The following is a 57,671-nucleotide window of genomic DNA, read 5'->3' as shown; positions in this document are numbered from 1 at the left end:
AATTTTTTACGGTAAATAAACGGGTTTAATTATAACATTAGTAAGACATTACCTCCAATCGGCAAGGAAGTTATTCTGTTATAACTTCATTCTTTTTTAGCGCTACCGCTCACTCTTCTTCATTTATTTTGAAAGGAATATATTGGATGATTTCTGAGCACCAGATCACGGAAATAAAAAGATCATGTGATTCTACTCATTTATGTGAGTTCAATGGCAATACTTAGCATGTTCTCTTGAATCGACATCGAATCGAAGTATATTCACTAAAAATGAAAACGTTTGCAGTAACGTTTTCATATTGCTGACAAGTGTAAATATATGGGAAATATCTTATGAAACGTGAAATTGATCTGAAAGGCTTAGTTCCGGCCCCTGTAACTCCTTTTACTCTGGATGGCAGTGTTGATTTTCCTGCAATCAAACGCTTAGGTTCATGGTTGGCAAGTGTTGATGGTGTTAAAGGGTTAGTCGTTCTGGGACACGCAGGTGAAGGCACCTATTTGACGTCGCAAGAGCAATGTGAGGTCATTGGTGCATTTAAAGATGCAGTCAATGATTCGATTCCAATTATCGCCGGTATTACTGGAGAAGGAGACATGGTCGCTGCTAAAGAAGCTAAGCGTGCTTTGGATGCGGGGGCTTCAGCAGGATTGTTATATCCATCTCATGGTTGGTTACGTTTTGGGTATCAGGATGGCGCGCCACAAGCACGTTATGCAAGAGTGCATGAAGAAAGTGGATTGCCTCTCATCTTATTCCAATATCCTGATGTCACTAAAGCAACTTATAGTCTGCAAACACTTTTAGATATTGCTAAACAGCCGGGTGTCATTGCCATGAAAAATGGTGTCCGTAATATGCGCCGATGGGATACCGAGATTCCAATTATTCGTCGTGAGTGCCCAGAACTAACGATCTTAACTTGTCATGATGAATATTTGCTTCACACCATGTTTGATGTTGATGGGGCACTTGTCGGTTATGGCGGTCTTGCTCCAGAGCCACTAGTTGAATTAATTGCAGCAGGGAAAGCGCGTGATTATCCTCGGGCTCGTGCTATCCACGATAGATTATTTCCGGTAACTCAGGCGGTTTATCATCGAGGTTCGCATATGGAAGGTACTGTTGCTCTCAAAGAAGGGTTGGTGGCTCGTGGTATTCTCGAACATGCAACGGTTCGCAGCCCTCTGCATCCTTTAAAAGAAGGCGCTCATGAAGAGATTGCAGCTGCACTTCGGTCTGCGAAACTCGTCGATTAATTTGAAAATAGGGTAGCCAGTAAATCGGTTACTGGCTCTTTACTCTGATCGCATTATTGGTGTGGCCTTGATTTAATGATGAGCGTAACTAGGGACTGTTGACCTTTGGTGGTTGAATTTTGTTCAAATTAAACGCATTTTGAACGCGGCGCCTCCTGCGTCGCTTAATGAGTGAAGCAAGCAGGGGGCAACAAAGTTCAGGATGCGTTTAAATGAACCCCAAGGGCAGTATCTGAGAGGAATTTATCCAGCGTTAAACGTTCTTTGTGGAGAATAACTACACGGCACAACGTTTGCCTTGCCTAAATCCCTCTCAGATTTCTGCAAAACTAATCACAAAAGGTCAACAGTCCCTAGTCAGTGATAACCGAATAAAGTGAGAAAATGGCAAGAAGGGATAGTTAGCCACCTCAATAACCCTGATATTGACTCTCATGTTATGAAATTTTCACTTGAAAGGAGGATAGAGTAACCGGAGCTGGGTGCTCCTGGATAAAAGCCGACTGAAAGTCGGCTTGAGGTTATAAATTTTGGGTGACTTGAACGACTTTGCCGATGATTCGACAATTTCCGTTAATTTGGATAGGTTTAAAATCGGGGTTTAAAGGCATCAGGTATTTATAAGGAGGATCCCAAATTAATTTTTTTATTGTAGCTTCTGATGTTCCATCTAAGATTGCCACAACAACTTTTCCATATAGATCTTCGATACAACCATAATTGGGTTCTACGATTACTGTAGAGCCTTCAGGAATAGTTGGCAAACCATTCGGATTTGTCATCGATTCGCCCCGAACCGTTAAAGCAAAAGCTTCTTCGGATACGTGCATCGTAGTATGACTCCAACCTAATACATCGGTCAGCTTTGCACTGGCATGGGTTTCTGTCCATGAACCCGCTTGAACTGAAGAGATAATAGGTACTGCATGTAACTGAGATACATTAGGGATTACAGTTATATCATCGGAGGGGGTATCACCTGTTCCATAGAGTAACCATTCCGGTGTTGTTTTTAACACATCGGCCAACCGATGGAGGTTTTCACCATCTGGCTTGGTTGTTGCTGATTCCCACTTAGTTACAGAGACACGGCTAACCCCTAGCATTTTCGCAAGGCTAGCTTGTGTCATTCCTAACTGAATCCGTCGAGAGCGGATCCGCTCATGCATCTCTTTCATAGTGTAACCAATGTTACATCAAGTTAATGTAACAAGTGTTTGCTAAATGATGTACCTTTTGTTACATTTACCTAAATTGATAAGGAAGTTTTATCGAAAAGGTACGCGTTTTACGGTATTTCGGTTATGTCACTCAAACTGCGTTAGCGTTAGATATCACCCATCCAGCAGTGTCTCGATGGAATGAAATTATTCCAGAAAAACAAGCGCTTCGTATCGCTATGCTGACTCACGGTGCACTGGAATATGATCCCGCGCTTTATCACTGCAATCAGCATAGGCCAAAGACGCCACCTGCGCCACGACAAAGCAAGTAAATCGCTGAGTGTTTTTGGGTATACCGAGTGGCTCGCTATGGCTAGTACGAGTGAAAACTTCTTATCAAGTGGCAAAAGATTCAATTTAAGCAGTAGGTGAAATGAAAATGAGTAATGTCGTTGCTCTTAGACCTGAGTTGATAGCTCCCGATGCGGCGAGTGATCAACGGGTTCAGGATAATAAACAGGGTGGATTTATTGTGCTCTGGCGAAGTTTATTTGAACAGGGTTGGTCTGTGAATGTGTATCGATTAGCTGCGTTTGTTCGGTTATTAGCACGAGCTTCTCATCAGGCGAGGGTAGTCCGTTATAAGTCAAAGAACTGGCAGTTAAGTCGTGGACAGTTAGTGGTCAATGCCAGTGAGTTGGCCCAAGAACTGCGAGACACAAATAACCGTCCGATGACTCGTGCGCAGGTTAAAAGGTTGCTAGATGGGTTTAAGTCTCAAGGCATCATTGAGATGGAGGGGACACCTTTTGGTTCCATTGTAACGATCTGTCACTATGACCAATATCAGTCCGCTGGTTTAGCGATTGCATCCAGACATGCTGATGATCTGGCGCAATATAGTGCGACGGGCGATCACTTCCCCGAGACAGCTGTTGTACCACCTTGCGATCAACCTGATCCTTTGGGGGACAAGGGGGCCGGGCCGAGTGGTGATCAGCCTTGTGTTGCAGGTTGTGATCACCATCCCATAGCAACAACAGAACAACCATTCAAACAATCTAGTCAGAGTAAAGAACTGGGTTCGGACTTGGGTGAGTCCGAACTTAACAATTCAAAATTTAACTTTGATGCAGATGATTTAAAAACAGCTGCGTGGATGGCCAAACGAGTAGTGCAAATTCACCAGCAGGAAAATCTTCCAGGTAAGGTCCCTACGCCTAATCTCAAGAATTGGTCAACGACTATCAGCCGGATGAGACGTATCGACAAACTCACTCATCACGATATCTGTGCCTTGTTTGATTGGTGTTGTCGTGATGATTTTGAGCGAGCTAATGTGCGTAGCCCGGAAAAACTGCGAAAACGTTTTTCGCAACTTTGGTTAAAGGCATTTAGCCAACCTCAGGCACTAGATGACCTTGATAATGACGATGACATGAGTTGGATGGAAGGCATCACAATTTCACCAACCAATGGAGGGCACTAGCAATGCAGACGGTTCAGAACTCAATCGCTCAGCTGAAGGCGAATCCAATACCGGCTGATGAGCAATCAGGGGCGTTGTCACCAAGCGCTGCGGACGGTGAGTTTTTTATCGAAATTTGGCGACAACTGAAAGTAGCTTTCCCCGCTTGGCGGCAAGCATTTGCGAACAAAACCGCGGAGCAGTCAGCGAAGCGGGTGTGGTTAATGGCATTAATCGAGAACGGCGTAACTCGTGATGAGCAGATCCAGATTGGCTTGCGCATGGCGCGCCGGATGGATTCGCCTTTTTTCCCAAGTCCTGGACAATTTATCAAGTGGTGTCGACCCACCCCCGAGATGCTTGGGTTACCGGATAGCGAGACCGCCTATAGACAGGCGGTGGCGTTACGTCCCACCCATCTTGTGGTGAAAGCGGCGATTCGAGCCACACGGTTTGAACGGAGGGCTTTGGTGGAGTCGGAATTTCGCAAAGTTTTTGAGCGCTGCTACACCATTATCTGTCGTCGTTATGCGCGGGGGGAAGATCTTGAGGCGGCCATTGCATCGGCGATTCCCGACAAGGCAACAGCAAAGCCTGTTAGTGCCGAACAGGGGATGAACTATATCGCTGCCACTCGTCGCCGATTAGGGCTGCGAGGCGAACGGACCAAAACAAAATAACTGATAGCTGGATAGCAATTGAGAAGGAGAAAAAATGATGAATCTAAGTCGACCGGAAATGACCTTTCATTGGCGAGAAAGTATAGCTGCTGGCCGAGCGGTGATTACAGAAGAAAAACAACTTGCGCCGCAACCTGAAATTCGTCCTATAGAGGAGTATGAATCAGAAACAATTTTACGAGGCATCTGCGAGCCGGTCCGTTCTAAGAATCTTGAGAAAGCGATGGTGGAATATCTGACCACTCAAGGCTCGATGCGAAGGGTTGCTAAAAAATGGGGCGTGAGCTCAACGACGCTATGTCGCCATTTGGGAATGCTAAATCGAGTGACTCGGGAGAGGTTATTGAGTCATTTATATTAATGAATCCTCATTTATAGGACTCCCCAAGTTATATACTTTAATGGATGATAGAAAAGATCCCAGAAGGTTTTAGTTTAAGAAAGGTATTTTACTGTTTCTTATAAAGTCGAAAAAAATAAACATAAAACAATATTGCCAAAATAAATAGATTCGATAGATGATTAGCTATTGATTAAAAAAGAACAAATTTAATACCTGATGTTAACGAATGCAATTTTCATTTAAAATTGCAGGTTAATTGTGTCTTAATTTTGCAAGATGATGGGCCATGCTTTGCATTATTATAAATATTGAAATAAGTGATTAGATGTTATGTCGAACAGCTTAGGTGCATCTAGAAAATTATAAATGCACCCTTTATCTATTCTTTAATTTTTATTTCAAGGCGAACACTACCATGATTATTAAAGTAGAAATTCCATGCATCATTGGCATATGCATAAAAATAGCCTGATTTCTGAGGAGTGAAGTCATCTAATCGATTACCAATGAGAAATGTCTCATGATTACCTAATAGATGGGGATTATTGGCGGGCTTTAAATTACAAGCAACTGAACCTATCAGACTAAACCAAGGGGATTTTTCATTTCGTTTGGTGCCTGGGATATAAGCTGATGGATTTCTTTCTAGTTTCTTTAAAAGAGATTTAAGTTTGCCAATGGCTGACATTATACAGTGAACTATTTTTTGAAAGTGAAACTTATGGTCGCTCTTCCCATTGGCATCATAAATTAAGTTGTTATCTTTCCATGTGCCAATGGCCTGAAACGAATAGTGTTTTCCTTTTTCTAGCCAGATCCCCGTTTCATTCCATTGCTGGTCGGCATAAATACTCATCGATGTTCCCTGTGGATAGATTGTGTGATTTAAATGATAAGGGGCATCAGAGATGGGGGGAGTAGAATATCGCGCTAAAGCAAATTCAGAGTATTGACTGGATTCGCTGATAAAGTTTGGAATACTCCTGGGCCTTGTTTCGAGTAGCTTAAATATCCCAGTACATGAATCATGTCTCGGAGCTAAGCTGTTTGGATGGATTTGCTCTGTCATTTTTAGCTCAAAGTTTAAATTTGTAGCTTCTGATTCACGAATCATCCAGATGAGGGTGCAATCGGATAGTCCTGTTTCAGGATAGCCGCCACCCACATCGGTATGAACCCCCGGAAACCATTTTTGCACGAGGTCTACATGGTCTTGTTTTGCCTGTGTTTCATCCCATAAGGTTGGCTGAAATGTTTTTCGCTTTTCATCGATGGATAAGGCCTGTCTGGCATGTTTAATGTTTTTACTGAGTTGGGTATTATAAAAATAATATTTTTGCGGATTATCAAATAGCTTTAAAATACCCATTTCATCAGGAATGCCCAACGAGCCAACCGTATCCCATACCCCAATAAAGAAAATTTCGATATTAGTGGTAAACTCCCCATTGCTACTCCAGTTGGCAAGTGGTTGGTTTTTTCTATACCCTAATGAAAAGGCTTTATCTATTTTATGCCATATGTCTGAGTCATCTAATTGCTTAGTTTTCAGCAGTCCGCATTTTGTAATGAATCCCGCTAAACAGCGTACCGTATATGCGCCACGGCTAAAGCCATATAAATAGATATGATCCCCTTCTTGGTAGTTTTCACAAAGAAAGCGATAGGCACTTTTGATATTTCGATTGATCCCTTCGCCTAATCCACCACCAAGAAGTTTCTGTTTGATACTATGACCTGTTCCAACACCGGGGTGGTAATATTTGACTTGTTGGGTTCCATGGTCATCAACTGGTGATAGTGCATTATAGATTCGCACCACATTGGTCGGTGATAAAATATCCCCTGTTTCTTGATCTAACCTATCCCATGTTCCATCACAACAACAAATAATATTTTTCATTATAAGTTAATCTCTTCGCTATATGTAAATGTATATTACATCATTAAGCTTTAGTTATTGTGATCTTTTTTACAAATTAATCAGTAATGGGATAATAAAAGTTGAGCCTTCACTTTATGAAATTTAAATAAAATCACTTGCATGGCTAGATTATTATTATTTTGCTATTGAGTGTTCCACTTATATTTATATCATCTATTACGCGAATAATTTATAAAGAGGTGGCATATGTTGAATAATCCGATTGAAGCTTGGCATGATGCTTTTTGTTCGATTCGTTCTCGTTCTGGTGATGGTAGTAGCGGTATTACTTGGGATGTGATGCAAGGTGAGTTAGCCAAAGTGAAACATGCGATTTTAGCTTTGCCTAAGAAACAACTGGATATTGGGATGGTGATGTTTGCCCCTGATGATGTGCAGGGCAAATACCTTGAGCGAACTGCACAATTTATTTACCGCCAGATGCTGGAGCTTAATCCCAATTGGGGGAAAAGTTTAAAGCAAATCAGACGAGTTTCTCTGTTGGTCGATGTTGTTATGATTAAATGCCGACGAGAGCTGAATGACCCTCAAGCCATGGTCTCTAATACGGAAATCGCCGCGACTATTGGAGTCAGTGCATCAGCATATAGTCGTGATTATCAAGCTTATGTGGAACAGACGGTCGAACAGCTCAAACCCGTGGCAACCGATGCTTTAATGGTGGTTGAAAATGTCTGTTCGAATATTCGTCAGCAGTACCAGATCGCCTGTTGATGTCGCTTTATTTTCATAAAAAGCCATGTGCTATATTCGGGTACCGAAAGACGATCACAATACTCGTTTGATTGATTCTTCAATCAAATCACAGCAAGAAGTGATGGCAAAAGCCCCAAAAGTTAAAAGCTAGTACCTTATTTCCGATGCTTTCTTTTTTTAAAAGCAGCCTTTTGGGCTGTTTTTTGTTTTAAGTGGCTTGCAATTTGTGAACGTCCCACGCATTGTTTATCTAACCTGCTGATGAGTAGGACTAAAAGCCTGTAAATTTCGATTTACGGGCTTTTTTGTATCTGAATAGAGCAAATCGCTGTTTTTTGTTTTGAGTGGCTTGCAATTTGTGAACGTCCCACGCATTGTTTATCTAACCTGCTGATGAGTATGACTAAAAGCCTGTAAATTTTGATTTATGGGCTTTTTTGTATCCGAATAGAGTGAACCTATGAAATTGTTATCTAAAGGGGCGACATTATTAGCCTCCCGTCAAGCGCTGATTGGCTTGAGTTGTGGTGTAGGTTTGGCCGCGATTGGTGTGCTTGCCTGGTTTTTTCACCACAATCCTATTTTTGCATCCTTCGTCAGTTTTGTGATTAGCCTGATTCGTTCTGGAACCGTGGTGTTACTGGCGTGGTTCACCTTGCGTTTTTTTGATCGCAGTAGTCACCTGACATTTTACCAATGGTCGAGCCGTGTTGATGATAAATATCACCAGATTGCCATGGGCCTGTATTTTGGCATGCGCTGCCTTGCTGTATTCCTCGCCTTCGCTATCGGCATGGCATAGCGTTTACGACTGGCGCATTAAGAAGGCCGCTCGGCATTATCTTCCTTATGAGCCTTGGTTGCTTTATAAGGCCCAACTGATTCAGGAATCTTCATTAAACCCTAAGGCCCAAAGCGCCGTGGGAGCTAAGGGAATTGCGCAATTTATGCCGCAGACCTGGATTGAAACGACGCAGGCGCTCGGATTTCACGGTCAGCCAACTGATGTGCGTTTAGCCATTCCAGCCGGGGCCTACTACATGGCTAAATTACGTTATGTCTGGCATTGGCCACGGCCTGAAACTGACCGCTATAACCTGGCGTTGGCGTGTTACAACGTTGGTTGTGGATGGATATTGAAGGCCCAAAAAGCTTGTGGTGATCCATCTTTATATCAACCGATTATGGCGTGTTTACCAAAGGTGATGAAAGACCCGAACGAGACGCTCCATTACGCGCCTAAAATTCGGCAGATATATGAGGAGCTATCTCGTGAGTAAAGTAGCCATATGGGGTTGCCTGGGGTTGGCGTTATTTGCTGCCTTTCAGCAATGGCGACTTGGTGGATTACAGACGGATCTGCGCTTAGCCCATAAAGATATTCAGACATTAATGGTCAACCGTGATGAGTTGGCACAATCGTTATCAAGTTCAGAGGCGAATAACCACGCCCTTAAACAAGAGATCCAACGCCGCGAACAGATCTTGCTCCACAGGAACAAGCAACTGGTCGCGCAGCGTACCCATTTCGCTGAGCTTGCGGAGCAACTGGAAGGACTGAAAAAAACCGATGAAAAAGTTAAATCGTGGTCTATGGTTCGTGTTCCCGATGCTGTTATCCGCTTGCTCGGCACATCCACCTATAGAGAAGGTGATCGTCCAAACAAAGTACGAAAAAATTCTGCCGCCGAGAGAGTACATTCAGCCGACCGTTGACCCCAAACCACCGAGCATCCCCGCAGTGAACGATGCTCTTGTCTATTACGGACTAGATTTACAAGCAGCACTGCAACGCTGTAATGCCGATAAACGGAGCTTAAGACAATGGCAAGCCACACAAGCCAAGTAAGCCAAACTGTTTCGAATGTATCCTCTGGGATTGCCTTATCTCAGAGTGTGCAAAACAGTAGCTTTGCGAAGTCATTGTTATCGGCCTCTTTTGATCAATTGATTCATGGCCAGTTCCATTTTCAGGCTGGCGATATTGTCACCCTGATTGTGACCTCTATTGTGATCTATAACTTTGTAGTGTCACGCATAAAGGGGCGGAAAACTGACATTTAATAAACAATATCCACGACAGTTTTGTTCTGTGCTTGCGGGGTTCGCCCCGCTTTTTTATGGCGACTGGATAGCGATTGAATCACTGGGCAGTGAACTATCTTAATAGGCTTCGCTCGCCTTGTGGCGGCGATTATAAGACTGCCCATCAAAATGAAAGATGTGATTTCAAAATACGACTAACAATCTTGGTTTACCGTGATCCCCCGACCCTCGAGGTCGACTAGCTATATGGATAGACTCATGAGCGAGCAACAACCCTTATTAGATCAATACTGTGACAACTTGGCCAACTACCTGACTCAGCACTGTACATGGCTTAAATCAGCCCATGATTATCGGCAACAAATTGTCCCGATTAAGACGCCATATGCATTTATTAATATTGCTGGTTGGCATGTGGCGAACAATGGCCCGCATAGTGGGCAAACCAGTTTATGTTTAGATGTTCAAATCCTAGTCGTCGAGAGCCAATTTGCACAGGATTATCGACGTACTGTGCGTAACGGTGCGGCCGAGCTGACCTGTGCTATTTCAGATAGCACTCTTAATATGCCATTCCATCCTGCCCAAGTGGTTTGCGCACAGCCGTATACTTTGGATAAGGCGGTTTGGGAGATTCGTTACCAACATAGCGTTGATTTTGGTCAGAATCTGTTTGAGACCGAAGGTACTCCCCCAACGAAAGTGCGGGTCGGTGTGAGTCCTGATATTGGTATTGGCCATAAGGACGATTACCAGCAAGTGATTCCGGAGCCGACTGATGAGTGATGAGAGTCAGATTTTACGGGATATTCAACGGCGCTTGAGCAATTTGGTTCGCAAAGGGCGAGTTCACAGTGTGGATTTCACCCAGACACCGCCTCGCGTTCGGGTTGAATATGCGCCGAGGGCGACCACCACCTGGCTACCTTGGGTAGGTGGGCGCGCTTCCAGTCAGTCACGAACCGACTGGGAGCCGCTGGCTGTTGGCGAGCAGTGCCTGATTTTATCACAAAGTGGTGAGCTCAGCGCCGGCGTGGTATTGCCAGCGATGCTCGACAGTCAAAGTCCGCCGCCCAGCACTTCTGCTGATGAGCATGTCACTCAATATGCCGATGGCACACAAACTCGTTATAACCGCAAAACCCATCAACTGAGTGTCATGGTCAAAGGGGATGTCTCGGTGCAATGCGACAACAATCTTAGCTGTCAGGCCGGTGGTGATATCACGCTTTCGGCCACCGGGAATATGAAACTTAAAGCAGCACGGATTGACTTAAACGAATGACTTGGACACCCACAAACAACCAGCTAGTGATGGCTATGGATAGTGAGACTGTGGATAAGCAGCTTGCTTATATCCCTTTGGCAGGGGAGACCATCAGTGCTTATCAATGGATGATTACACCCGCTCAGTCGGTTTTTACCGTCACCTGCAATGTGGCAAGCGGGGTGCATCTGACGGCTGATGCTCTTAGTGGTTTATTTCATCCTGACTATCTGCGTTACCGAGACGGCAAACAACTGCTTGAAGTGAGCCGTTGGGAGGCGCTGCCTGCAGGTATGGATCTCTATGATTTTCATCCAACGCGTGATGGCCAGCGCGATTACATACTGACCGTCACCGCCCAGATCCACTTTATTGATTCGCTCACTGGCAGCGAGCAGGACTATGAAAAGCAACAGAGCTGGACGATGACAGTGCGCCACGATTATTCATCTGGGCGCGCTTTACTAGAGGAGTATTTCAATGCCAGCAGTCACACGTAAAGGCGATGGTGGTACCGGCCATGGGGATTTTCCGCCACGCAATAGTACGGGCGGAAGTAACACTGTTTTTTGTAACGGTATCGCGGTCCACCGTGTAGGGGATGGTTGGAGCGTGCATTGTAATTCGCATCCAACTTGTCACAGCGGAACGCTAGCCAGTGGCTCTGGCAGTGTATTTGCCAATGGCAAAGCGCTAGGCCGAATTGGTGACCGAGTGGATTGTGGCAGCTTGGTGGCTGCCGGGAGTAGCAACGTTTTTGCAGGGGGCTAAATGCAGGGAATGAACCGATATACCGGGAAGACGCTCTCGGGGATTGATCATTTAAAACAGTCCATTATGGACATCTTAACCACACCCGTTGGCTCACGAGTGATGCGCCGAACCTATGGTAGCAATCTGTATGCGCATGTGGATGCGCCCATGAATATGGCGACGCGATTGGATATTTTTACCGATACTGTCGATGCCTTATCCAACTGGGAGCCGCGGATCGCAGTTGAGAAAATTGAAGTGACCTCGGCTTCCCGAGGGCAATTTGTATTATCCATTACGGGTAAATATCGACCCAATGGTGAGCCGATCACAATGGAAGGAATAGAAATTCAATGAGTATTTCTGATTTATCGACGTTGCCGGCCCCCTCACTGTTAGAGGAACTGGATTATGAGCAGGTGCTAGAGGAGATGCTCACGCGTTATCGAGTGCAAAATTCAACCTTTGATGCTTTGCTGGAGTCGGATCCAATTTATAAGGCATTTGAAGTTGCTGCTTACTTTCGTATGAAAGACCGCCAACGCGTTAATGAAGCAGCTAAAGCGGTGATGCTGGCCCTGGCCACTGGCAGTGATTTAGACCAAATTGCGGTTCGCTATGATGTGCAGCGCCAACTCATCACTCCCGCAGATAATCACACGATTCCACCGACTCAAGCAGTGTATGAGTCGGACGATGATCTGCGGCGGCGGGTGTTATTGGCTTTTGAAGGGTTATCAGTGGCAGGCCCTGAACAGGCGTATAAATTTCATGCTCTCTCTGCTGACCCAAGCATTGCTGATGCGAGCGCAATCATGCCCAGTCGCGGGCAAGTTTTAGTGACCTTATTATCCCGTGAAGGGGATGGTCACGCCAGTGATGAGCAGATCAAGGCTGTGGAGCAGGCGCTCAATGCCGAAGAGGTCAGGCCACTTACCGATGAGGTGATCGTCCAATCAGCGGCGGTCGTGAAATACTCCATCACCGCCACGCTTTATATGCAGGATGATCCCGGACAGAGCCCCATCATGGATGCAGCTCGTCAAGCCCTACAGACTTATGTGAGTAGTCTGTCTCGCTTAGGCCGCAATATTCGGCGTAGTGCCATTATTGCGGCGATGAGTGTTGCCGGGGTGCAATATGTGGAATTAACGGCGCCGGCCAAAGATATTGTGCTCAGTAAAGAACAGGCCAGTTTCTGCACGCAAATTCAATTAAAAAACGGAGGCGGTGATGACAGCTAAACAGCTTTTGCCGCCGAATGCCACCGCTTTGGAAAAAGCGTTCGTAGATGCGATGACGCCGGAGCTGGCGGTGCCGATTCGGGATATCTGGGATCCCAAGCGTTGTCCATCCCAGTTTTTACCCTATCTGGCTCAGAGCTTCTCAGTCGACCGTTGGGATGAAAACTGGCGTGAAGATGAAAAAAGAGCCGCGATTGAAGCGGCTTTTTTTATTCACCTGCATAAAGGAACCAAAGCGGCCATCCGTCGCGTGGTCGAGCCACTGGGGTTTTTAATTCAGGTGATTGAGTGGTTTCAAACTTCGCCGCGTGGTGATCCTTATACTTTTTCGCTGGTCATTGGCGTCAAGGATAAAGGGATTACCGATACCATGTATGAGCAGATGGTCAAATTAATCTTTGATGCAAAACCACTACGGGCGGAGCTGATGGGGCTCGATATTCAAGCTCAGAGTAACGGCTCTATTTCTGTCGGGGCCTGCTGTTATACCGGGGAGACCGTGGTGGTTTACCCGTATGCACCAGGCACAATTACGGTCACCGGAAGCATCTATTCTGGCGGCTCTGATCACACCATTGATACAGTGAGTATTTATCCTCATGAATGAATTTTTTACTATTCTAACCACGGTTGGCGCCGCTAAGCTGGCAAATGCGACGGCATTGGGTACGACCATCGAGATTACCGAAATGGCAGTGGGTGATGGCGGCGGTAAGGCGGTGACACCGAATCAGTCGCAAACGTCACTTGTGCATACATTGCGCCGCAAACCCCTCAACTCCATTACCATCGATCCTGATAATCCAAACTGGGTTATCTGTGAGCAAGTGTTACCGCCTGAGATCGGTGGATGGACGATTCGGGAAGTGGGGCTGTTTGATACCGCTGGCGATCTGATTGCCGTGGGCAACTTTCCAGAGACTTATAAACCGCTGTTAAGTGAAGGAAGTGGTCGGACTCAGACCATTCGAATCGTGCTGGAAGTGAGTTCAGCCAGCAGTGTTGAGTTGAAAATTGATCCATCCGTCGTGTTGGCGACCCGAGAATATGTCAACCAACAGGATGCCAGTGTTTTGCAGCAGGCTAAAGACTACGCCAGTCAGCAAGATACCAGTTTAAAAGCCTATGTTGATACTCAAGATAAAGCTGGCCAAACCGCCGCCAAAGCGGATGCGACGAAAAAGGCCAACCAGACACTCGATGATGCTAAAGGCTACGCGGACAGCCAAGATGCGAAGATGTTAGCCAGTGCCAAAGCCGATGCGAGCAATAAAGCCAATGCCGCAGAGTCGGCCGCGAAAAACTATGCACAGGCGCAAGACAATAGCTTGAAAACCTATGTGGATACTCAGGATAAAAGCTACCAAACGGCCGCCACGACGGATGCAATGAAAAAGGCTAATCAGGCACTAGCGGATGCTAAAAGTTATGCCGACAGCCAAGATGCGAAAATGTTAGCGAGTGCTAAGACTGATGCAAGCAGTAAAGCCAGTGCAGCAGAGTCGAGTGCTAAAAATTATGCATCTCAGCAAGACAATATAGTACAAGCTCAAGCATTGGCGGCTGCTAAAAGCTATGCGAATACGCAAGATGCTGCGACATTAAAAAGTGCCAATAGCCATACTGACGGTGCCGTGAATACAGCGCTGAGTAAAGCTAAGAGCTATGCTGATGCACAAGATGCCAAAGTCTTATCGAGTGCCAATACGGATGCAAGCAGTAAAGCCAATGCCGCCGAGTCATCAGCCAAAAGTTATGCGGATACTAAAGATGCGGCCCACGTCAGGGCCAGTGATCCGCATTCACAGTATTTGAATGAATCGCGTTTTAATAGCGTGATTGGTAGTTATCTTTCGAACAATCCGCAAGCAACCGTTGGTCAGATAATTCTAGTGCCAGCCACAACTGCACCATCAGGGTATTTGAAAGCCAATGGCGCGTCTCTTTCTCGAAGCACTTATGCCAAATTGTGGGCCTATGCGCAAGCCAGTGGCAATTTAGTGGACGAAAAGAGCAAAGACATTGGGAATTTTGGTTCTGGCGATGGTTCGAGTACGTTTACGGTGCCTGATTTGCGTGGGGAATTTTTACGATTTTTGGATGATGGGCGCGGGGTTGATTCGAGTCGAACCATCGGGAGTTATCAGGCGCAGGCCATTCAATCGCATTATCACAGAGTGGGTCACTCATCGAGCAACTTAGGTTCGGATGGCATTGCTGGGGGGAGTCATGATAGATACTATAAAAACACGACTTCAACCGGAGGCACTGAAACCCGGCCTCGCAACATTGCCTTACTGGCTTGCATTAAATATTAGGAATTAAGATGACCGATACAATCTATCACTATGATGCGACTACTGGTGCCTATCAGGGAGCCGGTGAAGCCGATGTAAATCCACTGGATATGGACAACCCATTAATCTCGGCCAATGCCACGGTGATTGTCCCACCAGAGAGTACCGATGGCATGATCGCCGTCTTTGCTGATGGGGCATGGAGTCAGAAGAAAGATCACCGAGACCAAACCATCTATGACATCACTGATTACACGCAGTCCAAAATGGTCACCGATTTAGGGGAAGTGCCCGAGGGTTGGACATTGCAAAAGCCAGAAGAGTTCAGTCTCTGGAATGCTCAATCAGGGAAATGGGAATATTCGCAAGACTTAGAACGTCCGGTAAAAGCTTCTAGTGTTCGCACCGAGCGTGATGCTATTGCCGACCGCGTCAGCCGTGAGATTAACCGCCTCGAAGATGCCGGCAAAGATGCCAACGCGTGGCGGCAATATCGTGTGGCGCTGCGTAATGTGCCTGAGCAAGAGGGGTTCCCATTTAAGGTGCAATGGCCCAAAGCTCCCGGTGAGTTCACCGGCAAATAATCTGTACTAACTTAATTTAACCCCAATCATGACCCGCTTCGAGCGGGTTTTTTATTACTCCAAACATAGGAATTAGCTATGACGCAATTTCTCCATGGTGTCGAAGTCATTGAAGTCGATAGTGGCTCTCGCTCCATTCAAACGGTTAAGACAGCCGTCATTGGACTGGTAGGGACGGCGCCGGATAGTGCCGGAGCGACCGCTGCCAGTTTACAAAAAGGGAGTGCAGTGATTAACGATGGTTTGTTATTTACTGCTATTGAGGCCGGTACTGGTGGCCATGCTATCAGTGTGACGTTTGTGGATCCGGGCACTGCCAATGCTGAGTTGGGTGTCTCGGTGGTGGGCCAGAAAATTACCGTTCATCTTGCCACCGACGGTGACAGTGCGCTCAGCTCGACTGCGTCCGATGTGCAGGCGGTGATTGTTGCCAATACCGATGCAGCTGCGTTAGTGAATGTAAAAGCACTGGGAACTGGTGAGGGGATTGTGGTCAATGACGCTGAGGCTTATCTCAGTGGTGGCCGCGATGAACCCTTCCCCTTGAATACCCCAGTGGCCGTGGCTGGTAGTCAGCAACAGGTTAATCAACTTGGCAAAGCTGGCACGCTGTATAAAGCGTTTGATGACATCTTTGATCAAACCGGTGCACTGGTAATTGTTGTGCGAGTGGCCGAAGGCAGCTCAGATGCCGAAACTCAGGCCAATATCATCCAAGGGATGCGAGTGTTGTTATCGGCGCAGACTCAGACCGGTTATAAACCGCGGATCTTAATTGCCCCCGAGTTTAGCCAATATGATGCGGTGGCTGCCGAGATGCAAACCCAAGCCGCTCGACTGCGCGCAGTCGCTTACTTTGATTGTGAGCAGGGCGCGAGCTATACCGATGCTATTAAACGGCAGCGTAAATATGACAAACGCTGTGAGCTGATGTGGCCCTGGGTCACCGTGTTTGATGAGGATTTGGCAAAAAATGTCAACCGTCCGCTATCGGCGCGTGCCGCGGGATTGCGAGCACGTATTGATGCTGAAAAAGGAGCCTGGTGGTCGAAATCCAATCAGGAAATTTACGGGATTGTCGGCACAGCGCAAGCGGTTGATTGGACCTTGGATGATCCTAATACCACCGCCAACATGCTCAATGAAAACCATGTGAGCACCGTGATCCAACAGAATGGCTTTCGTTTTTGGGGCAACCGCAATTGCTCGGATGATCGCCAATGGATGTTTGAACAGACTGTGCGTACCGCAGATATGATTAATGATTCAATTCAACTCAATCACCTGTGGGCGGTCGACCGCAACCTGACCAAGACCTACTTTGATGAGGTCTGTGAAGGCGTTAATGATTACCTGCGGCAGTTAAAAGCCGAAGGCGCAATTTACGACGGTAAATGTTCGGCTGACCCCGATCTAAATTCATCCGCAACCGTGAAACAGGGACTGGCTTACTTTGATTTTGACTTTGAGCCGCCGTTCCCTGCTGAGCATATTATTTTCCGCAGTCGCCTCAATGGGGACTATATCGAAGAGGTATTTAACTAATGGCAGCAGATCATCTGTTAAAAAGCTGGGCCGTGTGGGTTGATGGTGTTGGCAAAGCCGGCAATTGTAAAGACTACACACCGCCTGTATTAGAAGTGAAAACCGTGGATTTTTCCGCGGGCGATATGGATATGCCAATCCCGGTAGACGACGGGATGAATCCGATGGAGACCTCGTTGTCTATTTACGGTTTGGATCCCAATATCATGCCGTTGTTTGGCTTTCAAACGGGTAAAAACACATCACTATCGGTGCGTTCAGTATTTACCGATGCTCAAGGAACTCCCTTTGAATGTTCCGAAGCCATGCGCGGGCTTATCACTAAAATTGAACGCGATGCGCAAGATAGTGGTTCACAGCGCGATAAAGCAATGAAAGTTACGATGAAGCTTAACTATTACAAAATGGTGTGGGCAGATGTCAAATTGGTGGAAATCGACCCGGTGAATCATGTCCGTTCGTTCGGTCATGTCGATACGCTGAAGCAGATCCGCAGCGCCATGAAGCTGTTTTAATCCATTTTATAACACTCTTGAGCTATCAGGCTGCTTCGGCAGCCTTTTTTATCTTATTGTTAAGGAAATTATCAATGGCTTACCCAGTGAAGAACGAAGTTTTGACTCTGCAGTTTCCAGTCACTTTTAATGAAAAAGAATATACCACGCTTGAGTTTCGTCGCCCGAAAGTGCGGGATAACCTGATTGCCGATAAACAAAACCAAGCGGATGCTGACAAAGAGATTGCTTTGATGGCATTACTCAGTGATGTCGAGCAAGGCGTTATCCATGAACTGGATATGATGGACTATGTTGCGGGGCAGCAAATCATCATGGGTTTTCAAAAGCAGGACTCGGGGTCGAGCGTCAATACATCGACCAAGGGCTCCTAGCACTGGCCCATTACACCGGCTGGCAGTTGGATACGCTGCTGGAATTATCAACCGAACAATTTATCACCTTCCTTGAAATTATTCCCCAAGAGGAGCGTTCATGCTGACCCAAAATTTAACAACCGTCGCGTCCCTCGGGGCGACGGTGGGCAGCTCATTTACCCAGTTAGGCAGTACCATTACTCAGTCGATGGGAACGGCCAATAAGAGCGTGAAAGAGCTCACCCAAGAGCAGAAAAAGCTCTCGACACACATCAAACAAAGCAAGTTAGCGGGGGCGGATGTTTCTTTGCTAGCGCGCCAGTATCAAACTCTTGGTCAACAGATTGAGCAAGCGACCAAGCGTGCTCAATCCTCAGGGCAAGGTCAGGAGATCGGTGCTGGCTTTAAACGTGCAACCCAATTAGGTAGTACGGCGATAGGCTCCATTTGGAATACCGCGACGGCGCTCGGTGGGCTGATAACCCACACCAACCAACAAACAGCCGCGATAGCAAAATTGGCGCATGCTCAGGGAATGAATGTGTCACAGTTCCAGGCCTGGAATGGTGTAGCCAAACAGGCCGGAGTGTTTGGTGCGAACATCAGCACTATGATGACCAAACTCAGCCATAAATACGCCGAGTTTCAAGCTCAAGGGACTAAGAGCCCAATGGCTGCTGCATTTGGGAAACTGGATATATCCCCCAAAATGATGGCGGGTATGCATGCCGCTCAGCAGTTTGAAGTGGTCATGAAACGCCTGCAAAAGGTCAAAAGCCAGCAACAGGCGGGGGACCTTGCCAAGATGTTACTGGGCAGTGGCGGCGATCAAGTCATCGGCTATATTCGCAGCACTCACAAAGGGCTGGATAACTTGCTGCAGACACAGTCCAAATTCAACTTGTTAACCCATCAAGGGGCATCCGGCGCAACTCGTTATAACCATGCATTTAAAAATTTGCGTACCGTGGTCAGTAGTGGCTGGCAGGAGATTTCTGGGATCGTGGGGGGCGCAATGTCTGGGAGCTTAAATCAACTGAATGGTTTGTTGGTTAACTTTGTCAAAAACAATAAAACACAGCTGGTCAGTTTTTTCAAAAGTTTGGCTCAAGGGGCGCAGCTCACTGTGTCGGCGCTACTCACGTTGGGGCAGGGCATTAATCGTGTTGTCCAGTTTATGGGCGGTTGGCAGACGGTAGGGCTTGCGATGGCATCGCTGCTCACTGGCAGACTCGTCGCCGGGCTATTTAGCTTTAGAACGGTCTTACAAGGCGCGATGACAAGTATCAGAGAAGCGCAAGGTGTGATGGCGGCCTTTAATTTGGTGATGCAAGCGAATCCGATCGGTGTCGTGACCGCTGTGGTTGGCGGGCTTGTTTTCGCTGGTGTTGAGCTGTATCGCCACTGGGATACGGTGGTCGGTTGGTTTCATGGTGCATTGGACTGGTTCAAGAGCGCTTTTCCCAAGACCTTTGGCGTGATTAAGGCGGTGTTAAGTTGGTCACCGATCGCAACCATTCAATCGGCCTGGGGAGTAATCACTGGTTATTTCAGTGGCTTGTGGACCAATATTTCCTCAGAGTTTACTCATTTCTGGGCAGGCATTAAAACCCTCTTTGGTTGGACGCCGCTGGGATTAGTGCTGAACAACTGGGAATCGCTCAGTGATTATTTCAGTGGTCTGTGGGCCAATGTGACAGCGCTCTTTAAAGCCGGTTGGGGCGCGGTAAAATCCTTATTTAGTTGGTCACCGATCGCAACCATTCAATCGACTTGGGGGGCAATCACTGGTTATTTTAATGAGTTGTGGACCAATATTTCCTCCGTGTTTACTCACTTCTGGGCAGGCGTTAAAACCCTCTTTGGTTGGACGCCGCTGGGTTTAGTGCTGAACAACTGGGGAGCGCTCAGTGATTATTTCAGTGGTCTGTGGGCCAATGTGACAGCGCTCTTTAAAGCCGGTTGGGGCGCGGTAAAATCTTTGCTGAGTTGGGCCCCGCTGGCAGAAGTGAAAGCTAGCTTCCAACCCCTGACACTGTATTTTGAAAAACTCTGGAACAAGATTACAGGGATCTTCAAAAAAGGATTTGGCTGGGTAAAAGGTAAACTCGGCAAGATAAAATCATGGGTGGGTAAACTGGCGTTCTGGAAAAGCAAAGATTCAGCGCAACAAAAGCCAGAACCTCCCAAAACCCCCAAAGCTGAACCTAGCAAAATAGGTAAGACGATGCGCCGCGTCGCTCGAGTGAATGCTGCCGTCATGGCGGGGACTCTGGTTGGCGCTGCGGCGGCAACTGCAGCGGTCAACCCACCCAATAGCACTGGGATGTCACAAGGGGCTCAACGGACCAAGGCCGCATTGCAACACGTCTATCAAGGCTCGCAGACTTCGCATGTTCGTCAGGTTAATGTCGGTGGCATTACGGTGGTTGCTGCGCCCGGGCAATCGCCAGCACAGGTTGGTGATGCTGTTTATAGCCGTTTTGCTGAGGCTGATGGCGCCGCACTTTATGATTTTCCGGAGGCTTAACGATGTCGCAACCGATGCTCTCTCTAGGTCGTTTTCACTTCTCAGTGGATACCGCTACTTATAACAGCCTGTCACGAAACTATGGTTGGCATTGGAAGGCCAATTCTCGCGTGGGAAAACGGGATATTTTGCAATATACGGGGCAGCAAGCCCCGAGTATTTCCCTGAATGGTACTGTCGCCACAACGTATCGCTCGGTCGGAACCCAGCAGATCCAAAAGCTGGTGAGTTTGGCCAACAAGGGCCAGCCTTTGCTGATGATCAGCGGTGACGGTGACAAATTAGGATATTGGGCAATTCAGAAAATACAGGAAACTAACCGCCGCTTTGTTCGTGGTGGATCCCCGCGTTTTCAAGACTTTTCAATGGAGCTTATCTATTATGGCGACGATTTACAGAACCCGTGACGGGGATGTACTAGACCGAATCTGTCACGATTATTATGGCCGTTCCTCGGCGATAATGGACGTTTATGATGTGAATCCGGGATTAGTTGAATATAACGTTATACTTCCCGCAGGGATTGACATTATTTTGCCTGATTTGGCTGAGCCAGTAGCGCAGGGGACTGCGTTATGGGATTGAACTATCAGCCGCAGTTCTCATTGCATGCCGATGGCAAAGATATCACTCAGGCGATCTGGGACAATTTGCTCAGTATTAGTTTGCGCGATAACGCGGGGAAAAAATCAGACCAGCTTACTATTGATATAGTTCTTCCTGTCAGTGCGGTCACGCCTCCTAAAGGGGCGGTGTTGAATTTCTCGCTAGGGTTTAATGGTTCACTCGTCGATAAAGGGCGATTTATTGTTGATGAGCTGACATTAAGCGGCCCGCCAAGACGGTTGCAAATTGTTGCTAATGCCGCGCCGATGGATAACACCAAACAGAGCGGTTTGCTGCAAAGCCATAAAACTCGCAGTTGGGATGAAGTGACTTTGAGTAGCTTAGTGGCCACTATTGCCAAGGAGAATGACCTGACCCCTAAAGTGAGCCCCGATATGGCTACTCGAACCATTGCTCATATTGATCAGGTTAATGAAAGCGATATGGCATTGCTGACCCGTATCGCCCAGCAGTATGGTGCGGTCGTTAAACCCGCCAATGGTTATCTATTATTTACCACCGATGCGGCCGGAAAAACTGCATCCGGCAGTAAGATGCCAGTTTTTAAGCTATCGTCAGGGCATGTTAAAACATGGCAGTGCCGATTCAGCAGTCGCCGGAATGTGAAGCGCGTGATTGCGACGTATCATGATGTAGCAACTGGCAACACGGAACAAGTTAGCATTGGCAGTGGCGAGCCGGTGTATCGAATTTTATACACCTACCCCAATCAAGCCGAAGCACAAGCCGCTGCCCAAGCTCGCATTAAAACGGCTCAAGGTAGCAGTGATTCGTTAGCAATTACGATGGATGGCCAGAGTGACTTTATGGCAATGGTCGCTGAAGGATATGTCCAGCTCAGTGGGTTTGGCGACCGAGAAGACGAGCCTCAATGGCGGATCAAATCGATTGAATGGAAGTTATCAAGCTCCGGCATGACTATGCATATTGCTGGTGATCGTGGTGTACCTAATTAAAACACGATGGTTTTTAGTACTTATGTTGAATTTGATTTTAGCGACTAGTACTCATATTTACACTTTGAACCGACGCGCCCTGACGGTCAAACCATCAGGGCAATTTCATCTCATCGATTAGGTGAATCAGAGCATAGCGCTGATCGCCATGCAGAACAGTGTAGATATAAACAGAATTGAAGGGGCACCTTTAAACAGTAGCTGATTAAACAATACATCTTTGTGTTCTTCCCTTTCGGCACTCAGGATAAGACTCCCTCCTGAGGAGAAAGGTGAAAGACAGGTCGCTTGTGCACCGATAATAATTGTAGTAAACAGAATCGCAGGATTAAGTTGTGTAGACAGTGCAATTGCAGGAATAATCGGGAATAGTGCTGGTGCAACGACCCCTAACGTACTGGCAAACAGCGACATACAACCACCAACCAGACAAAGCACGACTGGCACAAACAGGTTCGGTATATTTCCACTAATCCAGTTAGCCAGTAGTTCTATAGTACCCGCCTTAATCGCAATAGAAATGAGCATGCCAACCCCACAAATCATAATCATCGTCGGCCATGGCACATTGGCAATGATATCTTTTTGATCACCGAGTCGCATTAAGAGCGCTATGATCGAGAAGACAATGGCAATTAGAGCGATATTAATTTTGGAATTCATAAAGGTAATAGTCTCATTACCCGGGAAAATTTTGTGCATGATCGGGAAGAAAAGCACGGTAGCGACCATCAGAACAATTAACTTAAGCATGTATGCTTGTTGCTTAGTAAAAGGTTCTGGTAATACCGATGAAAAACTAGATGTATCGATCTGATGACGCCCGGTAATCGTAAGGGTCGTTAACACGATCAAAGGGATCACAACCGAAATTGAAAAAATAGTGAAGGTATAGGCAAAGGCATCTTGAGCATATCCGGCCGATTCAATTAATCCACTGAAAATAATCCCACTGGCACTTGTCATAAAATTGGAACCCGCCAGACAACCAAAGTTAACGGCCATTATTCCAGTTAGTTTATTGAGCTTGGTTTTCTCACAGAGGATCAGAGTGATAGGGCCAAAGAATGCCAATACTGAGTAATATCCGGCGCCAAGTCCGGCAATGATGGTCGCGGATATAAAAATTGCCAGTGGAAGCAATTGCGGAACCTTTCTGGTTCGATATAACAGGTGTTGTGCCAATTTATCTAACGTGCCATTGTTTATCGCAAAATTATAGAAAATCGACACAGAAAATATAATGAAAAATATTTTAATTGGCCATGTTTTAATAACTGCCGAAGCGGACATATCCAGAACAAAGCAACCAATAAAATAGGCAAACCCCATGGCAAAGAAGCCTGTATTGATCTTAGTTTTGTAACCCAGCGCAATCGATGCCGCAATAGCCATTATAATTATAAAACTTGTCATAATGAGTAACACCAATTATTAGTTAATGCCCAGAGCTTTAGCTGGATTTGTTCTTGTCATTTTATAAATATCTTCTGGTGATATTCCCTTATCCGCTAGGTAGTCAATGCTTTGCTGAAAAGCAACTTCCCAGTGAGGATTTTCAACCTGCCCACCATCAGTATTAATAATTATGTTATCCGGGCCGAGTTCATTCACCAGATTATAATTATCCTCAAGGTTACTCTTATATTTACCACCGCCCATGGGTTGTGCATAACAGCGCTCAAGATAGACATCATATTCCCGGACTAATGCTGCCTGTTGCTGTGTCGATAACCCAACAACCCAGAATTCTGGATGGTTGATTACAATTTTATTAATTCCCATATTTTTCGCGTGTCGGGCCACAACAAATATATCATCTGCCGATAAATGTCCAGTTGCTAAAGTCACATCATATTTTTTGACTAATGCAAGAATTTCTTTGAGTTTTTCAACCGGTTCATTATTTTTAACACAGACAATACCGCCTGATTTACCTAGCTTTTCCAGTTGATTATCGGCATGAATGGTTGGCAACCAGACAATTTTTGCCCCCAGTTTTAATGCAGTTTCAACAGCGACCGGATTTAATCCTCCGACAGCATAATTGAGAACAATCCCACCATACATGGTAAATTTTTTTTCGTTGTATACTTTCCGGTTATATTCATTGACCAGAAAAGCTCGATTCATAGTTGTCCCATGATGAGATTTTATGACAACAGCTTTTGCCCCAACGCTTCGTGCAGCATCGGATAATTCCAGATCTGAATATGCTCTTTCCCGAATATCCGGTGCAGAGTGGACATGAAGCTCGACAATACCTTCCAGATTATTTGTGCTCATCTTTTATCCTTTCGACTAATGTTATTATTTTTTTATAATAAAGAATGGAGAGCAGCTGAAATGAGAAAAAAAGCTTTATTTTTACTTTTTAAAAGGTAATTAAGGTATTAAAGGTTTTAATTAAAAATCTGATGCATCAGATCACAAAAGTCATCTATCAAAGATGACTTTATAATATAGCAATGCATGTGAATAAATATTTTTATCTAACAACTTTTTGATAACACCTCTGTGGTCTACCGACTTTACCAAGAACAACATTTGCAGATAAAAAGCCACGGACAACCGCATATTCTAAATATCTTCTGGCCGTTGTTTTACTGATACCGGCTTTATTGCAGATAGCATCTGAGGTATACACCTGTCCATCATCAAAAACAGATATAACGCGTTGAAGCGTGATATCATCGATTCCTTTGGGGTGCTGGCCCAGAGAATCTGTACAAATATGTGTGTTATATAACTTATTGATGAATGATTGGTTTACATTGTCGTCATTTCTTAAGGCGATATGTTTATGGAAGTTATAGTAACGTTCTAAAGAGTCATTGATCTGTTCCATCGCAAACGGTTTGATCATGTAATCGAATGCGCCGTATCGCATTGCACATAAAGCGGTCTCGATATTGTTCGCTGCCGTGACAAAGAGCACATCAACCTGTTCGTTCTTTTTCCTTAGATTCCGTAATAGGTCTAAACCCGTCCCATCGGGAAGAAAGTTATCTAACAGCATGAGATTTGGCTTAAAATGATGCAGCATCACTTGCGCATCAGCGATCGTTGAAGCGATACCGATGACTTCAAAGAAATATAGTTTAGAGATGTGTTCAGACAGTAATCCTGACATCTCTTTTACATCCTCAACAATTAGTACCTTAATTCGATTCATTTTCACATGCCTGTTTATACTGGGGAATAAATAATGTAAACATTGCCCCGCCATACTCCGATTCTTCGACAATGATATGCCCGTGATTTTTATCGACGATTTCTTTGACTAAACTTAAGCCTATCCCGTGTTCTTCATCATTCTTACTTGAATAGCCTCGTTCGAATATCAACTCGATTTTATCCTCACTAATTCCCATACCGCTGTCAGAAACTTCAACTATCAACTCATCTCCCAAGTTATTGGCAAATATAGATACGATCTTTTCTGCTCCAGGAGAACGGATGATTGACTCGAATGCATTATCTATAAAATTGCCGATGATGCATGTCAGCTCTTTATCATTCAGCGATAGTCGTTCTGCTTGAACGTTTGATAATGGACTGATTTCAAGCGCGATGCCCAATTCTCTGGCCCGACTCATCTTACTCATTAACAGACCAATCAAAATAGAAACATTGAAAGAATGGGCGATCTGTACAACCTCATTTTTTTTGATAATGTGTTCATTATGAATATATGCTTTTACTTCGTCATATTTATTCACGGCCAACAAACCAGAAATAACCGCTAACTGATTAGAAAACTCATGGCTGAGCGCCCTCAGGTTTTTCTTATCTTCTATCGCCGCATTGACCGCTTGTTCTAGCTCTTCCTTCTCTGTTTTTGGTCTGAGCGTAATGACAGTTCCCAGATATTTGCCTTGATTGCTATAAAATGGTGTCCGGTTGGCGACAAGACGTTCGCCATTACAACAAAGCGTTTGATCAACCACATTCTCTTCACTGTGCTGCAGGAAAAAATCAGCTGGATAAAGATATTTAGAAATATGTTGATTAACCATCGTTTCGTGAAGATCAACGAGATGAAGGTATTTTTCGGCAGCATAGTTCATTGCTAGAATGTTGTTAGAAGGGTTGATAGCAACCACACCTTCAAGAATGGAATTAACCATGGATTCATACAGATTAAACGCGACCTCAATTTGAGTTGGACTTTTTTGCAACATTTTTCGGTTGAGGTAGCTCACAAAAAAATGGCTGAAAGTCACAAGTAGAGCGAACAGGAATACGGAGATACCCACCACAATAATGATGTATTTGCTGATCCGGTTTACCGCAAATTTATAGGACATCCCTACAGCAACAATACCAATCACCTTGTTATGATCCATGACCGGAACACGCGACTTAATATTGGTGATCCCTTCATCACTATAGTCAACAAAGCTGGCGGGTTTTCCCTTGAGTACATTCACGATTTGATAGGCAGGCATCGTGACGCCCATGCCAACTCCCGCCGTGTTGTAAATTCGCTTACCCGTACTGTCAGCGACGACGACATAATCCGTACCTAACGGCATTCTGATGTTTTCCACCAGGTTTGCAATCACTGCCACGTTATGGTCTTTAAGTGCCTGTTTGAGATGATCGCTTGAAGCAAAAATAGTGGCTTGTTCAACTGCTGAATCCCTGGTTTCTTCAACCAGCAACGCGTGTATATTGTGGTAGACGACCACCACAAATATTGATGAAATAATGAAGGCCAGAAAACTTTGTATAAAGAAAAGCCGTCTAAAAAAGGTGAACTTCTTCAAAATTATCCTCAGCCAGTTATAAATTCCTTGATTGCTCCATTTATGGTAATGGTCTTGGAAACTTTGCCTATGATCATCATTTGACTCATTTTGAAACGTGACTTAGCACTAAATGATGATGGAGTAAAAAAATTTATAAGGTTTTAAAGGTGTTTATTTTTGAGCTTTTCTGGGAGGGCATTTGGCAGTCCTTTGTGTTTTCAAAACTTTTCAATGGCGCTTATCTATTATCAGAGCAGTTTATTGATGAGCTGAAACTATGCGTCTTGCCTCGGTGGCTACAAATTGTCGCCAATTCCACTTCGATGGATAACACCAAAGAGAACCGTTTGCCACAAAGCCATAAAACCTGCCAATGGTAGCTATTGTTTACCACCGATGCGGCCGGAAAAACCGCATCCGGTGACAATATGCCAATTTTTAAGCGACCACGGCCATTTCTTTAAAAATAACAGCAGGCTGCCTGAACGCTAAACACTTTTTAGGACGATTGTTGAGCCTCGATTGAGCAAACTGCATTTTCGTTTGCACCTCGCTCCCAAGAACTATACGGATAGGCAAAATACAATTCCGCGTTCAGTGCTTTTACGATTTCCTGATGACATGCAAACTCTCTACCATTATCGGCGGTCATGGTGTGTACGCAATCTTTGTAGGGCATCATCATTTCAATGGTCGCCCTCGTCACTGCGTCTATTGACTTTGAGGGAACTTTCTTAAACAGAGAGAACCGATTTTTCGCTGCTTGACGTCTGCGAACAGAAGACGCGTGAGCGTTCTTGGGGCAATATTGGCCGCATGTTCGGTTTCGTTTTAGTTCACGATACACCTTTGCTCGGTGACACTTTATGTTTTGGGCAATTTCAGAGATAGAAATTCCCAGTTCCCAAAGGGTCGCAATCTGATATCTTTTCCCCTTGGCCAACTACTGATAACTTATGGTCGTACGGCTTGTTTTTTGGCGAGAAGAGCGTACCACTTTCAGCAGTTGGCTTCCTCTTCTGAACCTTTCCATGAGTGTCGCCGTTCCGGCTATTTAAGAAGTCGAGCTGGGTTTTGATCTCTTTCTCTAAATCACCTACATAGATAAGAGACGTTTCGATATTGACATATTTTCCGGTTCTACTGGCACTAAACCAGTTAAAAGACCCCACAGCCATATATCTATCATCAGCAAAAATGCTCTTACTATGTACACCATTAATTATATTGATAACGATACCCAGTTCTTCCAAGGTCGCACAGCAATGTTGAAAAGCTTTCACCTTGTTCGTATCTAGGCGGTTTGAAGTAGTAGTATTGAAATGTCTATCAGTATGTATGGTTATCTGTACACCTTTGAGAAGAGCCTCTTTTAGCAACTCTAGCAGTCCTGTTGACTGCAGCTTATTCAAAAATAGCCAAGGTGAGACGATATCGATTTTTCGTTTTACTTCCTTGAGCAGTTTCGATAAAAATGCATCGTGTTCTTTTGCATTGGTGAGTAGCTTGGGATGTCCACATATTTTTAGCAAATCAGGACGCTGACCGACACTAAACTCAAGTTCATTCTTCTCGTCAGAAAAGAGGCAGTTCGCGAGTAACCCTCTTGGGCTGGATGATGGAGCGGCCTCAATGATATCTAAATCACCAAAGACCAAGAATGCGTCTTTGGCTCGAGAGACTGCAACATTGAGCATTGAAGGATCCTTATCAATAAATCCACCATCGTTGTGTCTTGTGTACACTTGGGAAAAAATGATGATTTTTCGTTCAGCTCCCTGCAAAGCGTGAACTGTACCCACCGTGAGTTGATTACCACCTTTGCCTGCTTTGATATTGTATTCAGCGCATGCTTTTTGGATTTGGTTCACTTGAGCCGAAAATGGGGTAATTATGGCCACACACTTTGATAGAGGTTGACCATAGTAATCTTCTATTTTTGTTTTGTTGGTGTGAAGCCATGCCGCGATTGTTTCTGCTTCCAACTTGTTCTGTCGGCTGCCGCCAGATGATTCTGCGATGCCGTCGATATGAAGATAACTAAACGGAGGGTAGAGATGAGCATTCGTTGCTTTTCCTCGTTTCGGGATTAGAATTCCTTGATAACAAAGATCATTGCAGTACGAAATTAATTCATCGTAGCAGCGCCTATGTTCTTGTAAAAACATCCCAGGTTCTGCTTTAGGCATATAATGAAAACGGCTTGTTTTTTGGGCTATGTGCATCACACTGCCCGTTACAACACTTCGACCAGAACCTTGAATAGCGGGGTATTCATCATCTGAGACGATGATTTTTTGTTCTTTTAAGTTTCCTCGGTCAATCGCTGAGCATATATTCCTAATTGGTGGAATTTGGTAAATATCGCCAATGACTAACGCTTTTTTTGCCAGAGCAAATGAGGCTGCGGCGACTTCAGGGGCAACTTGCCCTGCTTCATCTACGATCAAAAGGTCAATTTCATTAAACAGATAGTTAGTTTCGTATTCATTATTGCCAATGTAAGATTGGTAACTCATATGAGAGGGTAACGAATGGAATGTTGAAACAATACAGGGTGTGAGCATCATTCTGCGCCTCCAGCGAGGCTGAACCGATTTTAATCCTGTTTTGTTGTGGTCGTTTAGTTGTTGGCCTAAATTCCGACAAGAGAGTAACCAGCACGCTTCCCAGTAATGGACAGCTAAACGGAACATTCGAAAGCGGACTGTAATATCCAAAACCGAATCAATGTCGGCTAGTTTCGTCATAGTCTGTTCTTGAGTACCTTGGGTTAAGCTGTTGATCGAAGCTTTCCAACGCTGTTGTGATTGTTCAAACTGTCGGTAGTGTTCTAGCCAGGATTGATATTGGTTATTTAGCTCATCAAAATTATCTTTTCTATTTGAATAAGCTTGTTTTAAGAAGTCTTCGAATTGATCTGATGACAGATTTTCAATTTGCGCTTCATCGTGATTGAGAAGGCTAATAATGAAATTTTTCCGCTGAAGTTCGAGCTTATTTTTAATCGGTGGGAGCCACTTAAATAAACTTAACCATGTGGACTCATTAGCGAGGTAGGTTCGCCAGGCCGTCAAATGTCTTTCGGCATTATCTATCGATGCTTGAGCATTATAAACTGCCAGTTGTTGATCTGCTAGTGCTTGTTCTGGGGTGTCTCCCATAATCAAATGGATGTTTTTCAATTGTTGGTTGTATTGATTCCAATTGGCTTGAATCTCGTCTAGCAGGGCTTTCTGTTGCTGTAACTGCTCATGAAGATGTGCCTTAATAGGTTCTATATCAGCAAAGTTTTGCTGTGGAAATGCAAGCTTTGCGTTATCTAAATAATGAGCTTGCGCTTGATCTAGAAAATCCAACTGTTCGACGTGTTCATAGAAATGCCTCGTTTGATAATTTTTGGCTGCTTTAGACTCACCATAGGCGGATGGTAGATAACCACCATAGCTAAAGATATAAGGTAGCCATCGGTCTGATAGCTCGTCACTGCCTTCATCAAAGTCTTTACCAAAAGCGTCAATAATATTAGTGACTGCTTGGTTATTGGTCGATGCGGCGATGATAATGGGGGGATGACTTTCTTTCAGTGCTGACTCAATCCACAGCGATGCCACAACAGACAGAACAAAAGTGGTTTTGCCTGTGCCGGGAGGACCATTTACAGCAAGAATATCGCCGTCTTGCATAGCTAAGGTATGAGCTAAAGCATCGCATTGTGCTTTTGCGAGTGGGAAATGACGATTTGAGTGTCCTAAACGAAGATTCAATGTGTTAGATATATCAAGACATTCTTCGTACTTGGTGACTGTTTTTGCAGCGTAACAGTTTAGTAAAGGTAACTCTATGTTTGAATTGTTCAGATTATCGTACAGCTTTAAAATATATTTTGATGCGCCTGAGCATTCATTGCTTTTAGTGACGAAGCCGCTCTTTTCAATGTTTTCATAGAATTTCTCGATGCGACGTTGATCACAGTAGTCGGTAAAAAGGTTTTGAGTCAGCTCGTAGTAGTGCCTCCAATTCAATTGATGGGAGTGATATTTTTCCTTTTCTTTGAGTTCGGCAGGAATGGCTTCAGCTGTCAGTGCTGGAATTTCATGTATAGTAAGAAATTTATCTAGAGTCTCGACGTTCGCGATAGTAAATGTATCTTCGCCTTGTGGGGCAAGTAGATCACGCGGTATGAATGGTGTTGTATGTGGGAATAATAATCCTTCGCGATTTACCCACAAAGAACACAGGATCGGCGAGAGTACTTTAGGCATATTACCACTGTAATCTTTGGCGTGAACTTTTCTCAGATAATAGGTTACAGGACGAAGGTGAATTTGCACGGCAGTGATATGGTCGGGTTCATCCTGAAATAGTTTGGCTAGTACTGGAGAGCTAGGCTTCAGTTTACCGCCCTTGAATTCATCGGTCGATGTGCGCTCATACTTTTCCAGATCTTGTTTTTTTAACCCACCTTTTGCACTATCGGCATCTGCAAGTGAATTACGCCAATAATGAATCCAGCCCTGATTATCCATTCCCCTTCCTTGCCCCTTCTCTTTAAACTCTTAATTTTAATCACGTATTCTATTGTAAGCAGGGTGTTTTTTGTTATAACTTCGATCAATTTTTTTCTAAAGGGTGTTAGCGTCATTGGAAGATGCTCTTCAGAGGAATGGGCTAAAGTAAATGGCTATAAATTGGTTTCTCATGATTAGTAAGGTCAGGGAAGTCCAATCGGTTCGAGTTTTTTAGGTAAGAAAGACGTCGAAAGCGTCTTTCTTGTATTTGGTAGTGCTGAGAGGGGGTGGACCCGCCATGAATTCAAAATAACTATTTTATTTTTATTATTTTTTCTGAGTTCTGAAATGTGCCATCAACGTGCCATTTTAGAACATATTTCTATATCCTCTTTTTTAAGAGCAATACCAAGAAGAGATGTGGTTATATTTTCTTTTATATGAAAAGATTTGGTTAGGAGCTGTAAATGCTTCGCTATGGGGTGTGTTATCTTTACATAGGATAGGCAATCTGAATAAAATGTTTTAGCTGAAAAATAAAAATTTATATATTAGTTGTAATGATAAATAGAGTTCTCAACCGAAAACTCTATTAAATCGGATTTAATTAAGTTCACTCTTAACAACTAATTCACCGACGAGATTATAGACTGTACTATCGGTTCTAATTTTATCGAATGCTTTTTGTTTAGGTCCAAAGAGCATGATTATATCTGAGCCACCGAATAGGAAGTAACCAAATTCATCCCCTTTTTTAGCCATCGTCCCGACTTCATGTGTCATATGAACAGACGAAACATGTGCCATCCCGATAGGAAGAGTTGCAACTAAGCCAATATCGCCATCTTCTGATTTTGCTGTATCAATAATAACAATTCCCCGAGACTGGCTGAATTCATAACCGTTCTCTGAATCATCAGGGGCATTAAATTGTCCATCCTCTATATTTACCTGAAGATAGGTTCTTCCTGTAACAGCTCTACATTCTTCTACTAGCCCTGAAACAGGTGTGTGAAACCGATGATATGAATAAGGGCCTAAAAAATAGTGGACAAATGTTCCGCCAAAGAACTCTTTTGCGTATTTTTCTGTTTCATCATCCAATAACTTTTGAATATTATTATATTTGTGGGTTCCTTTTACTGTTATCTCTGGAATATTACCTTTTTCATCAATGTGATAGCATGCTCGGTAATGGCAATCTGCAGGAAAAGTAGGATAATGGTTGTTTCCCTGGCACGAAATAGGGCGAGTTCCAGGGTTAAGTTCCCGAGCAAAGAATTGATTCCATGTGAGCCACCCGCTAGGGGAGTTCGGCTTTCCATCGACTAATGATTCGGATACCCTAAATTCGGGGTCATCAATGAAAGTTTTTAGAATTTCATTATTGAATGAATCCGTTGTATTTAAATAATCTCCCCAAGTTGATGAATATTTCCTCATCCATTTCGAAAATTTCGGGTCATTTTGTAAGTTATCTATACTTGTGTTTGTTTTTTGATTAATTAGAAAGTACCAATGACACAGCCGATCAAATACTTCTTGCTGTTCTGGGATAACCCCGCTGTCTGGTTCCTGCCAGCCAGTGCCAGTTTGGTTCGGCTGAACGGGTTTCCACTGGGCGTACCAGACAAGATAGGCATAGTACTCATCCAAGCTAGTTGGCCAATATAATAAGTCAAATAAATGGGAATCCAGTTCTTTGTGCGCAATTTCTCGAGCGACATTTATCGAGTGCTCAACAGATTTTTTTAACTCAGTACCCTCTTTACTTTCCAGTAGATCATATAATTCTTTTACTATAGCTATGTCATTTATAATACTTATGTCAACTTTACGTATATTCATGAATTTATGCCCATATAATAATAAATATGTTAATAACAGATATTTTGTTTTGTTGTTTTTGTCAATATATTTGTGTGTAATTTACAAACATGATTCATTATTAATGATAAAGTATTAGGGGTTTTTATTTAACTCATTCTTTTTAGCTAATTCTATGAAATAAATAGATTAAAACTTTGGAATTGATTTACTCAAGAAGGAAAGTTTGTAATAGAGTTCATTTATTCTCTTTTTAGATTCAGGGATATGTTATTGGTAGGGTTTTACAAAACAGTTAGTTTAATCGCATCATAGCTTTATCTGAGCGATTATACTCTCGAATATATCTGGGGAGAAATAGCAATTTTTCGGCTAACTCAGCAGTAGTTGGCATTGAGGGGAATGTGGACAGCAGTAACAAATATCTACCCCCAAATTCAACTTCGAAGTGAGAAACTCTCTAATATCAAGCGGCCATTGCCATTTCTTTGTGATCATGTGAAATGATAGTGAGCGGATGAATGCTTAAGATGCTATGTGATCATGGTTCGAAATGATGCTGAAGAGAAGCTGTTGCTAAGGCTCTGCTCGTAAATCATAAATAAAACGTCTTGCAGATAGGATTGTTTCTAAAAAAAGAACGGCCCTCAAAGGGACCGCTCTATTATTAGCTGTTAATCTTCATCATCTAAGTCGTCTTCATTATTGGGATTGTTGATGTATGACCCTACAATGAGTTCGTCTTTATATATATCATTTGTATTTGACCTATTATTTTTTCCCTTGCTGATTTGGGTTCTTTTGCTTACCAATATTTCCCTGGTTCTGGTCATATTGGCGATTAGTACCGGAAGAACCTTTATTCGGGTTTTGCGTGTTTGCCGAATTATTTTGGGGGGTGATTTTTTTTCTCATTACGTGATTACTCCATGTTAGTAAATCGCATTACGAATTTGTTTAAGGATTTGCTCAAATTTTTCCTAGATGTTATGACATATAGGATGTTGCTCATCAGATGCGGTATACCAAATTAACAGTATTCCAGCTTCCAGCTTAAGCTCTGTAAAGGTCGGGCAACTGCAAATCTTCTAGCCCCTAAACTGAGATAGGATGTTTTCGATTTATGCCGTTTTTCAATATTTCTAACCCACTTGATATTGAATTGCGGACTTTGAATTCGAGATGTATCAAAGAGTTGCTTGGTCGAACTCATCCTTACTCATCCTCGATGAACTAAGAATCAGTATGAGTGAGTGCACTGCACTCGCAACACCTAATTTAATAAACCATCCAATGTATCATCAAATTCTTTAGCTTCGCGGTATCTGTTTTGAATGAATGACTGATATTTTTTGATGATTGGTAATTGGCTATTAACATTTAATGATGCTTGATAGGCTTCTTCTAGGTCATCATTGAAAAAATGTAAAAGCATGTTAGAGCCATCATGAGATAGCACCGCACTTTGTGCTACCAGGCTTTGCAGTAGACTAGTCATTTGGGATAACGATAATTGAGGTAATTCTTCAAAGGGGTTTGGGAGTTCGTTTGTTTCTAAGGAGTTTTCAGAGCGCAATAAATCGATTAATTGTGAAACTTTGTTACTTTGCAATTTGGTAGCTAAAATGGTCTGCCTGTTACGCAAAATACATTCTATTAAGTCAGCTGCCTGTGTCCTTTTTTCGGTACTAGAAAATATTAATTTTACTTTTTTTGTTTCTAAGAAAAAGGCTTGTAATATAACCGCGTTGTAGAGTTTTATTAGGCTAGAACGATGGATAAGTAAGTCACTTTTATTACTCGCACTTGGCGATGCTTGAGATTCCTTTTTCACCTCGAGAAAGCTCTGCTTTTTCTGGCTGCGATGACGTACAAAAGAATAGATGAGGTCTTTAAATTGTTTGTATTCTGATAACTTAATGTTGAACAGTTTTTCTATTGCATCTGGAGTCGATATGTAATCGTCACTAATTTTCACAAGACAACTCCAACAGTTTTTTTTCAGATGGTGGAAAGTCTTCTGATGCATAGTTAGCGATATATTCAGCGCGCTTAAACCAGTTTGAATAGCAGCTATGAGATTCAGCGTACTGCGTTAAAACTCCTAAACAATATCCAGCTCTCAGGCTTTGTGACAATGATGTGGTTTGTGCAGCGAGTAGGTGTTGTTCATTTCTTGATTTGTAGATATTCACTAATTCAACGCAACTATTGACCAAGGGGAATTGACTCGCAACGGATATCATTGGAAAAAAAATTAGAGCAACGGTGACCAATAAATGTTTCTTACTTAACATGCTAACCCTCATTTTTGTTAGTCGTATCATCAGCTTTCTTTTGGTTCAATTGGTCCGGTGATTTTGTCGAGTCAATTTAATAATAAGACTCCGGCTGGGTACAGCTATATATAAACTGATCAATGTTCCGATAAAAAAGACAATTTGTTCATAATGTTGCCATTGAGTGAACAATAGATTGGAAAGATGTGTATCTGATTCTAACTTAAGGAGTATAAGAAAGAGAGATAGGAAAGTGAATATGTTAAATTTGGCATACCAAAGTAACGGCGCTGTTAGTAGATCCCACCAGTGAACACTGGTTTGTTTAGAATATACCCAATATCGTTTGAGTAATATCAGTAAAACTACGAAAAATATGATTTCGACAAATGATAAATCAGCAAGTCCGGCATTATATTCGAAAATATATCTAAACTCTAAAACAATGGATGCCAAACTAATAGCTATGAGTGTTAAGAAAAAAATTCCTTTAAAAATCAATGCAATGAAATGACTAAAAGCCCAATCGATGGTTTTTAAATACCAACTAAACGTTTTAGTTAAAGGTTGATTAATGGCAGCTTTAGGCGTTGAATTATTAATTGGTGGTTCATCCATCCGTAGTCACCTGATTCGATAATAACTTATTTTTCATTGACGTTTTCTTTAATTTAACATCATTTTAACTGATAAAGATTAACCGATATCAAATTAGATTGTGTTGCTTGAGGCGAAAAGTAAGTCGTCATCACAGTGAGTGTGATGACTGATAGGTATTAGGTTATGATTGCCTGTTCAGCAACAGAAACGGTGGTTACATCTACCACTAAATGCTCGAGTATGCGAAGACTAAAATATTTAACTGTATAGAAAAGTTTTACAACTCTAAAAACGTCATTTGCATACAGGTGGTATGTCACCGACTCAATTTACAGAAACATATTTTTTGGAACAACAAACTGTCTAGCGAAAGCTAGTAACTCCAGATTTGGAAAATGATTATCATGGACAGTTAGTCATAAGCATTGCAAATACTGATATTTTTCAGCAAGTTTCTTGCTGATTTTATGAAACCGAATGGGATGTTTATCGAGTTGATGCCCGTCCGATATGATTAAAAATGGCTATGATGGCATTACCCGTTTGAGCTATATAGCCCACTCGAGACTGTTTTTTAGAAATAGGTAATTTCTCTAACATGTCATTTATCGGTGTAAAAGAAGTTCGAGTTGAGCTAGTGCATTAAAATACACAGATGAGTTTTTCGATGAACATATAGAGTTGGATGAATCGAAAATGATATAGTGCTCCAAAATTTAAAGTTAAGAGAACATTCATGTATTCAACCGATGCAATTGCGCTCGTAAAACTTGGCGTAAATATTGAAATCACAAAAGATTCGTCACTGCACCCGACCGACGCATTAGAAATCGTAAAAATCGCCAGTGAAATTGGCACTCATGTTACCGTGAAGAAGAATTATCACACCGACGTTCTCATTGAGATGGCAAAAATTGGTCGCGACCACATGACTGTTGCTATCTAATCCACACCTTGAGATAAAAATAGTACGTGCAACATATTGGGGGCAATATGCCGCACGTTTTGTCAAAATGGTGCTTGCTAGTCTGTTAAGCTCACTGAGTGGCGCGGCTGTTTGATTGCATGTTCTGAATCAAGAGCAGGAGTGCTGAACAGCGGTATGACATCGACTTGGCGACAAACTTTATTCAAGCATGCCTGTGCTTTTAAGATGTTTTCCTTCCAGTGTTCATCCTGCGCCCACATTTCAATCACCAGCGGTACCACACATGCCGTTTCTTTCAATGTTTTGAATATTGCGTTGAAATCAACTTCTCCTTCGCCGATGACGAGATCTCGGAACTGCCCTTTGTATCCAGGGGCTACGCGATGCGTATCTTTGAGATGGATCTGTGTAATGCGTGGCTTACTCAGTTTAAGCTCGGTCACAATGTCGTAATTCCACCCAGAAATATTGCCTACATCTGGATAGGCTGTGAAGTATGGCGAATTAATTTCACGATTTAACACTTCAAACTTACTGAGTGAATTGAGGTAGTCGGTATCCATGATTTCAACCGCCAACATGACCCCCGCACGCTCTGCTAATTTAGCTGACAACTTCATGCCTTCGATAAAACGAAGGTGCGTCGCTTGGTCTGCTGGTTCGTAGTAAACGTCATAACCGGCCAGTTGAATGGTCCGAATGCCCAGTTTATACGCCAATGTGATCGCTTTCTCCATATGAATGACGGCTTGTTCACGCACACTTGGATCTGCAGAACCAAATGGAAACTTACGGTGCACACTTAAACACATCGATTGCAGAGGTATTTGGTACGCTTCACATAAATGGCGAAGTCCGTAAATTTTTTCATCGATCCAATCTAAGCGACTACGCCTTTCATCTGATTCATCAATCGATATTTCTAGAAAATCAAAGCCTAATTCTTTAGTCGTTTTGAGCCTTTCTTCCCAACTGAAGTCATTCGGTAGGGCTTTTTCATAGAGCCCTACAAGATGGCGCGGTAGGTTTTGGTACATAGTGCCCCCTACTTCCAGTAGCGATTAATTTGTTCTTTCAGTGCTTCGGCGGTTTCCTTGCCTTTATCTCCAGCCAGAGCGCGACCCGCGATAAATGTTTTCGCTTTAATACCTTCAAATAGATGTAAATCTTCAGGCACAATCCCGCCCGTAATGGAAAGTTCGATACCCAGATTAGATAGTTCGCGCATTTTCACTAAGTCCGCGTCTGTCCAACCTACACCGGCTAGTTCTGCATCACGAGAACGATGGTAAATGGCTTGTGTAATACCTAGATCAACCCAAGCCTGCGCATCTTCCATTGTCCAGTTGCCGTAAATTTCGATTTGAATTTCACTATTAAATTCATCGGCTACTTTTTTACACGCATTAATGGTCGCTATGTGAGCGGCGGCCGATACGGTAATCCAATCGGCACCCGCTTCAAAAGCCATGCGAGCCAGGATTGCCCCTCCATCGGTTGTTTTCATATCACAGACTAAGATATGGTCAGGGTGGTTTTTACGTAATGTAGAGACTGCTGTCATTCCCTCTGCAAACGCTAAAATCGTCCCCACTTCAATGACATCAACATAGCTTTCTACGTTATTTGCGACTTCAATTGCTGCCGCTAGGCTGGTTTGATCTAGGGCGATCTGGATCATTGGTTTGGTCATCGTTCTATCCTTTAATTTGTTCACGTATTAGATGGACTAGCCCATCTGGGTTGTTATCTGTTTTATATATGGCTTAAGCGGGTGTAGTTCGTAGCAACTACCGCGATGCCTAAGCCAGCTTATTGCCGCTGTGCTCGATCATGTTGATGGTCACTAATGGCCATCACTTGGGCGTTCGGTTGGCTAAGGTTGCTCATAGTTAGCTAAGCGCATTGCCCCTCGATTTTTTACCCTCAGATGGATAGGGCATCTGTTAACGCCGTTTCATCTCGAGCTAATGCAAGTTCTTGATAGATCGCAGGCTTATTGCTGTCCGTAGTAAGCATGTTCACCATGCTTACGTAGATAGTGTTTATCTGATAATTCGGGTTGAATCTTAATGTCGCTATTTAAGGAGCGCGTTGCTAATGCCATTGCCGATACCTCTTCTAACACAACCGCGTTGTGTACTGCGTCTTTGGCATTTTTTCCCCAAGAGAAGGGCGCATGTCCTATAACGATCACACTCGGAACCGCCATTGGGTCAATGTGGCGCTGAGTGAACTCTTCGATGATCACAAGGCCGGTATTTTTCTCGTATTGGTCTGCAATTTCGCGGCTTGATAGCTTGCGAGTACATGGAATGTCTCCATAAAAGTAGTCGGCATGCGTTGTCCCCAACGCTGGAATATCAATGCCTGCCTGCGCCCAAATCGTTGCACTACGAGAGTGTGTATGAACAATGCCGCCGATCTCGGGGAATGATTTATAAAGCTCTAAATGGGTAGCCGTATCACTCGAAGGATTCAGTTTCCCTTCAATAACATGGCCTTCTAAATCGACGACTACGATGTCGTCAGCCGTCATGACACTGTATTCAACCCCCGATGGTTTAATAGCAATTACGCCATTGTCACGGTCAAATTCAGAGACATTGCCCCACGTAAATGTCACTAAGCCGTATTTAGGAAGTTGTAAATTGGCTTCTAAAACACGTTGTTTCAATAGGTGATATTTGGACATATCGACTCCTTAATTCACCGCGGCTTGTGCCAGTGCCATATCAATCAAGTTCACGACATCTTGTGGTGTTTTACATGCGCGTAGCTTTGAGAAATCTTCATCAAATTCGATTAAGTTCGCGACCTGCATCGTACCTTCGATATGCTCGTCTGAATCTTTCCCCGCTAACGTGATCAGCACGTCTACGGGCTCATCTATGTCATCAAATAGGATAGGGGTTTCCAATACGGTTAGAGCGAATCCCGTTTTGATCACGCCATCTTCTGGACGACAATGCGGCATGGCGAATGCGTCATGGATGCAGATGTAGGGGCCTTCAACTGAGACTGCGTTGACGATTGCATCGTAGTAACGCGCTTCTACGACGCCTGCTTTGACCAGAGCATCGGTACCGATTTGGATGGCTGACTGCCAATCTGTTGCTTGAGCGTTCAGTCGGATTGAATTGTTTGTAATTAGCGATTCTGTTAAGTTCATGGTTTGCTCACTTATTCATTTTTATTAGTATTTTGATTAGCCCCGCAGCTGTGCCACCGGGCTAACTGGACTATTTGTGAAAGTGGTTTTTGATAAGGGAAATCAGTTCATCACCAAAGGTTTTCACCATAATCATGTTCTTCACGGCCAGTTGCTGTTTACCATCTGGGAGGTTGGTAATTTTTTCAGCAAGAGCAATTGAAGTCACAATGATGTCGAACGAGCCTAGATATGATTTGTAATCGGTAATCGCACTATTAAATGTGGTTGCGGGGACCCCTTTTTTATCTAGGAACTCTTTAATTTTCTTTGAACACATCATCGATGAGCCTTGACCTGAGCCACAACAGACTAAGACGCGTACGGGATTCTGCTCGGTTGTGCTTTCTGCTTGAGGAGCTTTTGAGGGGGCTTCAGGTTTTGCAGGAGCTTCCACGCCAATTTCTATGCCTTCTGGTGTTAAGGCTGTCATTGTTTGTGCCTGCTGTGCTTGTGCATCTTCTTCTGCTCTTAGCATTTTTGATGCGAAGTACATGTAGACCCCTGCAAGAGCTAGAATCACGAAGAAGAACAGACTTGACATAGAGATACCTTGCATAATTGGAGGAAAAACGAGAGCCCAGTCAGCCATACCCATCCAGCCATTAAACTCAGTCCCTGATTGAGCGAAGATATGAATTGCCCATGCAGAGCCTAAAACCTCGATGATGCCCATCACAAAACAGATCTTCATAACCGCTTTCCAACCCCCGAAATGGTTGGCAAATACGCCGATCGTTGCGTTAGAGAAGAACATAGGGATGAAGCCAGGGATGATCATGATTGGCGCATTGAACTCCAACATGGCGATGACTGCAGTAAATTGACCGACAGCCCCCCAAAGGAAACCAAATACCATTGCGTTTGGTGAATAGGCGTAGATAGCCGCACAGTCAATGGCGAGTACCGCATTGGGAATGAGGCGTTGAGAAATACCGTTGAATGCTTCTGAAAGTTCGGCTACGAACATGCGTACACCGGTTACGATAACTTGAATCGCCACCGCAAATTTTAGACCGGTCTCAAAGATATAGATTAGCCAGTTCGTATGGCCTGCCATCTTTTGTAGGTTATCAAGGCCGAAAGAAAGAAGAATAATGCCGAAGAATACGGTCATCACCAGCGTTGTCGCTGCAATACTATCGTGAAAGATGTGTAGCCATTTTGGTAGGTTGATGTGGTCAACGCTGTCGTTTTTATCGCCTAGTTTGGGCGCGACTTTGGTGGCAATCCAAGAAGCAAACTGTTGTTGGTGACCAATAGAGAACCCCGCACCACCGGTTACTTCTTGTGTTGGCTTGAACATGATGTTTGACGAGATACCCCAGTACAACGCCATTAATACTGCGGAGTAGATGATGGTTTCCCACATGCTGGCACCCAACACGAAGTAGAAAACCGCAATCAGGCCCGTTTGTTGGAACATGATGTGTCCCGTGAGCATGATGGTACGGATCCCCGTCACTCTTCGAAAAGCGACTAAAAGGATGTTAATCGCCAGTGCCATAAGGACGGCGTAACCCACCCAGGAGTAGTTATCTCCCATGGTTTCCATGGTCGCCATCATGGTGGTGTAAGGGTCGATGACCGAGCCTGTCAGACCATGGATTTCACTCATCTTCTCAATGACGGGTTTAAACCCAGATACCAGCGTACTCGCACCGATTTGAACAATCATAAAACCAACGATGGTTTTAATTGAACCAGAAATCACGGTCGTTGCATCGCGTTTGAGAAGAATGTAACCGATACAAGTCACGATACCCAGCAATAAAGGTGCTTTGGTCATAACCTGACTGTAAAATATATAGAAGATGTCGTATAAGAACTCCATATCTTTACCCTTAATATAATTTGTATTTTTAATAGCTCGTAGGATTCAAAGGTGTCTTGTTTTGCTCACGAGACAAACTTTAACAATCAAAAGTAATCATTCAATGCTCACTTGTGATTACTTTGATTTATATCAATTATTCACTATCGGAATGTGCTTAATTGAGCATTGGATCACATTGAAAAATATAAATTACAATAAAAACAATTACTTATATTAAATGGTGATGCGGATCTTATTTTTGTTTTGGGGTTGTTTGACAATCATAAATGTGATTGCTAGAATCAAATTGAATCAAAAGTAATCATAAAATTGTCACAGAGACAAATAGAGTGATCAATATGAATGAAGTGCAACGACACAACGGCATTTTGTCGTTACTAGAAGAAATGCAGACGATTAACGTCTCTCAGATTATTGATAGTTTTAGTGTTTCGCCTGCTACAGCTCGACGTGATATTGCAAAATTAGATGAGCTTGGCAAACTTCGAAAAGTACGCAATGGCGCTGAAAGAATAGAAAACCAAAAGAGAAAGTGGTCACCCCTTAATATTAATAGTACTGAATTTTATGAAGAGAAAGCTCAAATAGCGCATGCAGCAGCTGCGCTTTGTCAGGCGGGAGATACCGTCGTCATCAACTGTGGTTCCACAGCCTTCCTCTTAGGGCAGCAATTATGTGGAGAAGACGTCCAGATCGTAACCAACTATTTTCCTCTCGCTAGCTACTTGATTAATGAGGATCATGACGATGTGATCATCATTGGCGGCCAATACAATAGGGCTCAAAATATCTTTTTAAACCCTGCGCCGAACTCATTGGAGGGGTATGCCGGTAACTGGATGTTTACATCAGGTAAAGGCTTAACTGATGTAGGTCTCTATAAGGCCGATATGCTTACGGCAGTTGCCGAACAGCAAATGTTAGAGCAAGTCGATAAATTGGTCGTTGTGGTAGACAGCTCTAAAGTTGGCCAGCGAACGGGCATGTTATTTTGCAATACCAAGCAAATAGACATTGTGATTACCGGTAAAGCTGCCAATCCAGATGTTGTTAAACAGATTGAAGATCAAGGGACGCAAGTCATCTTAGTCTAAATCCAAAGGGCTCATCGGCCCCTAATAATTATAAATCTTAGCTCAGTGCCTTTATCCAAATTAAGGCGCTCGGCCCCCTACACCCCAAATTAGTCAAATTTGTGAAATAAATAGAAGGTATGAACATGAGCAATGTCAACGAAATCACCCGCGAGTCTTGGATTCTAAATACATTCCCTGAATGGGGGACTTGGCTCAATGAAGAGATAGAGCAAACGGTGGTTGCACCCAATACGTTCTCTATGTGGTGGTTAGGCTGTACGGGAATATGGCTAAAATCAGAAGGTGGTGCCAACCTATCTATGGATTTCTGGTGTGGTACGGGTAAAAAAACACAAGCGGTTAAAAAAATGAAGAACCAACACCAAATGATGCGTATGGGGGGAGTCGAAGCGCTTCAACCCAACTTACGTACGGCTATCTTCCCGCTAGACCCATTCGCGATTAAAGAAATAGATGCTGTCATGGCCTCTCACGACCACGGCGATCATATCGACATTAACGTGGCTGCCGCTGTTCTACAAAACTGTGGCGAACACGTCAAATTCATCGGTCCTAAAGCGTGTGTTGACCTATGGATGAAGTGGGGGGTGCCAGAAGAGCGTTGTGTGATTGCAAAAGTAGGCGATGAGATCCAAATCAAAGACGTAACCATCAAAGTGCTAGACGCATTCGACCGAACGGCTCTGGTGACACTACCAGAAGGTACATCTTCTCTAGACAAAGAGATCTTAGATAGCATGGATGAGCGTGCAGTAAACTACCTTGTGGAAACCACTGGGGGGTCAGTTTATCATTCGGGTGACTCTCATTACTCTAACTACTATGCTAAACACGGTAACGATCATAAGATCGATGTGGCATTGCTTTCTTTTGGCGAGAACCCTCGCGGCGTAACCGATAAGATGACCTCTTCAGATATTCTTCGTGCCGCTGAATCTTTGAACTGTGAAGTTGTGATCCCTTTTCACCACGACATTTGGGCTAACTTCCAAAATGATCCTCGTGAAATCGAGGTCTTATGGAACATGAAGAAAGAGCGTCTTCAATATGGTTTTGCGCCTTTCTTCTGGCAAGTCGGTGGCAAGTACACTTATCCAACCGATAAAGGACGCATTCATTACCAACACTTCCGTGGTTTTGCTGATATCTTTAAAAATGAGCCAGAGCTGCCTTACCGTGCATTTTTATAATCATGTTTCCATTATTAGGGGAGCGGTGAATCGCTCCCTTTTTATGCTCGATTAAATGCAGTTTTCATATTGCTCAGATAGTTTAAACAAGTTTTCCATCGGGAGCTTTAGAGTCTATCGTTGTTATCTCACCTAGCAATGATAGCCATTATTTAATGACGCAGCTCCATCAGTGGGGTGTGAATCGCTATTTTAGAAATAGCTTTTTCGCTAAAACCAATAATCTGCAAAACTCCATTAGCTTCGTTGAAAATCGAAAAATTAATTAGCTTAAAGTCCCAACCATTCGGGGGGACGCGAATATTTTTTGACCACTTAGAACTATCGATTGACGATTATAATTGGCTGTGATCATATACTCTTTTTTAAGAGAGAGATTAGCCAGCAATGCATATCGATGAGTTTAAAGAATATTTTCACACAGTCGCAGACAAACGCCAGTCAGCAAAGGTAACTTATTGCTTGTTTGGGGGGCTCTTCGGCTCATTGTGCGCGGTGATTGCAGGGGCTAGAGGTCAGTTTGGGGTTCGTGAATACATTCTCGGTCACCATGAGTGGTTTAAACTTCATGGCATGTTTATTAGCGATATTCCTGCCGATGATACGATAGTACGAATTATTTCTAGGATTAAACCGGAGCCATTTCACGCCGTTTTATAAATTGGATGTCAGCGGTACATTCTCTCACGGATGGTCAAGTCGTTGCCATTGATGGGAAGACACCTCGAGGCTCATATAACCGAGATGATGGGGCCAACACTATCCATATGATTAGCGCCTATGCTTCATCGAACAAGCTGCCGATTACATCCTTGCGGCCATAAAGCAATCAAGGCAAATTACGCCAAACAGTAGAGAAGGCCTTTACAGTGCAATGTGCAGCGACGTCCGACAACATCAATATTGAGCAGGGTCACGGCCGTGTTGAAGTCCGCCAGAGCCATGTAAGCAGTAATGCTCTCGATGGTGCCTTTTTTCGCTGGAAGGAACTAAAATCCATCATTGTGGTGGAAAACGTGCGCGATCGCAAAGGCAAAGCCCCAGAGCTTGAGTATCGTTACTACATCAGTTCAAAATCACTAAGCACAGAGCATGCAGCGAGCGCTGTCAGAGAGCATTGGGGGATAGAGTCGATGCACTGGGTCTTGGATGTGACTATAGCTGAGGATGCTTGCCAAATTTATAAAGACCACGGTGCTGAAAATCTATTTTGTTTACGTCACATAGGATTAAATATGTTGCGCGCAGAGCCAACCAAACTCAGTATCATTGGTAAACAGAAGCGCTGCATGATGAACACATCCATGCTGGAGGCTGTTTTAAGGGCTGGATAGAGTTCGGTGAGTAAAAAGACACTCATGCGTTCGCCCTGATAATCTTTCGTTGCTTGTGGATTTTCGAATACATCTCCTTTCAGGTATGTTCGTTTCAGTATCTCAGCTGGCTGTTCTAATACTTGTTGTTCAGTAATGAGTTCTAATTTTTGTAGAGAGTAGGACATTCTCTTCACATAAAACCTCCTGTATTGGGCTCGTTCATGCAGATGAAATATATCTTAGTGGTTTTTGAAGCAGAGATGCTTCAATAGATGAAACAGGGGGGAACTGTTTTTTTAACAAATGGAAATCACATGAGAAGAAACGACACAGGAGGACATCCCATGAGATTTTTAAAACTAAAAGAAGTAATGGAAAAAACAGTACTTAGTCGTTCAGCCATTTACCGTAAAATGAATGAAGAAGATTTTCCAAAATCAGTGAGTTTGGGGGATAGGGCTGTAGTTTGGTTGGAAGAGGACGTCGTTAACTGGATGGAAGAATGTTTATTGAATCGAGATAGATAATATCAAAATCATCCTATCAAAATGATTGTACCTATCGGTTGCATGCCTTAATATATCCACCAAGTTGCAAGTATCAAGGTATGGAATGGGATCTCAGAGAAATAAAGCTTTAGAGGATTTAAGCTACGCGCAAAAAGAGCGCTTGGCTTTTATCGACTTTTGCTTGCAGTACTTTGGTGATGTTGCAAGAACAGACCTTATCCAGCATTTTAAAACAGGACTGGCGTCTTGTTCGCGTGATTTTACTCTCTATCGTGAGTTAATGCCGGATAATCTGGTTCTCAAGCATGAAGATAAGCGTTATTACCGCACAGAACGATTTCAGCCACTTTTTGAGCATAATAGCAGTACCATACTGCAACGTTTAGTGGAAGGCTTTGGTGACGGTATCTCTATGCCGGTTAAGCCTTCTGAAGTGTGTATTCAGTCTTTTAGCCAACTTAACCCGAGTAGTGATATTGTCGCGGGACTAATGCGTGGCATTGTCCATCAGCAACCAATTCAAGTGACTTATTGGTCTTTAAGCTCAGGTGAAACACAACGCATTATTGTGCCGCATACATTGGTCAATAATGGACAACGTTGGCATGTCAGAGCGTTTGACCGCAAGCATAATCAGTTTCGGGACTTTGTCTGCACTCGGTTTACTCAGGTTGAAAATCTAGAAGAAAACGTTCCAGATGGTGAACTGAGAGAAAGTGATGATGGTTGGGATCAGTCGGTTGAACTTGAGTTAGTTCCCCATCCATCGCAATCATTCCATCAGGCTATTGCCCTGGATTTCTCTATGGAATCCTCACCTGATTGGCATCGCAGCATTAAGTTAAGACTTCCCCTTGCTGGCTATTATCTACGTTACTGGAATGTGGATTGTACGGAAGATCACAGCCTGACAGGGCGAGAACATTTATTGTGGCTGCGTAATGCCAGCCAGTTAAAAGATATTGCAGAGCTCGATATTGCCCCGAAGGCATAACGAACTTACAACAAGAATTTCGAGCCATACGCTCAACAGAATTAGGATAAACAGATGGACCACAGCGTACATAACAAACTTGTCTCATTTATCTGGAATATTGCTGACGATTGTCTGCGTGACGTTTATGTTCGGGGTAAGTACCGTGATGTCATTTTGCCTATGGTGGTGTTAAGACGTTTAGATACGCTGCTTGAGCCTAGTAAAGACGCTGTTCTGGAAGAAGTTCGCTTTCAAAAGGAAGAGATGAATGCGGTGGAGCTGGATGGTGACCCGTTGCGTGATGCGTCAGGTTATGTGTTTTACAACACCTCGAAATGGACGCTGAGAAGTTTGTATAACGCAGCGACGAACAACCAGCAAATCCTGTTGGCGAACTTCGAAGAATACTTACTTGGTTTTAGCGATAACGTAAAAGAGATTATCGAATGCTTTAACCTGAAAGCGCAGATCCGCCATATGGCGTCCAAGCAAGTACTGCTGGATGTCGTTGAGAAATTTGTTTCTCCATACATTAACCTAACTCCAAATGAAGCGACTGATCCTGATGGTTACAAGTTACCGGCGCTAAGTAACTTGGGTATGGGGTATGTGTTCGAAGAGCTTATCCGTAAATTTAACGAAGAAAACAACGAAGAAGCCGGTGAGCACTTTACGCCACGTGAAGTGATTGAGCTAATGACTCACCTGGTATTCGACCCAATCAAAGACAAACTTCCTGGTGTGATGACGGTTTATGACCCAGCCTGTGGTAGTGGCGGTATGTTGACTGAGTCGCAGAAGTTTATTGAAGAGAAGTACCCAAGCCTTGGAGCGAATCGTGATATCTACCTTTATGGTAAAGAAATCAACGATGAGACTTATGCCATTTGTAAGTCGGATATGATGATCAAAAACAACAACCCGGAACACATTAAAGTGGGCTCAACGCTTTCAACGGATGAGTTCTCGGGGATGAAGTTTGATTTTATGCTGTCTAACCCTCCTTATGGTAAGAGCTGGGCATCTGAACAGAAGTACATCAAAGATGGTAAGGATGTGATTGACCCTCGCTTCAAAGTCAAATTGAAAGACTTTTGGGGCAATGAAGAAGAACAAGATGCAACGCCACGTTCTAGTGATGGTCAATTGCTGTTTTTGATGGAGATGGTCAATAAGATGAAAGAGCCATCAGCGACAGAAACTCAGATCGGTTCTCGGATTGCTTCTGTCCATAATGGTTCAAGCTTGTTTACCGGAGATGCGGGTAGCGGTGAAAGTAATATCCGTCGTTATATCATCGAAAACGACATGCTATACGCGATTGTACAATTACCAAACAACCTGTTCTATAACACCGGTATTACTACCTACATCTGGTTATTAAGTAATAACAAACCTGATAGCCGTAAAGGTAAAGTTCAGCTGATTGATGCCAGCTTACTTTACCGAAAACTACGTAAAAATCTGGGTAACAAAAACTGTGAATTTTCACCGGAACAGATTGATGAAATCACTCAAACTTATTTCAAGTGTGCTGCGGTTGAACGTCAGTTAGATGAGAATAACGATCCTATTGGTATTGCCAGTCAGGTATTTGATAATGACGATTTTGGTTATTACAAAGTCACTATCGAGCGCCCCGATCGTCGTAAAGCAAAATTTACTCAAGAAGCGATTGAGAAATTGCGTTTTGATAAGCAACTGTCTGAGGTAATGGAGTATTTGTATTCTGAATATGGTGACAAAGTCTATGCCACAGAAGGTTACGGCGATGATCAGAAACAGAGCTTCTTAAAATCGAAGAAAAAAGAGATAGCTGCTTGGTGTGAAGATAACGACATTAACCTTAATAAAAAAGCACAGACTAAACTACTGGATGTTAAATTCTGGATATCGCTTAAAGCATTGGTTCAAACCGCAGAACAGTTGTTGAGCGCCATTGGCACTGATGAGTTTGATGATTACAACGTATTCAAATTGCAAGTTGAGCAAGAGCTTAAAGCCAACAAAATCAAGCTTTCAGCAACAGAGAAAAATGCCATTTTAAATGCCGTGAGCTGGTATGACGAAAATGCCGCTAAAGTGGTCAAGAAAGTAGTAAAACTGAATGATGAAAAACTGCAAGATTTACTTGAGTGTTATGAATGTGAAGAAGCAGATTTACCTGACTTTGGTTATTACCCAACCGGTAAAAAGCACGAATTTACCACTTATGAAAGCAGCTCAGATCTGCGTGATAGCGAATCTATTTCTCTTAAACAAAGTATCTACCAATACTTCCTCAATGAAGTGAAACCACACGTCGCTGAAGCATGGATCAATTTGGATACAGTGAAAATTGGTTACGAAATTAGTTTTAATAAATACTTCTATCGTCATAAACCACTGCGCGAACTGAGTGATGTGGCTACTGATATCATTAGCCTTGAACAAAAAGCGGAAGGTTTGATTGCACAGATCCTTGGGGTGTCAAAAGAACAAGTCAGTAGTATAGATAAGGTTCAAGGATAAGGTGATTCGTATGGAAAGTATTATAGCAATGCCAGAATATGAATCTTATAAGGATTCTGGAGTTGATTGGCTTGGGAATATTCCAACTGATTGGAATATAAAACCTGGTCTTGTCGCATTTTCTGAAAACAAGCGAAATAACAAAGGGATGAAAGAAAGTACTGTATTATCTCTTAGCTATGGAAACATTGTTATAAAGCCAGAAGAAAAATTGGTGGGGTTAGTTCCTGAATCCTTCGAAACATATCAATTAGTTGAACCTGGCGATATTATTATTCGATGCACTGATTTGCAAAATGATCAAGTTAGTCTACGTACAGGCTTAGCAAAGAATAAAGGAATAATTACCAGTGCCTACTTGAATCTCAATATTAAACCAGGCTTTAACGCAAAATTCATTCACTATTATTTGCATGCGCTTGATACTACCAAAGTTCTCTATAAGTTCGGTAGTGGGTTAAGACAAAATCTTAGTTTTTTGGATTTTAAACGATTACCTGTTTTTGACCTTCCAGAGGACATTCAAGTTGCTATTGCTAACTTTCTAGACAAGAAAACAGCTCAAATTGATGAAGCTATCGCCATTAAAGAACAGCAAATTAGTCTGTTAAAAGAACGTAAGCAAATTATTATTCAGCAGGCGGTAACCCAAGGGCTTGATCCTAATGTGCCAATGAAAGATTCCGGCGTGGATTGGATCGGACAGATTCCTGAACATTGGGATGTAGTTCCACTTAAACGGCTGGCTATTTTGAGCCCAAGTGTGCAAGTACAAAATAAAAAATCAAAAGAATTAGTTACATTTCTAGCTATGGAAAAGGTTTCAGTTGATGGGCAAATAGTCCAAGACACTTTTCTACCTGTTTGCGATGTGAGTCAAGGATTTACAGTTTTTAATCAAGATGATGTGATTGTCGCTAAAATCACACCATGTTTTGAGAATGGGAAGTCAGCGTGGCTGAATCAGCTTGATACCACGTTTGGCTATGGGTCAACAGAATTTCATGTTCTTAGATGTACGCAGCGTATTCTTGGCAGCTTTCTCTATTTAATAGTGAGTTCTCCACTGTTTTTAGTTGCAGGAGAAGCAATGATGACAGGTTCTGCCGGACAAAAGAGGGTCCCATCTTCATTTGTACAGAACTTCCCTACAGCAATACCTGATATCACAGAACAAACTAGAATTGTTGCCTCAGTCAACGAAACATTTGAGCAAATTGATTCGGTAATACAATCTACTAATAATCAAATTGAAAAACTAAAAGAATACAAAACGTCTTTAATCAACAGTGCTGTCACAGGAAAAATCAAAATAACGCCTGAAATGGTAGAAGGCTAATAGGAGGCGTTATGTTTACGGTTAATCATCAAACTAATCGAATCAGTCCGGTAAAAACTAAGAAGTTTAGTGATCTGGGCTTTACTGAGAGAAAACATCTTCAGGAATGGTTAGCTTATCAGCCGTATGCATTAGGGGAAGAACTCCTGATTATTCAAAAAGAGTTCGATGGCTTTGATGATACCCGTGAACGCCTTGATTTATTGGCGCTAGATAAAGATGGCAACCTGGTCATTATCGAGAACAAACTCGATGATTCCGGTCGTGATGTGGTTTGGCAGGCACTTAAGTACGCTTCTTACTGTGCCAGCCTGACTAAGGGGCAGATTGTTGATATTTACCAGCAGTATTTGGACCGCTATGAACCGCTGCAAGGTGAACGTGATTTATTAAACCAGCCACAAAACGCAGTGCAGCGCATCTGTGAATTCTTAGATGCACCTGATTTGGATGAAATCAAACTCAACTTGGGTAACAGCCAGCGCCTGATGTTAGTGGCCGCCAATTTCCGTAAAGAAGTGACCAGTACCGCGTTGTGGCTACTCGGTCAAGGGCTCAGTATCCAGTGCTTTAAAGTCACCCCTTATGCCCTTGATGAGCAGCTTCTTATCAATATCGATCAGATTATTCCTACCCCAGAAGCTAAAGAGCTGATGATTGGCATTAATGCCAAAGAAGCGGAAGAAAAAACCACAGAAGTTGTTCTTAAAAATCGTCACTCGGTGAGGCGAGAATATTGGGAACAGGCTTTAGAAGTGTTTCAAAAGAGCGATTGCAACCTGTATGACAATATCAGCACAACCAAAGATCACTGGCTATGCGCTGGTTCCGGTGTAACCGGTTGCCCGTTCAGCCTGATTTTTAATCAAAAGGAACTTCGTGTTGAGTTGTGGTTAAGTCGTAGCAACGGTGAAGAAAACAAATGGTTATTTGATCAATTGTTCGAACAAAAAGAGCAGATTGATTCTGCATTTGGAGAACCTCTTGAGTGGCTTCGTCTAGATGACAAGAAACAATCTCGAATCCAGTTCTCCAGTAAAGTGGAAGGCTTTAACAAAGACATTTGGCATGATCATACTACCTGGCATCTTGAGCATATGGTTAAACTGGAAAAGGCACTTAAGGCATCACTTCTGCAAGCTGCTGAAAGATTGAAACATAAGGATGTGAAATGATGGTAAGTGTCGCAACTTGTTCAGCACAACAACTTTTTGAAGGTCAAGAAATACAGGCGAGTAATGGCAAGCTACTTACTGGAGTGTTAGTTATCCCTGAATACCAGCGACCTTATTGCTGGGAAAGTCAGCAAATTGCTAGTTTGTTAGAAGATTTAAGAGAGCATTTTCATAAGCATAATGAGCTACCGTATTATTTGGGTAGCCTAATTCTTCATCACGATGAACAGCAACTGAAAATCATTGATGGTCAACAGCGTATTACTACATTAGCTCTATTCAGTTTTCTCTCTCAACAGCACCAATTGCTTGACCTACGTTTTGAATCTCCCCTTAGCCAACAACAAATTAAGACAAATCTTGATTGGTTAGCAGATCGCAAATCCAAGTGGGCGAAGCTTATCAATTTTGAGCGTATTCAGTTTTCATTGGTGGTCACTGAATCAGAGGATGATGCGTACCGCTTTTTTGAAACGCAAAACACTGGCGGTGTAAGACTTGGTGGTCCCGATATTATCAAAGCTCATCACTTAAGAGCCGTTCCTAAGGTTCATCAATCAAGATTTGCGCTCCAATGGGAAGGGTTGGGTAAATTAGACAACTCAGTCAAATCCCTTTTAAAAGGACGTTATTGGCAACAGCTGAATATGAGAGAACTCGCACCACATCAGCAAACCAAAGTGGTAAGGGATCAAATTGTTGCTGAACTTGGAGAACAAACTACCGAAGGTGATGACATTGCTTATGGTCAAGTACTGCGGTTAACAGGGATTGGTGGCGACGTTGTCCAACAAGCCGCACAACAGGGATACGAAGTCAGACAGCCGCTTAATGCGGGTATCAACACTATTCGTTACTTGGCGTATTTTCAAAACCTATATCAGCAATACTGGGTTAATCCGACGTTGCCCCATCAAGAAGGTTACAACCGCTTTATTTGCTGGCTTAAAGGGTTAGAAGGCTGTGGCTATTTACAAGGTCTCTATGAAGCGTGCCTGATGATGTACATCAGCCAGTTTGAAGAATATCAGTTAGAGTTGGCAGCGAAAAAATTATTCAGAGTCGTATACTCCCGCAGAGTGAGTAATCAGAAAGCGGTAAGAGAAAACTCGATTTCAAGTTTTGTTAAGGACTATCCCGTTTTGGACTGGATTGCTTTGAGCTATACACCTAAGCAGTGCTTTGCCTTTTTTGATGCGTTTGATTTGGTCGTCGATCCTAGCAATTTAGAATCAGATACCAATAGTGTTAAAAAACGCTTTATTGCAGAAGTGACTAAGCATTTCCAGCTGAGGTTGTCACCAGAACAGTATGCGTCTTCATTTGCTAACTTATTAACCCGTAATATCACTGAAATGACGGAGGCGGCATGAGTTCAAAGGTTGAAACAGAGCTGCTTTCATTACAAACCATCGCGACAAAAGATTTGGGCTTCGTTATTCCTTGCTACCAGCGTCCTTATGTCTGGCGTGAAGAAGAAGTGATTAAGTTATTTGACGACATTCGCGATGCTTATTTAGCGAAAGAGCCCCATTACTTTATTGGCAGTGTCTTGAGTGCGTTAAATGGCGATAAAAGCGAATATGAACTGATCGATGGGCAGCAAAGAACCACAACATTGATGTTGTTATCACTTGCCTTCAGGGCAGTAGGGATTGAGACTCAGCTGGCTCATGTGAGTATCAAAGGTGAAAATCCAAGGTTAACGTTCGAAATCAGAGAGTCAGTGCGTAACTTGCTTGGCAGCTACGCGGGACTGGACAAAATTACGAAACCCGGTGAAGAAGATATTCGTAAGGATGAGTATTTAGTGCATCTGGAAGCTAACCTTACGATTCTGAGACAGCAAGTCGATAAGTTGGCAAAACAATCAGACTTCGATATCTATGGCTTTGCTGACTACATATTTAGCCAAGTACAGTGGGTAAACAATATTGTTCCAGCATCCATGGATCTTAATCACTTGTTTTCGAGCTTAAATACAGGTGGTATACAGCTAGAACCAGTCGATTTATTGAAGGCTAAACTGTTCAAACACATTAAAACTCCAACTGACAAGGCTATATACAGCAGTATTTGGCAAGCTTGCGAACATACCGATAACTATTTTGAGCGCAATCTCAGACAGATATTCAAAAGTGCCGACTGGCAAAAACTGGAGTATGCAGATCTTGCCGATTATCAGGCAGAGAGATTTCCTCTAGTCAGTTCTAGTAATAGTGTTCAACGAGTTGGTAAGTCAATTGCAGAAATCGCATCAGGAGCGTTGGACTTAGATGTTGAACCTGAACAACATGAAAATCAAAGCGATGATTTTGATGATGAGACTGTTTATTGCCGTTCAATTATCAGTTTTGAATTGCTGTTGATTCATACGCTCAGAATTTTTAGTACCCAGAAATCGTGGGATGATCTTGTCCCTCGTATCCGTGCTAGCAATCTGATGTTGTGTTTTGAAGGGCTACTACAACAAGATGAGCGAACCATTAAATCGTTTATAGAGTTGTTATGGCAGGTTCGTTATCAGTTCGATACCTGGGTTGTAAAATGGGTCGAGCATGATGACAGAGAAGATGCTCAGTTACGTTTAACCTCGATCAGTAAGAATAAAGCCTATATCAACCGTAAAGCCAAAGAACTTGGTTTACTGGCACAATTGCAAGCTGTACGTAACTTTACCGGTGATCGCTCAGCCCAGTATTGGTTAACCGCATTTCTAAGTCGATTGGTTGCGGAGCCGAAAGCGAAAGATGAAGACGTGGTTGCACTACTGGAATGCATCGATAATCAAATGTCGCTTACCAGTACCAGTACCAGTACCAGTGAAACGCAAAAAGAAGCCAGTTTTAAACTTGCATCAGGAATATCGCCACAAACAATTCCCTGGGAAGAACAAGCCACATATCTTAAAAATTCTTTGGGAACTCGATTTGAACATTATTGGTTTCAGAAGCTGGAATACTTGCTTTGGAAAAACGGTGATAAAGCCAATGATGAAAAGCTAAAACGTTATCGGATCACTTCGAAAAACTCGGTTGAGCACGTTCATCCTCAAAATGAAGAGTACCATCACGAGCTTGAAAAGAGCCCATTAAATGCTTTTGGTAATTTAGTGCTTCTAAGCCCGGGAGAAAACTCTTCATATAGCAACCAAACGGTAGCAAAGAAAAAAGCGGATTTCGATTCTAAGCCACGTTATAACGCGTTGAAGCTGAAAGATATTTTTGAAACATACATGCAATCAGATAACCAATGGTCTGCCAACGAAATAGAAAAACATCAACAGAACATGTTGGCATTGTTGGAAAAACATTACACACAAGGAGTAATCAATGGTCAGTAATACTAACGAGCAGGCGTTAGAGGCTAGTATTGAAAAAGCACTCACTGGCCATTGTCTTGAAGATCAACCGATAGGGATTTCTGATAATCCTGTTACGCCTTATGGTATGCAACATTGCGGTTATCTATCTGGTTTCCCTTCTGATTTCAATATGCAGTATGCACTGGATGAGCGTTTCTTTTGGCAGTTTCTTGAAGACTCTCAGGAACAAGAACTGGCTAAATTGAAGAAGAACAATCCGGGTGATTGGCAACGTAAGATTTTAGAGCGTTACGACCGCCTGATCAAAAAACATGGAGTGTTGCATCTGCTTAAAAAGGGGCTGAAAGTTGATGATGCCCATTTAAACCTCATGTATCCGGCACCGTTAGCGAGCAGCAGTGACAAGGTAAAACAAAATTTTGCAGCTAATATTTTCAGTTGTACACGTCAGCTTCGTTACTCATTAGCCAATCCACTGCAAGAAATAGATATGGTGCTGTTTATCAACGGTATTCCAATTGTCACTCTTGAGTTGAAAAATGCGTGGACTGGACAAACAGCTCGTTACCATGGTCAAAAACAGTACCGTGAAGACAGAGATACTACTCAGCCACTTCTGACGTTTGGTCGTTGTCTGGTCCATATGACAGCCGATACTGATGAAGTGTATATGACCACAAAATTAGCTGGGAAAAATACTTTCTTCTTACCTTTCAATAAAGGTTATAACCATGGTAAAGGGAACCCGCCAAACCCTAACGGTCATCGAACGGCATATCTATGGGAAGAAGTCTTTACCAAAAGTAGTATCGCTAACATTATTCAACACTTTGTGCGTCTTGACGGCGGTAGCAAAACTCCATTAGCGAAACGTATCTTATTCTTCCCGCGTTACCATCAGCTTGATGTTGTACGTAAATTGATTGCTCATGCCTCCACTTATGGTGTTGGTCATACATACTTGATTCAACATTCCGCAGGGTCTGGGAAATCAAACTCTATCACCTGGGCTGCATATCAACTGATAGAAACTTATCCGGAAACTAATGAAGTTTCTGGCGGTAAGGGAATGGAACAACCATTGTTTGACTCTGTTATCGTTGTAACGGACCGTCGTTTACTTGATAAACAGTTGAGAGATAACATCAAAGAGTTCTCCGAGGTCAAAAACATTATTGCGCCAGCTTTTACCTCTTCCGAGCTTAAACGCGCATTAGAGGGTGGTAAAAAAATAATTATCACCACTATTCAAAAATTCCCTTTTATTATCGATGGGATTGAAGATCTCAGTGATAAACGTTTCGCGGTGATCATTGATGAAGCACATAGCTCTCAGTCTGGCTCTGCGCATGACAATATGAACCGGGCAATGGGTAAACAAGACGTTGAAGCGGAAGAAGACGCACAAGATAAAATTCTACAGGCGATGAAATCACGCAAAATGCGTGGTAATGCCTCGTATCTTGCTTTCACTGCAACACCTAAAAATACAACCTTGGAGAAATTTGGTCAGCAGCAACCGGATGGCACGTTTAAACCATTTCACCTTTATTCGATGAAGCAGGCGATTGAAGAAGGTTTCATTCTGGATGTGCTAGCCAACTATACGACTTACAGAAGCTATTACGAGATTGAAAAGTCGATAGCTGAAAACCCTGAGTTTGATACCAAGAAAGCTCAGAAGAAACTGAGGGCTTTTGTTGAGCGCAGTCAACAGACGATCGATACAAAAGCTGAAATCATGCTGGAGCACTTTATACCTTCTGTCGTTAACGCTAAGAAGCTAAAAGGCAAAGGTAAAGGTATGGTTGTTACTCAGAACATCGAGACTGCTATACGCTATTACAGAGCTATTCGCCGTATTCTTGAAGAGTCAGGTAATCCTTTCAAAGTTCTGATTGCTTTTTCTGGCTCAAAAACAGTTGATGGTATTGAATACACTGAAGCTGATATGAATGGCTTCGCAGAGACGGAAACGAAAGACAAATTTGATACGGATGAATATCGCT

56 protein-coding genes and 2 pseudogenes (1 of these 58 only partly in view) are annotated in these 57,671 nt (G+C 43.2%); 40 read left to right on the top strand and 18 right to left on the bottom strand.

What is annotated here, in order from left to right:
* Positions 1-335 precede the first annotated feature (335 nt).
* The gene (locus EV690_RS05475) at positions 336-1,262 is read left to right on the top strand and encodes a dihydrodipicolinate synthase family protein (RefSeq protein WP_131911898.1); all 927 of its coding nucleotides are present in this window, start codon (positions 336-338) and stop codon (positions 1,260-1,262) included.
* A 521-nt stretch (positions 1,263-1,783) separates the two neighbouring features.
* On the opposite strand, the gene EV690_RS05470 is transcribed toward EV690_RS05475, so the two are convergent.
* The gene (locus EV690_RS05470) at positions 1,784-2,431 is read right to left on the bottom strand and encodes a LexA family protein (RefSeq protein ID WP_131912157.1); all 648 of its coding nucleotides are present in this window, start codon (positions 2,429-2,431) and stop codon (positions 1,784-1,786) included.
* A 101-nt stretch (positions 2,432-2,532) separates the two neighbouring features.
* Here EV690_RS05470 and EV690_RS05465 point away from each other — a divergent pair, with 101 nt between their 5' ends.
* From EV690_RS05465 to EV690_RS05450, 4 genes are all read left to right on the top strand, one after another.
* A complete protein-coding gene (locus EV690_RS05465) occupies positions 2,533-2,757 on the top strand; it encodes a Cro/CI family transcriptional regulator (protein ID WP_131912156.1) in 225 nt (74 codons plus the stop codon).
* A 107-nt stretch (positions 2,758-2,864) separates the two neighbouring features.
* Positions 2,865-3,914 (top strand): hypothetical protein, encoded by a 1,050-nt coding sequence (locus EV690_RS05460; protein WP_131911897.1) that lies wholly within the window; start codon positions 2,865-2,867, stop codon positions 3,912-3,914.
* Positions 3,915-3,916: 2 nt separating this feature from the next.
* Positions 3,917-4,573 carry a replication protein P gene (locus EV690_RS05455; protein ID WP_131911896.1) on the top strand — a complete coding sequence of 219 codons (657 nt, stop codon included), beginning with the start codon at positions 3,917-3,919 and terminating at the stop codon, positions 4,571-4,573.
* Positions 4,574-4,607: 34 nt separating this feature from the next.
* Positions 4,608-4,934 carry a hypothetical protein gene (locus EV690_RS05450; RefSeq protein WP_131911895.1) on the top strand — a complete coding sequence of 109 codons (327 nt, stop codon included), beginning with the start codon at positions 4,608-4,610 and terminating at the stop codon, positions 4,932-4,934.
* Positions 4,935-5,295: 361 nt separating this feature from the next.
* Here EV690_RS05450 and EV690_RS05445 read toward each other — a convergent pair whose 3' ends face one another.
* Complete coding sequence (locus EV690_RS05445; protein ID WP_131911894.1) at positions 5,296-6,819, bottom strand: DUF2235 domain-containing protein; 1,524 nt, start codon at positions 6,817-6,819, stop codon at positions 5,296-5,298.
* Positions 6,820-7,047: 228 nt separating this feature from the next.
* On the opposite strand from EV690_RS05445, the gene EV690_RS05440 reads away from it, so the two are divergent.
* The 22 genes from EV690_RS05440 (at position 7,048) to EV690_RS05340 (ending at position 22,277) form a co-directional block, all read left to right on the top strand.
* Positions 7,048-7,575, top strand: coding sequence for a hypothetical protein (locus EV690_RS05440; protein ID WP_131911893.1), 528 nt, complete (start codon positions 7,048-7,050; stop codon positions 7,573-7,575).
* A gap of 442 nt (positions 7,576-8,017) precedes the next feature.
* On the top strand, positions 8,018-8,359 hold the full coding sequence (locus EV690_RS05435) for a hypothetical protein (RefSeq protein WP_131911892.1): 342 nt from the start codon (positions 8,018-8,020) through the stop codon (positions 8,357-8,359).
* The gene (locus tag EV690_RS05430) at positions 8,322-8,837 is read left to right on the top strand and encodes a transglycosylase SLT domain-containing protein (RefSeq protein WP_224054902.1); all 516 of its coding nucleotides are present in this window, start codon (positions 8,322-8,324) and stop codon (positions 8,835-8,837) included. The genes EV690_RS05435 and EV690_RS05430 overlap by 38 nt, the downstream gene beginning before the upstream one ends.
* The gene (locus EV690_RS05425; RefSeq protein ID WP_131911890.1) at positions 8,830-9,273 is read left to right on the top strand and encodes a hypothetical protein; all 444 of its coding nucleotides are present in this window, start codon (positions 8,830-8,832) and stop codon (positions 9,271-9,273) included. The genes EV690_RS05430 and EV690_RS05425 overlap by 8 nt, the downstream gene beginning before the upstream one ends.
* On the top strand, positions 9,167-9,406 hold the full coding sequence (lysC, locus tag EV690_RS18785; protein ID WP_449727715.1) for an Rz1-like lysis system protein LysC: 240 nt from the start codon (positions 9,167-9,169) through the stop codon (positions 9,404-9,406). Before EV690_RS05425 ends, lysC begins: the two co-directional genes overlap by 107 nt.
* Entirely contained in the window at positions 9,382-9,621 is a 240-nt protein-coding gene (locus tag EV690_RS05420; protein ID WP_131911889.1) for a hypothetical protein, read from the top strand. The genes lysC and EV690_RS05420 overlap by 25 nt, the downstream gene beginning before the upstream one ends.
* A gap of 240 nt (positions 9,622-9,861) precedes the next feature.
* Positions 9,862-10,389, top strand: coding sequence for a hypothetical protein (locus EV690_RS05415; RefSeq protein WP_131911888.1), 528 nt, complete (start codon positions 9,862-9,864; stop codon positions 10,387-10,389).
* Entirely contained in the window at positions 10,382-10,888 is a 507-nt protein-coding gene (locus EV690_RS05410) for a phage baseplate assembly protein V (RefSeq protein WP_131911887.1), read from the top strand. The genes EV690_RS05415 and EV690_RS05410 overlap by 8 nt, the downstream gene beginning before the upstream one ends.
* Positions 10,889-10,923: 35 nt before the next feature.
* Positions 10,924-11,370 carry a hypothetical protein gene (locus tag EV690_RS05405; RefSeq protein WP_131911886.1) on the top strand — a complete coding sequence of 149 codons (447 nt, stop codon included), beginning with the start codon at positions 10,924-10,926 and terminating at the stop codon, positions 11,368-11,370.
* Positions 11,351-11,641: a PAAR domain-containing protein gene (locus EV690_RS05400; RefSeq protein ID WP_131911885.1), complete on the top strand. Its 291-nt coding sequence runs from the start codon at positions 11,351-11,353 to the stop codon at positions 11,639-11,641. Before EV690_RS05405 ends, EV690_RS05400 begins: the two co-directional genes overlap by 20 nt.
* Complete coding sequence (locus tag EV690_RS05395; protein ID WP_131911884.1) at positions 11,642-11,980, top strand: GPW/gp25 family protein; 339 nt, start codon at positions 11,642-11,644, stop codon at positions 11,978-11,980.
* A complete protein-coding gene (locus EV690_RS05390) occupies positions 11,977-12,867 on the top strand; it encodes a baseplate assembly protein (protein WP_131911883.1) in 891 nt (296 codons plus the stop codon). Before EV690_RS05395 ends, EV690_RS05390 begins: the two co-directional genes overlap by 4 nt.
* Positions 12,857-13,474 (top strand): phage tail protein I, encoded by a 618-nt coding sequence (locus EV690_RS05385; RefSeq protein WP_131911882.1) that lies wholly within the window; start codon positions 12,857-12,859, stop codon positions 13,472-13,474. Before EV690_RS05390 ends, EV690_RS05385 begins: the two co-directional genes overlap by 11 nt.
* A complete protein-coding gene (locus EV690_RS05380) occupies positions 13,467-15,185 on the top strand; it encodes a phage tail-collar fiber domain-containing protein (protein ID WP_131911881.1) in 1,719 nt (572 codons plus the stop codon). Before EV690_RS05385 ends, EV690_RS05380 begins: the two co-directional genes overlap by 8 nt.
* Positions 15,186-15,193: 8 nt before the next feature.
* Entirely contained in the window at positions 15,194-15,748 is a 555-nt protein-coding gene (locus EV690_RS05375) for a phage tail assembly chaperone (protein ID WP_131911880.1), read from the top strand.
* 78 nt (positions 15,749-15,826) lie between these two features.
* Positions 15,827-17,293, top strand: a complete 1,467-nt coding sequence (locus tag EV690_RS05370) for a phage tail sheath subtilisin-like domain-containing protein (protein ID WP_131911879.1) — start codon at positions 15,827-15,829, stop codon at positions 17,291-17,293.
* Positions 17,293-17,808: a phage major tail tube protein gene (locus EV690_RS05365; protein ID WP_131911878.1), complete on the top strand. Its 516-nt coding sequence runs from the start codon at positions 17,293-17,295 to the stop codon at positions 17,806-17,808. The genes EV690_RS05370 and EV690_RS05365 overlap by 1 nt, the downstream gene beginning before the upstream one ends.
* A gap of 74 nt (positions 17,809-17,882) precedes the next feature.
* Positions 17,883-18,182: a phage tail assembly protein gene (locus tag EV690_RS05360; RefSeq protein WP_131911877.1), complete on the top strand. Its 300-nt coding sequence runs from the start codon at positions 17,883-17,885 to the stop codon at positions 18,180-18,182.
* Positions 18,183-18,282: 100 nt separating this feature from the next.
* Positions 18,283-20,694, top strand: a complete 2,412-nt coding sequence (locus EV690_RS05355; protein WP_131911876.1) for a phage tail tape measure protein — start codon at positions 18,283-18,285, stop codon at positions 20,692-20,694.
* A 2-nt stretch (positions 20,695-20,696) separates the two neighbouring features.
* A complete protein-coding gene (locus EV690_RS05350; protein ID WP_131911875.1) occupies positions 20,697-21,101 on the top strand; it encodes a phage tail protein in 405 nt (134 codons plus the stop codon).
* Positions 21,076-21,279 carry a tail protein X gene (locus EV690_RS05345; RefSeq protein WP_131911874.1) on the top strand — a complete coding sequence of 68 codons (204 nt, stop codon included), beginning with the start codon at positions 21,076-21,078 and terminating at the stop codon, positions 21,277-21,279. Before EV690_RS05350 ends, EV690_RS05345 begins: the two co-directional genes overlap by 26 nt.
* Positions 21,270-22,277: a contractile injection system protein, VgrG/Pvc8 family gene (locus EV690_RS05340; protein ID WP_131911873.1), complete on the top strand. Its 1,008-nt coding sequence runs from the start codon at positions 21,270-21,272 to the stop codon at positions 22,275-22,277. Before EV690_RS05345 ends, EV690_RS05340 begins: the two co-directional genes overlap by 10 nt.
* 126 nt (positions 22,278-22,403) lie before the next feature.
* Here EV690_RS05340 and EV690_RS05335 read toward each other — a convergent pair whose 3' ends face one another.
* The 4 genes from EV690_RS05335 to EV690_RS05320 form a co-directional block, all read right to left on the bottom strand.
* A complete protein-coding gene (locus EV690_RS05335) occupies positions 22,404-23,693 on the bottom strand; it encodes an SLC13 family permease (RefSeq protein WP_131911872.1) in 1,290 nt (429 codons plus the stop codon).
* Positions 23,694-23,711: 18 nt separating this feature from the next.
* Entirely contained in the window at positions 23,712-24,563 is an 852-nt protein-coding gene (locus tag EV690_RS05330) for a DUF6282 family protein (RefSeq protein ID WP_131911871.1), read from the bottom strand.
* Between the two features lie 202 nt (positions 24,564-24,765).
* Positions 24,766-25,452 carry a response regulator gene (locus EV690_RS05325; protein ID WP_165872664.1) on the bottom strand — a complete coding sequence of 229 codons (687 nt, stop codon included), beginning with the start codon at positions 25,450-25,452 and terminating at the stop codon, positions 24,766-24,768.
* Complete coding sequence (locus EV690_RS05320) at positions 25,439-27,049, bottom strand: ATP-binding protein (protein WP_131911869.1); 1,611 nt, start codon at positions 27,047-27,049, stop codon at positions 25,439-25,441. Before EV690_RS05320 ends, EV690_RS05325 begins: the two co-directional genes overlap by 14 nt.
* A 194-nt stretch (positions 27,050-27,243) precedes the next feature.
* Here EV690_RS05320 and EV690_RS18195 point away from each other — a divergent pair, with 194 nt between their 5' ends.
* Positions 27,244-27,411, top strand: coding sequence for a hypothetical protein (locus tag EV690_RS18195; protein WP_165872663.1), 168 nt, complete (start codon positions 27,244-27,246; stop codon positions 27,409-27,411).
* A 58-nt stretch (positions 27,412-27,469) separates the two neighbouring features.
* On the opposite strand, the pseudogene EV690_RS05315 reads toward EV690_RS18195, so the two are convergent.
* The 7 genes and pseudogenes from EV690_RS05315 to EV690_RS05290 form a co-directional block, all read right to left on the bottom strand.
* A pseudogene (locus EV690_RS05315) lies at positions 27,470-27,974 on the bottom strand (IS30 family transposase).
* Complete coding sequence (locus EV690_RS05310) at positions 27,913-31,560, bottom strand: AAA domain-containing protein (RefSeq protein WP_224054901.1); 3,648 nt, start codon at positions 31,558-31,560, stop codon at positions 27,913-27,915. The pseudogene EV690_RS05315 and the gene EV690_RS05310 overlap by 62 nt, the downstream one beginning before the upstream one ends.
* A 585-nt stretch (positions 31,561-32,145) precedes the next feature.
* Positions 32,146-33,390, bottom strand: coding sequence for a phosphatidylserine decarboxylase (locus tag EV690_RS05305; protein WP_131911868.1), 1,245 nt, complete (start codon positions 33,388-33,390; stop codon positions 32,146-32,148).
* Positions 33,391-34,140: 750 nt separating this feature from the next.
* Complete coding sequence (locus EV690_RS18190; protein WP_165872662.1) at positions 34,141-34,284, bottom strand: hypothetical protein; 144 nt, start codon at positions 34,282-34,284, stop codon at positions 34,141-34,143.
* A gap of 358 nt (positions 34,285-34,642) precedes the next feature.
* On the bottom strand, positions 34,643-35,347 hold the full coding sequence (locus EV690_RS05300; protein WP_224054900.1) for a hypothetical protein: 705 nt from the start codon (positions 35,345-35,347) through the stop codon (positions 34,643-34,645).
* Positions 35,337-35,666 (bottom strand): hypothetical protein, encoded by a 330-nt coding sequence (locus tag EV690_RS05295; protein WP_131911866.1) that lies wholly within the window; start codon positions 35,664-35,666, stop codon positions 35,337-35,339. Before EV690_RS05295 ends, EV690_RS05300 begins: the two co-directional genes overlap by 11 nt.
* A gap of 45 nt (positions 35,667-35,711) precedes the next feature.
* Positions 35,712-36,266 (bottom strand): hypothetical protein, encoded by a 555-nt coding sequence (locus EV690_RS05290; RefSeq protein WP_131911865.1) that lies wholly within the window; start codon positions 36,264-36,266, stop codon positions 35,712-35,714.
* 718 nt (positions 36,267-36,984) lie between these two features.
* Here EV690_RS05290 and EV690_RS05285 point away from each other — a divergent pair.
* Positions 36,985-37,194 carry a hypothetical protein gene (locus EV690_RS05285; RefSeq protein ID WP_131911864.1) on the top strand — a complete coding sequence of 70 codons (210 nt, stop codon included), beginning with the start codon at positions 36,985-36,987 and terminating at the stop codon, positions 37,192-37,194.
* Between the two features lie 77 nt (positions 37,195-37,271).
* Here the strand turns inward: EV690_RS05285 and EV690_RS05280 are convergent, their stop codons facing one another.
* The 5 genes from EV690_RS05280 to EV690_RS05260 form a co-directional block, all read right to left on the bottom strand.
* Entirely contained in the window at positions 37,272-38,213 is a 942-nt protein-coding gene (locus EV690_RS05280; protein ID WP_131911863.1) for an L-ribulose-5-phosphate 3-epimerase, read from the bottom strand.
* An 8-nt stretch (positions 38,214-38,221) separates the two neighbouring features.
* Positions 38,222-38,869, bottom strand: a complete 648-nt coding sequence (locus EV690_RS05275; protein WP_131911862.1) for a 3-keto-L-gulonate-6-phosphate decarboxylase UlaD — start codon at positions 38,867-38,869, stop codon at positions 38,222-38,224.
* 303 nt (positions 38,870-39,172) lie between these two features.
* The gene (locus EV690_RS05270) at positions 39,173-39,871 is read right to left on the bottom strand and encodes an L-ribulose-5-phosphate 4-epimerase (protein WP_131911861.1); all 699 of its coding nucleotides are present in this window, start codon (positions 39,869-39,871) and stop codon (positions 39,173-39,175) included.
* 9 nt (positions 39,872-39,880) lie between these two features.
* A complete protein-coding gene (locus tag EV690_RS05265) occupies positions 39,881-40,348 on the bottom strand; it encodes a PTS sugar transporter subunit IIA (RefSeq protein WP_131911860.1) in 468 nt (155 codons plus the stop codon).
* A 70-nt stretch (positions 40,349-40,418) separates the two neighbouring features.
* Positions 40,419-42,221, bottom strand: coding sequence for a PTS ascorbate-specific subunit IIBC (locus tag EV690_RS05260; RefSeq protein WP_131911859.1), 1,803 nt, complete (start codon positions 42,219-42,221; stop codon positions 40,419-40,421).
* Positions 42,222-42,562: 341 nt separating this feature from the next.
* Here EV690_RS05260 and ulaR point away from each other — a divergent pair, with 341 nt between their 5' ends.
* From ulaR to EV690_RS05205, 11 genes and pseudogenes are all read left to right on the top strand, one after another.
* A complete protein-coding gene (ulaR, locus tag EV690_RS05255; protein WP_131911858.1) occupies positions 42,563-43,318 on the top strand; it encodes an HTH-type transcriptional regulator UlaR in 756 nt (251 codons plus the stop codon).
* Between the two features lie 125 nt (positions 43,319-43,443).
* Complete coding sequence (gene ulaG, locus EV690_RS05250) at positions 43,444-44,511, top strand: L-ascorbate 6-phosphate lactonase (RefSeq protein ID WP_131911857.1); 1,068 nt, start codon at positions 43,444-43,446, stop codon at positions 44,509-44,511.
* Between the two features lie 387 nt (positions 44,512-44,898).
* Positions 44,899-45,845 (top strand): annotated as a pseudogene (locus tag EV690_RS05245) (ISAs1 family transposase).
* A gap of 296 nt (positions 45,846-46,141) precedes the next feature.
* Positions 46,142-46,354, top strand: coding sequence for an AlpA family transcriptional regulator (locus EV690_RS05240; protein ID WP_131911856.1), 213 nt, complete (start codon positions 46,142-46,144; stop codon positions 46,352-46,354).
* Positions 46,355-46,439: 85 nt separating this feature from the next.
* Entirely contained in the window at positions 46,440-47,330 is an 891-nt protein-coding gene (locus EV690_RS05235) for a WYL domain-containing protein (protein WP_224054899.1), read from the top strand.
* Positions 47,331-47,384: 54 nt separating this feature from the next.
* Positions 47,385-49,823, top strand: coding sequence for a type I restriction-modification system subunit M (locus EV690_RS05230; protein ID WP_131911855.1), 2,439 nt, complete (start codon positions 47,385-47,387; stop codon positions 49,821-49,823).
* A 10-nt stretch (positions 49,824-49,833) separates the two neighbouring features.
* Positions 49,834-51,162, top strand: coding sequence for a restriction endonuclease subunit S (locus EV690_RS05225; protein WP_131911854.1), 1,329 nt, complete (start codon positions 49,834-49,836; stop codon positions 51,160-51,162).
* An 11-nt stretch (positions 51,163-51,173) separates the two neighbouring features.
* Positions 51,174-52,337 (top strand): DUF4268 domain-containing protein, encoded by a 1,164-nt coding sequence (locus tag EV690_RS05220; RefSeq protein ID WP_131911853.1) that lies wholly within the window; start codon positions 51,174-51,176, stop codon positions 52,335-52,337.
* Positions 52,334-53,710: a DUF262 domain-containing protein gene (locus EV690_RS05215; RefSeq protein WP_131911852.1), complete on the top strand. Its 1,377-nt coding sequence runs from the start codon at positions 52,334-52,336 to the stop codon at positions 53,708-53,710. The genes EV690_RS05220 and EV690_RS05215 overlap by 4 nt, the downstream gene beginning before the upstream one ends.
* Positions 53,707-55,680: a DUF262 domain-containing protein gene (locus EV690_RS05210; protein ID WP_131911851.1), complete on the top strand. Its 1,974-nt coding sequence runs from the start codon at positions 53,707-53,709 to the stop codon at positions 55,678-55,680. The genes EV690_RS05215 and EV690_RS05210 overlap by 4 nt, the downstream gene beginning before the upstream one ends.
* Positions 55,681-55,786: 106 nt before the next feature.
* Positions 55,787-57,671 carry the 5' portion of a type I restriction endonuclease subunit R gene (locus EV690_RS05205; protein ID WP_396022831.1) on the top strand. It continues 1,034 nt past the right edge of the window, so only the first 1,885 of its 2,919 coding nucleotides appear in the window; its start codon is at positions 55,787-55,789; its stop codon lies off the right edge, out of view.

The organism is Celerinatantimonas diazotrophica (genome assembly GCF_004339545.1).
Taxonomy (GTDB): domain Bacteria; phylum Pseudomonadota; class Gammaproteobacteria; order Enterobacterales; family Celerinatantimonadaceae; genus Celerinatantimonas; species Celerinatantimonas diazotrophica.
This window is presented reverse-complemented; position numbering and strand designations above follow the sequence as displayed.

Bases quoted from the DNA above. Each gene is read 5' to 3' on its own strand.
- EV690_RS05475 (WP_131911898.1), top strand. From the start codon at position 336: ATGAAACGTGAAATTGATCTGAAAGGCTTAGTTCCGGCCCCTGTAACT.
- EV690_RS05470 (WP_131912157.1), bottom strand. From the start codon at position 2,431: ATGCATGAGCGGATCCGCTCTCGACGGATTCAGTTAGGAATGACACAA.
- EV690_RS05460 (WP_131911897.1), top strand. From the start codon at position 2,865: ATGAGTAATGTCGTTGCTCTTAGACCTGAGTTGATAGCTCCCGATGCG.
- EV690_RS05455 (WP_131911896.1), top strand. From the start codon at position 3,917: ATGCAGACGGTTCAGAACTCAATCGCTCAGCTGAAGGCGAATCCAATA.
- EV690_RS05450 (WP_131911895.1), top strand. From the start codon at position 4,608: ATGATGAATCTAAGTCGACCGGAAATGACCTTTCATTGGCGAGAAAGT.
- EV690_RS05445 (WP_131911894.1), bottom strand. From the start codon at position 6,819: ATGAAAAATATTATTTGTTGTTGTGATGGAACATGGGATAGGTTAGAT.
- EV690_RS05440 (WP_131911893.1), top strand. From the start codon at position 7,048: ATGTTGAATAATCCGATTGAAGCTTGGCATGATGCTTTTTGTTCGATT.
- EV690_RS05435 (WP_131911892.1), top strand. From the start codon at position 8,018: ATGAAATTGTTATCTAAAGGGGCGACATTATTAGCCTCCCGTCAAGCG.
- lysC (WP_449727715.1), top strand. From the start codon at position 9,167: ATGCTGTTATCCGCTTGCTCGGCACATCCACCTATAGAGAAGGTGATC.
- EV690_RS05420 (WP_131911889.1), top strand. From the start codon at position 9,382: ATGGCAAGCCACACAAGCCAAGTAAGCCAAACTGTTTCGAATGTATCC.
- EV690_RS05415 (WP_131911888.1), top strand. From the start codon at position 9,862: ATGAGCGAGCAACAACCCTTATTAGATCAATACTGTGACAACTTGGCC.
- EV690_RS05410 (WP_131911887.1), top strand. From the start codon at position 10,382: ATGAGTGATGAGAGTCAGATTTTACGGGATATTCAACGGCGCTTGAGC.
- EV690_RS05405 (WP_131911886.1), top strand. From the start codon at position 10,924: ATGGATAGTGAGACTGTGGATAAGCAGCTTGCTTATATCCCTTTGGCA.
- EV690_RS05400 (WP_131911885.1), top strand. From the start codon at position 11,351: ATGCCAGCAGTCACACGTAAAGGCGATGGTGGTACCGGCCATGGGGAT.
- EV690_RS05395 (WP_131911884.1), top strand. From the start codon at position 11,642: ATGCAGGGAATGAACCGATATACCGGGAAGACGCTCTCGGGGATTGAT.
- EV690_RS05390 (WP_131911883.1), top strand. From the start codon at position 11,977: ATGAGTATTTCTGATTTATCGACGTTGCCGGCCCCCTCACTGTTAGAG.
- EV690_RS05385 (WP_131911882.1), top strand. From the start codon at position 12,857: ATGACAGCTAAACAGCTTTTGCCGCCGAATGCCACCGCTTTGGAAAAA.
- EV690_RS05380 (WP_131911881.1), top strand. From the start codon at position 13,467: ATGAATGAATTTTTTACTATTCTAACCACGGTTGGCGCCGCTAAGCTG.
- EV690_RS05375 (WP_131911880.1), top strand. From the start codon at position 15,194: ATGACCGATACAATCTATCACTATGATGCGACTACTGGTGCCTATCAG.
- EV690_RS05370 (WP_131911879.1), top strand. From the start codon at position 15,827: ATGACGCAATTTCTCCATGGTGTCGAAGTCATTGAAGTCGATAGTGGC.
- EV690_RS05365 (WP_131911878.1), top strand. From the start codon at position 17,293: ATGGCAGCAGATCATCTGTTAAAAAGCTGGGCCGTGTGGGTTGATGGT.
- EV690_RS05360 (WP_131911877.1), top strand. From the start codon at position 17,883: ATGGCTTACCCAGTGAAGAACGAAGTTTTGACTCTGCAGTTTCCAGTC.
- EV690_RS05355 (WP_131911876.1), top strand. From the start codon at position 18,283: ATGCTGACCCAAAATTTAACAACCGTCGCGTCCCTCGGGGCGACGGTG.
- EV690_RS05350 (WP_131911875.1), top strand. From the start codon at position 20,697: ATGTCGCAACCGATGCTCTCTCTAGGTCGTTTTCACTTCTCAGTGGAT.
- EV690_RS05345 (WP_131911874.1), top strand. From the start codon at position 21,076: ATGGCGACGATTTACAGAACCCGTGACGGGGATGTACTAGACCGAATC.
- EV690_RS05340 (WP_131911873.1), top strand. From the start codon at position 21,270: ATGGGATTGAACTATCAGCCGCAGTTCTCATTGCATGCCGATGGCAAA.
- EV690_RS05335 (WP_131911872.1), bottom strand. From the start codon at position 23,693: ATGACAAGTTTTATAATTATAATGGCTATTGCGGCATCGATTGCGCTG.
- EV690_RS05330 (WP_131911871.1), bottom strand. From the start codon at position 24,563: ATGAGCACAAATAATCTGGAAGGTATTGTCGAGCTTCATGTCCACTCT.
- EV690_RS05325 (WP_165872664.1), bottom strand. From the start codon at position 25,452: ATGAATCGAATTAAGGTACTAATTGTTGAGGATGTAAAAGAGATGTCA.
- EV690_RS05310 (WP_224054901.1), bottom strand. From the start codon at position 31,560: ATGGATAATCAGGGCTGGATTCATTATTGGCGTAATTCACTTGCAGAT.
- EV690_RS05305 (WP_131911868.1), bottom strand. From the start codon at position 33,390: ATGAATATACGTAAAGTTGACATAAGTATTATAAATGACATAGCTATA.
- EV690_RS18190 (WP_165872662.1), bottom strand. From the start codon at position 34,284: ATGAGAAAAAAAATCACCCCCCAAAATAATTCGGCAAACACGCAAAAC.
- EV690_RS05295 (WP_131911866.1), bottom strand. From the start codon at position 35,666: ATGTTAAGTAAGAAACATTTATTGGTCACCGTTGCTCTAATTTTTTTT.
- EV690_RS05290 (WP_131911865.1), bottom strand. From the start codon at position 36,266: ATGGATGAACCACCAATTAATAATTCAACGCCTAAAGCTGCCATTAAT.
- EV690_RS05285 (WP_131911864.1), top strand. From the start codon at position 36,985: ATGTATTCAACCGATGCAATTGCGCTCGTAAAACTTGGCGTAAATATT.
- EV690_RS05280 (WP_131911863.1), bottom strand. From the start codon at position 38,213: ATGTACCAAAACCTACCGCGCCATCTTGTAGGGCTCTATGAAAAAGCC.
- EV690_RS05275 (WP_131911862.1), bottom strand. From the start codon at position 38,869: ATGACCAAACCAATGATCCAGATCGCCCTAGATCAAACCAGCCTAGCG.
- EV690_RS05270 (WP_131911861.1), bottom strand. From the start codon at position 39,871: ATGTCCAAATATCACCTATTGAAACAACGTGTTTTAGAAGCCAATTTA.
- EV690_RS05265 (WP_131911860.1), bottom strand. From the start codon at position 40,348: ATGAACTTAACAGAATCGCTAATTACAAACAATTCAATCCGACTGAAC.
- EV690_RS05260 (WP_131911859.1), bottom strand. From the start codon at position 42,221: ATGGAGTTCTTATACGACATCTTCTATATATTTTACAGTCAGGTTATG.
- ulaR (WP_131911858.1), top strand. From the start codon at position 42,563: ATGAATGAAGTGCAACGACACAACGGCATTTTGTCGTTACTAGAAGAA.
- ulaG (WP_131911857.1), top strand. From the start codon at position 43,444: ATGAGCAATGTCAACGAAATCACCCGCGAGTCTTGGATTCTAAATACA.
- EV690_RS05240 (WP_131911856.1), top strand. From the start codon at position 46,142: ATGAGAAGAAACGACACAGGAGGACATCCCATGAGATTTTTAAAACTA.
- EV690_RS05235 (WP_224054899.1), top strand. From the start codon at position 46,440: ATGGGATCTCAGAGAAATAAAGCTTTAGAGGATTTAAGCTACGCGCAA.
- EV690_RS05230 (WP_131911855.1), top strand. From the start codon at position 47,385: ATGGACCACAGCGTACATAACAAACTTGTCTCATTTATCTGGAATATT.
- EV690_RS05225 (WP_131911854.1), top strand. From the start codon at position 49,834: ATGGAAAGTATTATAGCAATGCCAGAATATGAATCTTATAAGGATTCT.
- EV690_RS05220 (WP_131911853.1), top strand. From the start codon at position 51,174: ATGTTTACGGTTAATCATCAAACTAATCGAATCAGTCCGGTAAAAACT.
- EV690_RS05215 (WP_131911852.1), top strand. From the start codon at position 52,334: ATGATGGTAAGTGTCGCAACTTGTTCAGCACAACAACTTTTTGAAGGT.
- EV690_RS05210 (WP_131911851.1), top strand. From the start codon at position 53,707: ATGAGTTCAAAGGTTGAAACAGAGCTGCTTTCATTACAAACCATCGCG.